Consider the following 57,195-nt stretch of genomic DNA (forward strand, 5'->3'; position numbering starts at 1 on the left):
CTATATATTTGTTTAGTATATGTCAAGAAATACGAGAGGAAACTTCCAGGTTTTTGCAGAAAAACATTCAGGGCATTCCGAGCGTCCGACCGATCCTGTCCACCACGTCGTCGATCTTTTCCAGGTACTGCATGGCCGCCTTGTAGGTGGGCATAAGCACCCGCTCTTCATCCACCTCCCCTTCCAGGTACTGGTTGGCCATCCAAAGGTAGATGGAGAGTTCGTAGATCGACCATTCCGGATCTTTCGGGGCGTTGCCGTATCCTTCATAGAAATCGGCCGGTGTGGGGCCGATCGGCTTCAGCCGGAAGATTTCCAGCCTGGCCAGGTCCCAGGTCGGATCGCCGGACCAGGCATACTCCCAGTCGAGCCAGGCGGAACATCTCCACCGGCCGTCTACCTCGTGAACCAGCACGTTCCAGGGATGGGGATCGTTGTGCAGCAGGCCCAGGGGTCTTTCGTTCAGCCGGGGTACAGCTTGCTTCAGTACCCGCTTCATCGACGACAGTTCGAAACGAAGTCCCGGGTCTCGCTTCAGCAGGCTCTCCGCATGCCGCACGGCCTGGTGGTAATGAAAGTCACCCCAGGTTCCTCCGTCAAAAGGCTGAATGCGTTCTCCGACGATCAATCCCGCACAATGATCTGGAAGCTGGATGGAATGCACTTTTCGAAACGCGGCGCCGACATCCCGCCAGGCTTGAGCGCGCTGTCCATCGGTCAGGTTATCGACAACATTACCCAGCAACTGCCCCGGCTTGAACTCCATTAGCACGGCACGTCCACCTTCATTATCGCGATGTGCGAGAATGGCCGGCACAGGTACGTCATGCTTCCGAAGCAGGTCGTGTAAATACAGTTCTTTTTCGACCCTTTGCAGGTCGTCTTTCGTATCGTAAGGCCACTCGTATTCGCGGAGGATGTAGCGTGTGTCGTCCCGGAGTTTTACGAGGGAAGTTCGGTTGGTTACTCCGGAATGGAGTGGCTCGACAGATTGGATGGAATTACAGCCGTGCCCGGCTTCGGTGAGTAGTCCTGGAAGGATTGCAGGAAGCTGGGACATGGGGTCTGCACGCTTTCAGTTCGATCGGTTCAGCACGCGTACTTCTGTCTCCAATCGTTCTCCCAGCCGATCCTTCTGCAACTCCAGGTCATAGTGGGTCTGCAGATTCAGCCAGAATCGATCCGTAGTTCCGAAATAGCGAGCCAGCCGTAAAGCCGTGTCGGCCGAAATGGCGCGTTTGCCGTGCACGATCTCGTTTATACGGCGCGGGGAAACGGATATATCCACGGCAACACGATACTGACTCAAACCTAGTGGTTCGAGAAACTCTTCCTTAAGGATCTCACCGGGATGAATAGGGGGAATAAAAGCGGCAGGCATGTTTTACTCCTGGTGGTAGTCTACCAGTTCGACCATAAAAACGGTCTTTGAACGATATGGACATGCCAATACTATAATAACGATTCGTGGAACCTTTTTACACTGTTTCTGCATCGGTCTTGACGCCAACACAACAACCACTCGATCTGTTTCCGAGGACTCCCCGCCATGCCCAACGACCACGAACTGCGATTCGCCGCCGACGACTACCAGTCGGCCGACAACCGGGATTTCACCACGGACGCCATCCACGGAGGTTACCACGGCACGTCGTCCGCGGTGCCGATCTACCAGGGGAACACCAATTACCGGGAGGGTTACGAAGGGACTAACTCCTACGGCCGCGGGCTGGACAAGGCGGGCGGTCCCACCAGCGGTGCGCTCGAAGAACAAGTGAGGATCCTCGAAGGCGCGGAGTGGGCGCAGGCGACCTCGTGCGGCATGTCGGCGGTCAGCCAGACGTTGTTCGGCCTGCTTCGAAGTGGCGACCGGGTGGTCTGCCACGAGACCGTGTACGCCGGTACCCACATGTTGTTCCAGGACGTGCTGCCGGTGAAATGGGGCGTGGACGTCGAGATGGTCAACCTGTGCGACCTGGACGCCCTGAAAAAAGCGCTGGAAAAGCCCGCCCGGATGGTCTATTTCGAACCGTACGCCCACTCCATGGAGTTCATCGACCTGGCCCGAGCCACGGAAATGGCCCACGAAGCCGGCGCGCTGGTCGTGGTGGATAACACCTTTCTCTCCCCCTACCTGCTGCGTCCCCTGCAATACGGCGCCGACGTGGTCCTCCATGCCATGACCAAATACATGGCCGGTCACGGAGACACGCTGTCCGGAATCGTTGTGGGCTGTGACGAAGAGATCCGGAAGCAGATCCACTATATGCGCATCCTGATGGGCGGCGTGCTGGCGCCCATGAACGCCTTCCTGGTGCACCGGGGACTCAAGACCCTGGCTTTCAGGATGGAACGGCACTGCGCCAGCGGCCAGAAGGTAGCCGAATACCTTGACCGGCACGAGAAGATCGCTCGGGTCGACTACCTGGGACTGCAGTCCCATCCCCAACACGAGGTCGCGACCGGGTATCTTCGAGGCTATGGCGGTATGATGCGGTTCTTCTTTGGGTCCGGCGTCTCTCTCGACACTTTCATCGGTCGGCTAAAGATGTGCAAGCCGTGGTACAGCCTGGGCGATGTGGAGACGCTGATCCTGCCCTCGGGCGAGGATGAGAATGGCGGTTTTGGCGCGCGCGTTTCGGTGGGACTGGAAGATCCGGACGACATCATCGCCGATCTGGATCAGGCGCTGGAGAATGCGTAGAATTCCGCGCTCAACCTCACACCACCCTCTCGACCTCTTCCCCAACAGGCTCGATCTTCTTCTCCGTGGGCGGCAGGCAGTTACGCAGGACGATGTAGCCCAGCACGCCCGACAGCAGCGAGCCGGCCATGATGCCCAGTCTTTCGTCGAATAACCCGTACGTGTCGATCTCTGCGAAGGCCAGGGAACCGATGAAGAGGCTCATGGTAAACCCGATGCCACACAAGGCGCTGGCTCCATATATGCTCGTCCAGGTCATGCCCGTGGGCAGGCTGGCCCATTTGAATCTGACAAACATCCAGCAGAGGCCGAAGATACCGATCTGCTTACCCAGGAACAGGCCCAGCGCCACACCGACGGGAACGTTGTGAAGGACCTGGTCGAGCGTCATGCCCTCGAAACTGATCCCGGCGTTGGCGAAAGCGAACACGGGCAGAATGACGAAGGCCACGACCGTATGCAGATCGTGCTCCAGGATCTTGAGCGGCGAAACGTCGGGGTCGGTCCTGGACTGCATGGGAATGAATACGGCCAGGATCACGCCCGCCAGCGTCGCGTGGACGCCGGACTTCAACAGGGCGATCCACAATACTACGCCGACCATCATGTAGGAGCTGTGGGAGACCCAGTTCCTGTTGTTCAGGAAGAACAGCACCAGTACGCAGCCCGCGGCCACCAGCAGGGCCGGTATCGATATTTCCGCCGCGTAGAACACCGCGATGATCGCGATGGCCCCGATGTCGTCCAGAATGGCCAGGGAGGTGAGGAAGACCTTGATCGAAATGGGCACGCGGGAGCCCAGGAGGGCCAGCACGCCGAGGGCGAAGGCGATATCCGTGGCCACCGGGACGGCCCAGCCCCGCAACGCGTCAGGATCGCCGCTGTTGAAGATGAAATAGATCAACGCGGGGACGATCATGCCACCGACGGCGCCCACGCCGGGCAGGACGATGTTCCGCCGGTCCGACAACTCGCCCTCGAGGAATTCGCGCTTCAGTTCCAGGCCGACGAGGAAGAAGAAGATGGCCATCAGGCCGTCGTTGATCCAGAGCTGCAGCGGCTTGTGGATATCCAGCGCGGCGATGTGGATCTGAATCGGGATATTCAGCAGGAAGTGGTAAAGCGGCTCAAGGAACGAGTTCGCGAAAATCAAGGCCAGCGCGGTCGCGAGCATCAGGAGGATGCCGCTGGCGGATTCCAGGCGTAAAAAGGCGTCGATGAACGGTAGTTTCTGATTCGACATAAGCTGTGTTACCCGTACCTCCCTCAGGCTGCGCCTTCCATCGGCACGTCAGACCGGGTCCGTCACCCGCCCGACCATCTCCTCCACGTCGACGGACCGGCTGCTGCACGAGGCCTCTATGGCGGCGAAGACCATGGCCACGCTGCGGATGTTGTGTTCCAGGCGCGTATCCGGCGCGGGTCCGCCGTCAATCCACTCCAGGAACTCGTTGATCTGCCACTGGTGCCCGTCGTATTCGGGAACGACCGGGCTGACGTCTTCGACATGCATGCCCTTGCCGGGCGTGTGCCGGTACATGCGCGTGACCCCGTCGCTTCCAATGGCGACGGCGCCTTCTTCGCATTCGGCCCGGTAGTACTCCCGGTGCCAGCTGTTCTGCTCGGCGGCGCCCAGGCACGAACCCTCGTAGGCCGCCTTCACACCGTTGGTCATGTCCATCACGTACATGGCACAGCAATCCCCCTGGAAGGTGCTCCACGGCCGGTTCCACTCCCAACCGGCGATCGTCTTGCAGTCTCCCCCCGAGAGATTCCGCATCATGTCAAAGTGATGCACGGCGCCTTCCACGAGCAGGGTGTGCGGTATTTCATAGCGGAAGGCGCCCCAGGCGCCGTACTTCCGGTAGTCCGCGGCAAAGCGGCCCTGGATGTGGTTGATTTGTCCGAGTTCTCCGTCCCGCAGCACCTGCCGCATGGTCAGCATGCGGCTGGAATAACGGTAGTTCTGAATCACGTGCATCTTCAGGCCGGTTTCCGTGACCGCCCTGTATATATCTACGCAAGCGGGCCACGTGTCGGCAATCGGTTTTTCACTCAGGATGTCCAGCTTGTGCTCCACCGCCTGCATTACGGCGTCCCGGTGGACGGCCGGTGGGATCACGATCGTGCAGTAGTCCGCTTCCACCTCCCCGAAGGCGGATGCCATGTCCGTGTACCGACGGCTCCGTGGAAGCCCCAGGAAATCCCCGGAATCGTGGAGGATATCCGTATTGATATCCACCAGGGCGACGATTTCGTGCCGGTCGTTGAACCTTGGATAGAATTGGCGTATCCATGCGCCGGCCATGCCGCCGCCACCGATCATCAGGCATTTCTTTTTGTTAGACACTCAGTACTCCATTCTCTTGCTGGAAAACGCCTCGCTATATCACCATCCTCTTCCAGGCGCCCTGCCGGAACCGGTAGACGCAGGCGATACCGAGCAGGCAGATGTAGATAGTCGCGCTCAGCCATGCGCCCCAGAAGTCCAGTTCCAGGGTGAAGGCGAGCAGATAGGTCAGGGGGAGGAAGATCACCCAGGCGCCGATGAAAGCGGCCACGGCGGACCACCGGGTGTCGCCGGCGCCGCGCAGGGCACCGATGAATATGACCGCGAGGGCGTCGAAGGCCTGGAAAAGCGCCGCGTACAGCAGTCCCTGCCTGCCGTAGCGGATGACGGCGGGGTCGTCGTTGAACAGGCTGACCAGCGGCTCGGGAAACAACAGGAACGCCAGGCCGACGAAGACCATGATGCCCATCGCCAGTTTCAGGGCGCTGTAGGCGCTGCGTTCGGCCTGCGCGATACGTTTGGCCCCGATATACTGCCCCACGAGGGTGGCAGCGGCCATGCCGATGCCCAGGCCGATCATGTAGGAGATGGACATCAGCTGGATGGCGATCTGGTTCGCGGCCAGCTGGGCGTTTCCCAGCCTTCCGATGATGGCGGCGAAGATGACGAAGCTGCCGATGTCGAGAAACCGTTGCAGGCCGATCGGGGCGCCGACTTTCAAGAGCCGGACCTGGTCCAGCCACCGGGGCCGCGGCACGGTCCGGTTGTCGTAGGGACGGAGCCACCGGGACAGGTACAGGACGATATATATACCGCCGCCCAGTATGCCGGCCAGCGCCGATCCCATGGCCGATCCCTGCACCTCGAGGCGGGGCAGGCCGAAGTGGCCGTAGATCAGCCCGTAATTCAGGATGACGTTGATGATGTTGATGGTGATGCCGATCTTCATCGGCGTCTTCGTATCGCCGATCCCGCGGAAGAAGCTGGCCGTGGTCATGGCGACCATGAAGGCCGGACCGTCGATCAGCCGCCACTGCAGATAGGTGATCCCCAGGCGCCGCACTTCGGCGGAGGGTCCCGCGAGGTCGAACAACAGGGGCACGAAGGGGATGACGAGCAGGATCAGCAAGCCGCTGGCCACGGCCATGTACAGTCCCTGCCACGTCATGTACCCGCAGTCCTTCCGGTTGCCCGCGCCGTAGCTCTGGGCGACGAAGGTGTTCAACCCCATCGCCAGCCCCAGGAACGGAAGGTAGAAAAGCCAGGCGAGCATGGATCCGAGACCCACGGCGCCGATCTCGGCCACGCCCAGCTGGCCGACCATGTACGTGTCGACCACGCCCAGCAGCGTTTCGGACATGTTGGCCAGGATGATCGGATAGGCCAGCAGCCACACCTGGTTCACGCTTCCCGAGGTGGGATGAAAGGCGGGTACCGTATCCTGGGCCGATGGTTTCGATGTATCGGAAACGCTCATTTTTTTCGGAAAGTTGCAGCTTGATCACTGGGATAAACGCCAGGAACGAAGGCACAGCAGATCACATTTCGCGGCGCACCGGATCATCCGCGGCGCACCGGATCGTCCGCGGCGACTCGGATCGTCCGCGGCGCACCGGATCGTCCGTACCGTTCCTGACACCTCGCATCATACGAATCAGTCGGATCGGTTCACGCGATTCTCGCAGGAAAGTGCGCAATGCGACGTGTCCGTGCCGGAAACGCTACGCGTCCCCGACGATGGTCAGTCCGCCGTCGACCACGAGGCTGGCGCCGGTGATGAAGGACGCCTCGTCGGACGCGAGAAACACCACGGCGGACGCGATGTCTTCCGGAAGGCCCAGCCGTTTCATGGGCGGCCGGTCGATGTAGGGCCTGCGTACCGACTCGTCTAGGCCGTCCCAGGCATTGGTCAATATGGCGCCGGGCAGCACGGCGTTGCTGCGGATATCGGGTCCGTAATCCACGGCGACAGCCCGCGTGATCCCGACGACCCCGCCCTTGGCCGCGTCATAGGCGGCGTAGTCCCGGAATCCCACCAGGCTGTGTACCGACGCCGTGTTGACGACGGCGCCTCCTCCGGATTCCCGCATGACCGGGATGGCGTGCTTGCAGCCCAGGTAGATTGCTTTCAGGCACACTTCGAGCGTCCTATCCCAATCGGCTTCCGCAAGGTCGCACACCGGTCCGGGCGCGTGCCAGTACGCGTTGTTGTGCAGGATCTGCAGTCCGCCGTAGGTGTCGACCGCGCTCTGGACCATGTGCCCGACCTGTTCGTCCCGGCTCACGTCGGCGACGCAGGCTGTGGCCGCCCAGCCCTCACGGCGGATCGATTCGACGGTCTGTTCCAGTCCCACTTCGTTGATGTCCACGGCCACGACCCGGGCGCCTTCCCGCGCCATCCTCTCCGCGGTGCCCCGTCCGATGCCCGAGGCCGCGCCCGTTACGATCGCCGTCTTGTCTGCCAGTCTCATGGTTCTGCTCCGTTGCTATGCCGCCGAACTCAAATCAACGCTCGGTTACCGGTGACTCCCGGGTGCGGCGCCACAGGTCCTCGAACTCCGCGGTGCCGTCCTCCCGCCAGTATTCGGTTCGGATACCCGGCGTATAGGCCTCCAGTTCCCATCCATGGCGGATATTCCCGAAATGGACGCGATGCCCGTCGGGAAACACCGCCGTGCGGATGAAGCGCGGCCTGGGAAAATCGTAGGGTTCATCCCGGTCGAGAAAGGGCTTCATCACGTCGTCCGGGACGAGGAACCCGTGCATGGCCTCTTCGTCCACTTCGACGCCCAGTCCGGGCCCGTCTGGGACGCGGTGGAAACCGCCCACGACCTCGATTGGTTGCTTGAGCAGGTGGTGGCGGTACAGGTTGATGCAGGTGATGGCGGGCCAGGTGGCGTGGGTGAGCACGGCGCCGAGATGGGCGGCCCAGGTGGTGGTGAGTCCGTTGCCGACCATCTGGAGCCAGAAAGGCATGTTGGCCTCCGCGCTGAGGATGCCCTGGTACTTCACCCGCGTGGCGCCGCCGCTGACGACGAAACCGTCGCAGACCGCCTCGCGGATCGCCGTGGTGTAGGGTGGAGAACCGAAATGCATGGCGATGGGGCGGCTGATGACCTGCCGCAGCTGCCGGTTGCCCAGGAGGTCGGTCTGCGGGATGGGCGTCTCGAACATGGCGACGATGTCGAACCCCTCCAGGCCGCGCATGACAGGCATGGCCGCGGCGGCGTTGTGCATGGAACCGTTGGCGTCGAGGTCCACCCGGAAGTGGCGCGGCACGTTGGCGTCGATCGCCGACATCTGTTCGTGGATGTCGTGCCAGGGCCGTTGTTTGAGCTTGATGGTCGTGTACCCGTGGTCCACGGCGTCCCGGACCTGGCGGACCCAGTCGTCCGGCGGCCCCTCGTTGGACCACCAGGATATGGGCACCCAGTCCCGCGCCTTGCTGCCCAGCAGCTTGTGACAGGGGACCTCGAGCGCCTTGCCGACCACGTCGTAAAGAGCCATCTGCAGTCCGGCGCCGATCGTATCGTCCTGCATGAAATCCGCCGGGCTCTTTCCCATGACGCGCTGCACGCTCTGGTCGGTCACCCGCGAGTGGATGTAGTGGACGATGGTCTCGCCCCAGCCCACGAGACCGGCGTCGGTGGTGACCTTGCACAGTTCGAAGACGGACCAGTTGTATACCGTCCGCTCCGCCATGGGCCGCTGTCCCTGCGTGAACGGCACGGTGACGGTGAAGCGTTCCACGTTGGTGATTTTCAGGGGCATGAAGTTGCTCCGTTCCTCCCGGTTACTCCGGTTTTTGCAGGTAGGCCGCCAGCAGGGCGGCGCACCGGACCAGGCTGTTGCGGGGGATGATCTCGAATCCGTGGGTGTTCTCCGTGGGGATGCACAGGAGGCCGGCCTGGGGCGTCTGCCCCACGGACTTGGCCATGGTGGCGTCCGAGGCGTAGCTCTGCCAGTACGCGCACTGGGGCTCCATGTCCAGCGCCCGTCCGCACGCCAGCAGGCGGTCCGCGACGGCTTTGTCGTAGAGTCCCCGCCCGTCGCCGTAGACCACGATGGGTTCGTCCGTGAGCGCCACGCCGTACTCCTCGCAGGCCGGGCCGGAATCCACGGCCAGGGATACCTCGCCGGGCAGGGACCGCGCGGCGTACGAAGCGCCGTGGCCGCCGATCTCCTCGCAGGTGGTCATCACGAGGTAGGCATCGCCCGCGGGCCGGACGCCCTGGTCCTTCATGCGCGCGGCGGCACCCAAGGCGATGGCGATGGCCGCCCGGTTGTCCATGAAATACCCGCCGATGCAGTCTTCGATTTCCCAGAAAGCGCGCCGCGATTGGGCGATGACGACCCGCGTTCCGGCGTGCACGCCCGCCTCCTTCAGCTGCGCCGCCGTCCGGCGCGTGAAGACGTACACGTGATTCCAGTCCATGGCCACGTTGCCGCCCTTGGCCTTGGTCTCCCAGATCCGCGCGGAATCGGCCGTCGTGTGCTGCGGACCGACGGAGAGAACGCCAGGAACGATGCCGTCGTCCGCAATGATCTCCACGGGGCCCTGCCCGTAGTTGGCGGGATAGATGCCACCGAGAGGATTGACCCGGAGCGTGCCGTCCTCGTTGACGCGCTTGACGACCAGGGCCAGTTCGTCCAGGTGGGCCATCACGCGGATCACCGGGGCGTCTGGCGAGGATCCCTTCAGCAGGCCGACGACGTTGCCGGCGGCGTCGACCCAGGTCTCGTCGCACAGGGACTGCAACTCCCGTTCGCAGACCGCCCGCACCTCGTCCTCCTGGCCTGACGGCCCTCGGGCGTAAACGAGTTCCTGGAGCAGTGAAACGAGGTGGTCGTCGGCGGACATGAATCGCTCCTTGCGGGTTGAATTGATGGGTCGTGGTCGTGGCACGTTTGTCGAAAAGGTATGCGTGAAATAGTACTTTTCGATCGGTTCCAGATCAAGGGTAAAGACTTGACAGAGGGCATGTTATGTATAAACTCCTGCATATCGTCGTCCAGGTGTCCGGAGTTGCCGCCGTCCTGGAATCGGGACTGGTCTCAGGAGCAAAAGATGGTTCAAGCCGCTCAATGGACGCTGGCGGCAATCGTCACGAAAACGACGGTCGTGCACACCGTGACCTATTTCCTCGCCGGTGCGCTGGCCTACGCGTTTTTCGACTACCAGTCGCTCTGGGAAGAACCGGTCTTCAACGTGTACATGCGGCGCATGGACGATCCGGTCCTGATGGCCGGACCGCTCTTTCAGCCCATACGTGGCGTGTTGTTCGGTGTGGTGTTCTACCTGCTGCGCCGCGAATACTTCGGCCGGGCATACGGCTGGCTGACCATCTGGGCGGTCCTGGTCGTGCTGGGGATGTTGAGTACGTTCGGTCCGGCACCGGGTTCCATAGAGGGCCTGATCTATACGACGATTCCCTTCGGCTCGCAGTTCGGCGGCGGGAGCATCGAGACTTTAGCCCAGGCGCTTTCCTTTTCGTTTATCGTGTTCTGCTGGGTACGTCAGCCTGAGAAACGGTGGTTGACCTGGGTGTTGACGGCTGCGTTTTTCCTTGTCCTGGCGTTTTCAATCATCGGGATGCTCCAGTGATCCTTCCTGGTTTACCTATTTTACAGGAGTCATTATGTACCGGAATCTGATTGCAATACTTGTAAGCAGCGCATTCGTGACCATGTTGTCGGCCTGCGCGGCCACGGAAGAGGAAACGGCAACGCCCGCGGCCGAGTCCGAAACCGCGGGCGACGCTGAAAAGGCGGCCGATGCCGACGTCCTCACCACGACCTTGACGCCCTACTCGGACCGGGCCGCCATCGTCGCCCACCTGCTGGAGGCGGAGCGGAAGAAGATCAACACCGAGGCCATGGCGGTCAACTTCCCCGACTTGGACAGGCAGACCGCCTACGACATCCAGGCGGACATCCTGGCCGAGAAACTGAAGAATGAAGAGCGCGTCGGCTGGAAGATCGGGTTCTCACGCATGCCCGAGGACCCGGCCACGCTGGATCCCATTTACGGCCACATCATGGCGTCGAACGTGTTCGAGCCCGGTACGCCCGTGGAAGCCGCGTCCTTCGTGGCGGACACGGCGGTCGTGGGAGGCGAATTCGCCGTCGTGCTCGGCCAGGATCTCCCCGGTCCCGATTTGACTCGTGAGCAAGTCGGCGATGCCGTCACCGCGGTGGTCGGCGTGATCGAGCTGCTTTCCACGTGGACGGCCGGTACCGAGGAGAATCCGTCCACGCGCGACCATGACGTCACGGGCAACGTATTCCACGTGGGCATCATCCTGGGTGAGACGCGCGTGCCGCTCTCCGAGATGGATTTCACGAAGGAAACCGCGACGGTAGCGATCGACGGCGAGGAAAGGGCCTCCGCGCTGGCCACCATGAACATGGGCGTGGACCCCCTGGAGGCGCTGACCTGGCTGGCCAACGAGTTGACCACCTACAGCGACGAATACCTCCGGGCGGGGGACGTGGTGATCACCGGGACGGTCTTCCCGCCGCCCCGCATGGGCGCCGGCAGCAAGGCCGTGATGAGCTACACGACCCTCGGCACGATCGAGGTGGAACTGAAATAAAAGACCCTGGCTACTCAACCTGGGATTCGAAAAAAAGGCATGATGATTAACGCCAGGAAGCTGATCCTGGGAACCGCCGCCTATACGGTCTGTACCTTCTCTCTCGCCGTGGGCTGGCATGTTCTCCTTTTCCAGGAGAGATATGAATCGTTCGGCTACTTCGAGGGAGAGCCAGACTTTCTGCTCGGGTTGCTCACCATCGTCCTCCAGGGCGTGCTGCTCTCCGCCCTGTTTCCGATGCTGAAACCCGTGGGCACCTCATTTCGGCGGGGGATCAAGTTCGCTTTCATTGCAGGCGCATTCTTCTGGACTTCTCACGTGCTCGCCTTCGTCGCCAGGCAGAAGGTGCCCGAAGTGTCGGCGTTCATCTGGATGGAAACGGCCTACCTATTGGTCCAATTCGGGCTGTTCGGTCTGATCCTCGGTGTGATATACCGTGGAGAGACTCAGACTGACGGTCGATCAAATCCCGGCAACGAAGGCGGGGATGCATAAAATCAGCCGGACGGTCAGTCCCTTCCGTAATATTGAATCAACAGGCCGCCGCGTCATCGTCGGCCTGGGCGAGCTACTGTGGGACATGCTGCCCTCGGGTCCCCAGCTCGGCGGTGCCACGGCGAACTTCGCCTATTTCGCGTCCCTCGTGGGTGAGGAGGGCATCGTAGCGAGCCGGGTCGGTCGGGACGGCCTCGGAGACCGGGCCGTGGACCGTATAGCCGGTCTCGGCCTTTCCGCCGACGAGATTCAGCGGGACGAAGTCTATCCCACCGGAACGGTCGACGTAGCCATCGGACCGGACGGGCAGCCCGATTTCACGATCAACGGCGATGTCGCGTGGGAGCACATGGCGTGGACGCCCGGCTGGGCCGCGCTGGCCAAACGGGCGGACGCAGTATGCTTCGGGACGGTATCCCGTCACCAGGCTGGTTCGATCGGTGCGGTCACGGCGTTCCTCGAAGCTTTGAGGCCCTCCGCCTTACGTATCTTCGACGTGAACCTGCGGCAGGACCGGTATTCAGCGGCCCTGCTTCACGATTCCTTCCAGCGTGTCCACATCGTCAAGTTGAACGACGAGGAACTGTACGCGGTCTGTCCCCTGCTGGACCTCGGGGGCGAAGATCTCGAGTCCATGGCCAAGCGGCTGCGCGCAGCTTATGACCTGGAAGTCGTCTGCGTCACTCGCGGCGCGGAAGGCAGCCTGCTGGTCACCGCGTCGGAGACCGTTGCCCACCCGGGCGTGCCGGTCGACGTGGTGGATACCATCGGCGCCGGCGACGCCTTCACCGCGGTCCTGGCCATCGGGTACCTGCGCGGCGTGCCGCTTGAACGCGTGAGCGAAGCCGCCAACCGGCTCGGCGCCTGGGTCGCGTCCCAGACCGGCGCCATGCCGGCGGCCGACGAGGCCGTGTGCGCCGCCGTCCGGAATACCCTCCTGGAAGCGTAAGGGAAACGCGGGGGTTACTCGGGCAGGTAGTAGGTCTCTTCCGCCGGCCGCAGGGGGCGGTTGAGCCAGAGGGGCCGGCGCAGTCCGCCAGGTCCGGGCGCGGGGCGCGTCTGGTCGAGCCATTCGCGGTACACCTCGAAGGACTTCTCCGTATCCACCATCACGTCCCCGTAGGCGTCCTCTTCGCGGGCCTTTTCGATCCTGACCTTCTGGTGCCAGCAGTGCATGCCGCTCACCGGATCGGGGTGCACGGGGAAGGTGATGTTCTGGTGCACGCCGCCATCCCGCCAGAAGATGCGGGAGGAGTCGCGGTCGGCGCTTTCGTAGGGCCGAATCCCGTCCATCACCTTCATGCGCCACTTGCCGCCGGAAGCTTCCTGGATGTCCACCAGGTTGACCGACCAGCGGTTGCCGTCCGCGTCCTGCTTGCGCCGCCAGCGGCCCAGGTGGTGGGAGCAGGCGACCACGCCGGGTTTCATGGCCTCGGTGACCCAGACGCGGTCCACGAAATGGCCGATCTCGGTGGTCACCCGAACCAGGTCGCCCGTGGTGACGCCCATCCGGTCGGCGTCCTGCCGGTGCATCCACACGGGGTTGCGGTTGGAGATCTCGTTGAGCCACTTGGCGTTGCCCGATCTCGAGTGGATCAGCGTGGGCAGCCGGAAGGTGGGCACCAGCGGGAACTCGCCCTGCTCGCGGTCGAGCTCGTCGGGGTGCACGTGGCTCTTGATGTAGGTGGGGATGGCGTACTCCGGCCAGCCCCAGTCCACCATGGTCTGGGAGTAGAATTCCTGCTTGAGTGAGGGCGTGGGGAAGCCCGCGCGCGGGGTCCCGTCCACCATGACCCCCACGGTCTTGCCGCCGGCGACCAGGGTATTCGTCTCCGGATCGACCTCGGCGCCCGCGGCCGTCTCTTTATCCAGTTGCTTGAGATGCTTCGCGTAGGCCGTCTTCTCCACCTCGAAAGCGCCGTACTTGCGCATGTAGTCCAGGGTGGACAGCCCTTCTTCCGCGGCGGCCTCGGGCAGCCCGTCCACGTGGTCGAAGATGTACCGGTAGTATTCGTCGACGGTGATCTTCTCGCCGGGACGGTAGGGTGAAATGAAATGGTCCCTGATCCCCAGGCTGCCGTCGGGATCGATGCGCCAGGATAGCTCGATCCAGAACTCGTCCTCTTCCCAGACCTCGCCCGGGTTGGCTTCGTAGGTGAAGGTCACCGGATCGCCCATGCGCCGCCGCGCCTCGCGCAGGACGGGCTGGCGGAACCCGATCCAGGTGCCCGAGTGCGTCTCGTAGCTGATGATGTCGTGGCGCTCGCTGGCGTGACCCATGGGCAGCACGTAATCGGCGAAATAGGCCGTCTCGTTCCACGTGGGGGTCAGGGCCGCGTGAAGCCCCACCTTCTCCTCGTCGCGCAGCGCCTCGACCCAGGTGAACCCGTCGGGGTATGTCCATACGGGGTTGAATACGCGCGTGAAGTAGACGGCCAGCTTTCCGCGCCCCTCTTTCAGGAAATGGGGCAGGAGAAAGCTCATCTCGTAATGGGAGAGGGGGTATTCCTTCGGGAAATGGAGTTCGTTCCAGAACTTCTGATCCGGGGGATGGTCGAAGACGTTGGGCTTGAACTTGTTCCATCCGCTCGGCGAGGTCCCGCCCTCTGTGCCGACGCTGCCCGTGAGCACATTCAGGAAATGAAGGCACCGCGCCACGGCCCATCCGCCGGCATTGCCGCTGCCCGCGCTGCGCCAGTTGTGGGTGGCGAACCGCGACCCCGCTCGGCCGATCTCCCGGGCGATCTCCACGATCTGCGCCGCCGGCACGCCGCTCTCCTGTTCGGCGAACTCGGGGGTGTATTCGCTGTATACGGCCTTGAGCGCTTCGATGAACCGCTCGAAGGTGCGCGGCCCGTCCGGGTGTTCCTTCTCCAGGTAGGTCTGCCAGTTGACCCACGTTTTCATGAACGCTGCGTCGTAGAGGCCGTCCTGCAGGATGACGTTGGCCATGGCCAGCAGCACCGCGGCCTCGCTGCCCGGATAGGTGGGCATCCAGTGGTCGGCCATGCTGGCCGTGTTGGACAGCCGCGGGTCCATGACCGCGAGCTTCGCGCCCTTCATCATGCCTTCGATGATGCGCTGGGCGTGGGGATTGAAGTAGTGTCCCGATTCCAGGTGGGCGCTGATGAGGAGGATGAACCGTGCGTTGGCGTGGTCCGGCGACGGCCGGTCGAAGAAGTGCCAGAGGGCGTATCCGAAGCGGGCGCCCGACGAGCAGATGTTGGTATGGCTGTTATGCCCGTCCACGCCCCAGGCCTTGAGCACGCGGTCGATGTAGCCTTCGGCGCCGGGCCGGCCCACGTGGTAGGCGATCTCGTTGTTGGCGCCCTGCTGCAGGCGTTCTCGGATCCGCCCGGCGATGTCGTCCAGCGCGTCGTCCCAGGACACCCGTTCCCACTCGCCGCTGCCCCGCGCGCCCGAGCGGCGCACGGGATAGAGGATGCGGTCTGTGTCGCGGATCTGGTTGATGGTCGCGGGGCCCTTGGCGCAGTTGCGTCCCCGGCTGGCCGGGTGGTAGGGATTGCCCTCGAACTTGCGGACCTCCATCGTCTCCTTGTCCACGTAGCTCAGCATGCCGCATCCGGCTTCGCAGTTGAAGCATGCCGTGGGCACCACCATGTAGCGTTTGGGCTGCTGCCGCGGCCAGTCCTGCGCCTCGTACTCCACCCAGTCGTCCCACTGGTCCGGCGGCGGGTAGTCCGTGAGCGCACCGCCCTCGGTCAGACTCGGGAGATCCGGTCCGTCCTCTTCGTGCAGGTTGGGGATCAGGCCGATCTTCTCGGCCAGCGATTCGATCAATCCCGGTTTATGGCGCATGGACATGTGGTCAATTCCAGTCTCGATGGTCAGCGCTGCGCAGAAAGACGCCGTACCTTTCAGCTCAGCGGAATGTCCTGCGGCGCCCTGACCCAGACGTACTCCGTCGCGTATAGACCGATCAGCACGCCCGCGCCCGCCGCGGCGAGCATCGGACCACCGCCGATCCAGGCCAGTACGATAGGAACAAGATTGCCGATGGCGATACCGAGCCCCCAGAAATACCCCCGGTACCTGCCCCGGACGATGGCCTGCACGGCTTTCCGGGCGTCTGCCGTGGGATGGGGCGTCAGCATCTCGGACGCGATCACCAGCAGGTTCAGGATGACTGCGGCGATCAACGTTGTCCGCAGGAAGTCGGTCCACGCCTCACCGGGCGCGCCGAACAGCAGGACCAGGGCGAACACCGCCGCGCCGGCCAGCACCGCGTGGAGCAGCATGTGCAGGACCAGCGTCGGGCTCTGCCAGAAATCCCGTCCCTTGGCCTGGGCGAAGAGAAAGGCCGTGTATACCGCCGTGACGACCGCCAGCGCGGCCGTGATCCAACCGATGATTTCGGCTGCCCCGGTTCTGCCGGTCCACATGGCCGCGGCCCAGAGCGTGAGCGCCAGCCCGTAGAGGGTCAGGGCGTAGCCGCCGAGTACGAGCCAGGACTTCCACTGGGGACGGAGCAGCACGTAGAGAAAGCGTTTGGGTTGGGTCAGGTCGCTGACCAGCAGGATCGTCGTGGCCAGTAGAAACGTCAAGGCCACGGTGCAGCCGGCCCAGGCAAGCACGGGATCGACGGCATGCCCGAGGACCGACGCCGCGAAGGGAAGGAGGAAGGCCCCGGCCGAGATGGCCTTGGTCCACACGTAGGCCGCCACGTCGTTGCCCCACAGGACGCCCTTGTCCGGCGCGTCGTAGACTCGGCGCGCCGCGGCGTCTTTGCCGGCGCCGTTACTCGCCCGGTCGCCGGCGCCGGTCTGTGCGACGCCGCCAACCTGTCCACCGTCGCCATTTTGCCCGCCTCCAACCTGTCCGTCCTGTCCCGCCCCGCCGAGTTGCCGGATCATGTCCTCCGGGTCCGCCTTGGCGGTTCTTTCCTCGATATATCGGGCGAAATGGCCGACGCCGTCTGACTGTGAACTCCACATGTAGTTGTCCGACGTCGCGGTTTCCCCGGGCGTCAAAGAGGCCTTGTCGCCGTCGATGTAGTACAGGCGGGGCTTCGTGTCCTTCTCGATCTTTCGGACCGTCACCTGTTCCTTCGCGAGCAACTGGGCGATCTCCGTCGATCCATCGTCCATGTCGCCCGAGATGATGGCGTGTTCCGGGCAGACGTTCACGCAGGCGGGTTCGAGACCGATGTCCACACGGTGGGCGCAGTAGTTGCACTTGGCCGCCGTATGGGTATCGGGATCGATGTACAGGGCGTCATAGGGACAGGCCTGCATGCAGCCCTTGCATCCGATGCATCGCCTCGGATCGAAATCGACGATGCCGTCCTTCCGGGTGTACAGCGCCGTCACCGGGCAGATCTCCACGCAGGGGGCGTCCTCGCAGTGGTTGCACCGCATGACGGAGAAATGCCTCGACGTGTTCGGATACGTCCCTTTCTCGATGTACTTGACCCAGGTCCGGTTGACGCCGAGGGGCACCTCGTGCTCGGCCTTGCACGCAACGGTGCAGGCGTGGCACCCGATGCACTTCCTGTTGTCGATGATGAAACCGTATTGCATGGATGCTCCGCAAAAAGTTCAGCCGGAGAGCTTTCCGTACCGGCCGCCGTAGAAAACCAGTGGGCGCCCTTCACCGGCGTCACCCGCTACGATTTCGCCGATGAAGATGTCGTGATCTCCGCCCGGCAGTACATTGGTGACCCGGCAGTCGACGTAGGCGAGCGCTTGTTCGATAACGGGCGAGCCCGTAACCTCGGTCCGGTATTCGATGCCTGTGAAGTCCTTCGGACCGTGCTTTGCGAACCGCACGGACAGCGCTTCGTGTTCTTCGGTCAATATGTTGACGGCGAAGCAGTCGCTGGCCTTGAGGCAGGCGTTCATCTGGGCCTTGACGTCCACCGATACGAGGATGAGCGGGGGATCCAGGGAGAGGGAAGCCACCGCGTTGGCGGTCATGCCCTGCGGCCTGTCCTCGTAGCAGGTGGTTACGACGGTCACGCCGGTCGCGAAATGCCCCATGATCCGCCGTTGTTCCATTTGATCGAATGCCATTTTACCACGCTTGTCAGGGTGTTTTCCGCGATCGGGCAACTGTCTCCCACTGTGATGCATCGTCCCGACAAAGTCAATGTATTTAAAGATCGTCCCGCGTTTCATTCCCGCTGGCGTCTCGGTGCTACAGATGCATCACCACGAAGGCGGTTACGGGTATCCACCGGGCGCTTTCATTGAACACGTTGCGCGCATGGTTGTACCTCGCCTCCAGGGACAACCTCACGTGGTCGCTGACGGTCAGGTTGACCCCCAGGCCGAACACGAACATGAACGAGTGGTCGATGGTATCGGAGTCCGCGTCTTCACCCGCGGCTGTGCGATCGGATCGGCCCGTGAAGCGGTCGGGCCAACCTGTGGCCCTGGCCCATCCCACACCCCCATGTCCATAGAATCCCACGGGATCCGCGATCCCCTCAATCATCAGGCCCACATTGCCGCCCGTCAGCGTTCTGTCGGCATCCGATGCCAGCCCTTCATTAGCCGACCCCTCATTCGAATGCGAAAACGCCGCCTCTTTGATACCGAATCGACTGTGAAGGCCCTCAATCAGCAGGAAGTAACCCTCGTCGACGGGTATGGCCACGCCACCGTGCAGAAAAGGACCTGCCGACGCCGTTCCGTCCGCCAGATCACCAATGGGCATGGCGGGACCGCCGCCCAACCGGACATTCACCTGGCCCTCGGCAAACAACGGCGAAAACAAACACGCGATCGCCAGACAAATACCACGCACTTGAGGATTCCCTTCATGCCGCATCATGTCGCAACTTCGAATTCACCGGAAAGAACGGACCGGTTTGTTTTTAGGCTCAATGAGCAGGTTCCGTGTGAAAGAAGTAACTTATTTCTGAATTTTGTGGGAATAGAATCGGCGCCGGCGTGGTCTAATCAGTAGGCAGCGGCAACCGTTCGGATCGATCTCCGGCACTTTCGAGATGCGTTAACGGCCCGCGCCGGCCGACAGTCCGCTGGATGCTGACCATATTGTTCCGGCCATTCGAGGGAAGCGGGATGAGGAAAGACGCCTTGACGGACGATGCACTGGTCGACGCCGCCCGCGATGGCAGCGAGGACGCCTTCCGCGCCCTGGTGGAACGATACGAAGGCCGCGTGGCCACCGTCGTCATCCGCATGCTGGGAAACACCCCCGAAGCCGAGGACGCGGGGCAGGAGACTTTCATCCGGTTCTATCGCGGCTTGCGAGGATTCCGTGGTCAGGCGTCGGTCGGCACCTACCTGACCCGGATCGCCATCAACCTGGCACTCACCGAACTGAAAAAACGCCGGCGCCGTTCGATTTTCGTCCCCTTCAAACCGCCGGGCAGGGAACAGGACGCACCGGAGCTGGACTATGCCGATCCGGCGGCCAGCGCCGACTACGACGATACAGCCGACCGAATTCAAAAGGCGCTGAACAGACTGAAGCCCGAATTCCGTTCCGTGATCGTACTCCGGCTGATGGAAGGCTATTCGACGAAAGAAACCGCCGAGATCCTGGGTTTGCCCATCGGGACGGTACTGTCCCGACTGAGGAGGTCCCAGGAGAAACTGAAACGCATGCTCATTTCCTCTAACAGGGAGCTTGTCCATGAAACGGTCTGAACTGGATCTGCTGTACCGGTCGCTGGATGCGTCCCTGACGCCCGAAGAACAAAGCCGCCTGGACGCGGCGTTGCGGCGCGATCCCGGACTGCGGGACGAATACGAGCGACTGGTCCGGCTGCGAAGCCAGGTCGAAAACCAGGAATCGCCCTCGTTCCGGGCGGATTTCTCCCAACGCGTCATGGAACGCCTGGCGGCGGAGTCCGCGGCCGTACCGTCGTCGATCCCTGAAGGCGGAACAACGACCGACTTCGAGGACGTGTTGCCCCTCATGTTCCGCAAAGTGGCGGTGGCCGCTTCGGTCGCTGCCGTCCTGCTGTTAACCTACAACCTGGCCACGTCCGAAAGTGTCTCTATCAACACGTCGTTCGGACTGACCGAGGAACTGTATCCTGAAGACCTGTACGACGCGCGGATCGCGCTGGAAACGGAGGGCGAACTATGAACATCCACCTGAAGACCGCGGCCATTCTGCTGGCCACGTTGATTATCGGCATGGTCTGTGGCGCGCTCATCCTGGGCGCCTTCGCCCGGGACCGTCTGCAGCCGCCGCCCCAGGTGACCCGGGAACGCTTCGTGGAACGGTGGGTCAGGATGGTGCAGCCGGATCCTGAGCAGTTGCAGAGGATCCGGGAAGTGGTGGGCGAACATGAACCCGGATTCCGGGAGTACTACATGCGCCATCGGCAGGAGATACAGGTCCTGGTCGATTCGCTGCACGGGGACCTGGAACCCATCCTTACCGAAACGCAACTCGAGCGGATCAAGCGGATCCGCGAGGGTCGCGAACGCGTCCGCGAGTTTCGACGGGATGGCGATCGCGAACCACGCCGGGGACGCCTGGGACCGCCCGGGCGCAACAGGTCCAGCGAGCGGTCGGGCGGGCGGCCTCGAGGGGATCGCCCTGACAGCATTCGTACGGAAGGGCGCGGGAGCGACAGTGACCATTGACTCCTCGTTCCGACAGGTCAGGAGTGGCCCAGCCGCCGGGCATTGTACGGATGTGAAGAAAGTTGGAATACCCCGCACCCGTCCCCCGTCTAATCAAGTAGAGCAACACGAAGACGATCTCCGGAGATCGCGGTCCAAACATCCGCCAGCATCACCATGAAGGGAGCGACAAAATGAAAAAGATCATTTCAGGAACCATCACCGGCGCGCTGAGTATCGTCGTACTGACCTGGACTATGGTCGTACTGGTCTGGGCTTCTGATGCGATGGGCCGGATCGGTCATGAGGAAGCTGACGTGCTCGACGGAGTCGCTGCACTCGCGGCATCTGGATCGTCCGGCGAGTTCTCCGACATCCTGGCAGACGATATTGCCGATGACGATGCGGATGATGTGCGGACGCGTCTGTCCCGGAGAGGAATGTCCGGTCTCGAACTCACGGACGAGCAGGAGGAGAAGATCGAGACACTGCGTTCCGCCTACACGCGGGAAATGATACAGCTTCGCGCCGACTCGAGGCTTGCACGGGTCGAACTTCGCGAACTGATGGATGAGATCAGTCCCGACATCGACCGGGTGAAGGAGCTGGCCGCGGCCGCATCGGCGGCCCAGGGCGCCGTGTTCGAGCGAATCGCGCTTTTCCGTGCCGAGTTCAAGAATGTCCTGACCGCTGAGCAGCAGGAGAACCTGCGTGAGTCCTTCCGCGACCGGCGCGACGGTCGCCGCGATTCCGGGATGCGCTGGCGGCGCGACGGCCGCGAATCGCGCAACCGGCGTTAAGCAGGTGTTGCAACATGCCGCGGAAGGATCCAGGTCCGGCCGCGGCATTAACCATGGAATCCGGCCGCGGCGTTTCACCGCGGAATCTGACCGTGGCCTTCAATTGCCATTTTGTCTGTTAAAAAGGAGTCGAAGCATGAGATACCGTCTTCACCTCGCCATACTCGGATTGATCATGATCGCCTTTATCGCAAACGACGCGGTCGCGCAGCGCGGTGGTTTCGGCCGCGGTGGCGGCCGGGGCCAGAACAATGAAATGATGGAACGCGTGCGGGCGGTAAGCACCTTCCCCGTCGACCGAATCTGGCACGTATTGAGCATCCGGATGGACACCACCGACGAACAAGTGCTGCAATTGCGCACGGTCGTGAAGGAAGCCTCGACTCAGAAGATCGCGTTGGTGGAACAGGCCACGAAGACCGAGGACTGGAACTGGCTGCGCGAGCAACTGGAAGCGAATGAGAAGCAGTTCAAGGAAAACCTGAAGGGCATGCTCTCCGCGGACGAGATCAAGGCGTTTGAGCAACTGGTGGAGGAATCTTCACGCATGGTGCCGGACAGGCAACGCAGGTCCAGGCGCTGAGGCAGCCAGTTACAATCCAATTGAGATAGCGAACGGAAAGCTGTAGTTTCTTAATGAGAACCTTCGGTTTTAAGGCCTAAGACGTCGAGCGAGATTTGGTTGTTACTGGGAAACAGAGGGCCTGTTCATATGGTTGTAGTGAATCGATCCTTGGTTATCGTCACCCTCCTGCTAGGCAGCTGTATATCAGACGTCGGTTATGCTCAGCATACCTTCTATCCCAGAGGTATAACTCAGCTAAGCGATATATTCGATGACGCAAAGAGGGAACGGACCTATTTACTGAGTGAGGACTATGATCGCTACCCAACCATATCTGATAAAGGTCTGATAGTTGTAGAAAGCAAATGGGAAACTCAAAGTATCATACGTTCTATAGACGAGGACGGGGCAACTATCTGGGAGAAGCGATCTCCCGAAGGTTTGGATCGTGTTCATGTCACGGCCTCACCAGGTGGTCGTTTTGTCGTTCTGTTTTATACTGATAGACAGTTATCTGACGGCACACTTGAACTCCTCACCTCCGAAGGCAAAACACTTTGGACCCGTCACATAGTGGCCAGGCCGCCTCACTTTCTTAATTCCGGTGGTTATTTACTACTAGATGGCTATTCGGGGGAACCTAATGTAGTAGTCGACATTCTATCGGGAGAGGAACAGTGGAGGACGGATGTATCGTTTCGGATCCAGAAATGGGGTCCAGGTCTAGTGGGCTGGCTTGAGAAGAACAACGATTCAATCTCATTCTCAGTTGTAGACCCAATAAACGGTCCATCGCTAAGAAGACAATCCATTGATGAAGGATATCTAAATGGTATCAAAGGAGCGTCGATTTATGGATTAACTTCCGAAGACGGCAAAAGGCTCGTCCTAAGGGCGTCAAAAAGTGTCCCAGATCGTTATAAAAAGAAGACGCGAATTGGCGTTTTCAATCAGTTTGGAATTTTACTATGGAGTCGAGACTTTAAAGGTTACATAACCCCTTTAGGGATAACCCCGGATAGCCGGTTTCTTGTGGCAAAGGTATATAGACCCGACCAAACCATATCACTTCAAGCACGCTGGTTAGAACTAATTGACGCTAACACGGGTACAGTAATCTGGACCTTACAAGACCGAGGGTCGTCGAGCAGCCCGGTATTACTTACGAATAACCGTCTGTTTTTGAATGCAAATCGTGTAAAGATAAGAGGAGAAGAGATTAATACGGAGCATGGCACACTTATTCTTTCTATAGATTCATCAGGTCAACTTCAGGATCAGGAACTCTTGTTGTACAACGACATCATACATGTCGGATTTCGTAACGACTTACAAACATCGCAAAAACAATCGGAACAGAAACTCATGCTTTTGCTTGAAGAAGAGTGGAACCACAAACGTACTTTATATGTTGAAACAATAAGAAAGTAGATCTTGCCCACCAGTCCCGGACTTCCTTCATCCTGCCGTCTAGGCTCACTTTAACCTTGCTTCGTCAGTTTCAATAGGACTCTCTTCACTGCCTATCCCGACCAACGTTCCATCTTCTCCTCATCCAAATTCATGCCCAGCCCCGGACCTTCGAAAGGAGCGAGTTCACCGCCCTCGAGGGTGAAGGGGCTGGTGCATACATCGTCCTGAAGCAAGCCGGGTCCCACCAGGTCCGAGGGTACCTCGACGCTCGCCGATGCAACGGCGAGATGCACCGACGCCGCGGTACCGGGTCCCAGTTCGATGGTGCTGCCCAGTAAGGCGGGTATGCCCGCAGTCTCCGCTGCGTGGAGCAGGCGTCCCGCGCGGCGTAATCCACCTGCCTGGCAGGGGACGACATTGACGATGTCCACGGCGCGGTGGCGGATCAGGGCCGTCAGAAAGGCGTCCCCGAGATCGGCGACGTGTTCGATGATGGGTATGGGGGAACGGCCGCGGACGCTTGCCAGCGCTTCGGCAATGCCCTCCGCATCCGCTTCGATACGGGCGGGATCCTCCCGCGACATGGGCCGTGAGAGCGCGCGAATCGGCGTCTCACAGGCGTCGGCACCGGCCTCCGCCATGTCGCGCAGCCTCGACAGGGCCTCGTCTTCCTCCCAGTAACCGCTGGCATCCACCTTGATGTAGGCTTCGGGGCCCGCGATCCTGCGCGCAAGTCGCACCCGCTCGAGGTCCCGTTCGTGGTCCTCGCCCACCTTGAGCTTGAAGGCCTTCATGCCCGATCCTACCTGGTCGGCGACCTCCCTCTCCAGGGCCTGCAGTTCGTCCTCGAGCGTGGCGTCGCCGCGCAGATAGGCCACCCAGGAAACGGTTGCGGCACGCCGGCAACGGCCGCCCAGTAGTTCGTACAGCGGAATGCCGTGTGCCTTCCCGACCAGGTCGAGCAACGCACATTCGACGCCGAAGAGTATCAGTTGCCGGAGTTCGGGGTACCAGTTACCGGGAAGCGCTTCATCGGTCCGGTCATAGAGGCCGCGCCACGTGCGACCGTCGCCGCCAGCCAGCACGTCACTGCCGGCCAGCACGTCGCCGTCGGCCAGCACGCCGGACAACAGGTCCCGCAGCACCGCGGGCGAAGGGGCGTCCATCCGCGGCGCGATGTCGGAGATCTCGCCGATACCGGTCAAGCCGTCCGGAGTCTTCAATTCGATGATCTGGTAGGTAGACCGACCGTGGTTAATGGTGGCCTTCAGTTGCTTGGGGTCCGCACAGTAGGTGTCGTAGATGCGTGGGACGGCAACCTGGCGCACGCGGACGTCGGAGATTCGCATTTCGGTATGTTACTGCCGTCGGGTTCCGGGGTCAATGGCATCTTCATTCGTCGTTCGCGCGGATTCCCTGCCGGTAAGCAACTTGCCTGAAAGGTACATAGTCTATATCTTTAAAGAGCCAGAATCCGTACACACAATCCGACTACACAGGGGAAGTACCTCATGTCTCGACATATGAAACTGGTCATGATGACCGGCTTGATCGCGCTGATGGGTGGGTTTTTGCAGACCGAACCGGGCGCGGAGCGTTCGGTAGCGACCGACCGCTTGCGCTCGGCCGATGACGCGGCACGGATCACAAACGGCGCGGAAATTGCCGGCCCGATCTCGAAAAGCACGGAAAACGCGGAACGAACGATCCGGGAGATCACCGGTCTGTTCGGTCCTGAGGAAGCCTACGCCCGCCGCGGTTTCGGTGGTTTCCGGAGTTCGCGTTCCCTTTGGAATCGCCGCAGTTCCTTTGGCCGGCGCAGCCCCTTCGCCCGGAGAAGCACGCCTGCCGCCACGCGCCAGACGCCGGCGCGCACTACGGGGCAATCCGCCACGCCGGCACGCAGCACCTCGGCCGGGCAGCCCTCGGCCACCGCGGCGCGGTCGACCCGGGCAGGTGCCGCAACCGCCGGCCGGGCCACGGCGCGGTCTTCGGTCATGGGCCGGCGGGTCCAGAGCGAGACGGCGCGCCGGTCGCTGGCCACGCACCAGTCCAGGCAGGCCGGTTTCGCCCGGTCGTCCAATTCGGCGGCCAATACGAGCACCTACCGGGACAACGGCCTCTACAACCGGGGCTCGCAGAACCGCACGTCCTACGACAACTACTACGCGGGTCGAGATAGTTATTACGGGGGCATGGGCTGGAGGACGCCGGGTTACGCCTTCATGTCATACCCCAGCTTCGGCATGTGGGACGCCCTGTTCATGTGGTCCATGCTGGACATGATGAGCAGCCGCCGTCACTACGCGGTGGCCCATCACCATGCCAACGACCCGGGATACCAGGAATGGCGCGGCGAGGCCGAGCGCCTGGCCGAGGACAACGAGGAACTGCGGGCTAAGCTGGACGAGCTCGACCGGCAGGTCGCCACGCTGGAAGGCACGCCGAGGGATCCCGAATACCTGCCGCCCGGCGTTACCCCGGCGATCGCCCTGGCCGCCGAAGTCGTGGCCACCGCCGATCCGAACCAGCCCCGCATCACGGTGAATACGGGGGTGGAGAACGGCAATTACCACCGATTCGGCCAGATCCTGCAGTCCCACCTGCCGGATTTCGACGTGATGCTCGAGACGACGGCGGGTTCTGAGGAGAACCTCAACAACCTGGTACGGAACCAGGTCGACGCGATCCTCGTGCAGAGCGACATCCTGAACTCCTACCTGCGCAAGAACCCTGACGCGGAAGACCAGCTGGTCGGATTGCAGTCGACCCTGTACACCGAGTACGTGCAGCTGATCGTCAACGAGGACGGCGGCATCGCGAGCGTGTCCGACCTCGAGCCGAACACCCATATCGTGTACGTCGGCCCCCGGGGTTCCGGGACGCACCGGGCCTGGGAGGGCTTCGTCCTGCAGGATCCGAGGTACGGGGAATTCAACACGCGGTTCGCCAGCTACGAGGAAGCGCTGAGCCAGGTGTCTGAAAACGCCAACGCGGTCATGCTGTTCGTCGCCGGCCTCAACTCGGAACTGCTCAAAGAGGCGGACCGGCAGTACGGACTGCAGTTGAGCATGGTCGCCGTGGATGAGCACTATTTCAGCACGGCCGTGGACCAGTTCGGCAACACGATCTACGAAGTGGCGACGATCCCCCACGAGACCTATCCCGAGCTGCAGGAAGGCTGGCTCTTCGGCTATTTCGACAGCAGCGTGGAGACGCTCACAGTGGACGCCATCCTGATCCTGTCCAAGCAGTGGGTGGATACCTACGGCAGCAAGCCGATGACCCTCTTCGAGGACGCCCTGTGGCGGTCCATCGACGACATCAAGCCCATCGTGGGCGAGGAGTAGCGCCAGGGCCCGATGAGCTTTCACATCATTCGTTCCGTAGCGAAGAAGCAGGCGAAAGAGGCGGCTGGTTTCTTTCGGAAGAAACCCGAGCGGGTCGATCAGGACCTGCCCCTGGGCGTCGCCATCGACCGGCTGGTCGACATCGACGCCGTCGCGTCGTCCACCTTTGTCGGCCTCGTCCACTTCGACTTTCCCTCCTTTCCCCTGGCTATCGAGGCGATCGGAAAGATCGATCTCGGCGAAGGGGCCATGGCCTATCGGTGCTATCTCCAGGGGACCTCGGCGTTTCTCCAGGTGGTGTCGGACCACGGAGAGCCCGTGGAATGCCGCCTGTACGTGCTCGACCGGGATCTGTATCCCCATTCGGAGGAAGTCTGGGAACAGTGGCTGAACGGGGAAAACGGCATCATCGGATCACCGGAAGTGCTGCACGGCGAAGGGGAGGAAAGAAGCTACCAGCGGGAATGGATGGACGGCGACGGACAGGCGGCGCCGATACAGGTCGACGAGCGGATCATTCGCGACGCGTACGGAGAGCAGGTCTTCGAGGAAACCCAGCAGGCCATGTCCTACTTCCGGGTGGCAAGTGGAGACCCCCACAACCCGGAAGACCCCGAGCGCGTGGATGAATTCCTGTTGATCAGCGCGGGCGACGGGGTTATAGAACTGTACCTGGGCGTGGCATTGATGCTCGAGGAAGTCACGGTTATTTAAAAACGAAAGGATGAAAAAATGATCTGGAAGTTTCTCTCCCGCGTCGGCAAGAAACAGGCCGGCAACGCCCTGGAGTCCTTCACCCAGGCCGTGGTGGCCTTCGACCCGGAAACCGCCTCCGAGGCGCAGATCTCCCTCATGGAAGAGGAACTCGACAAGCTCGGGAAGCGGGTCGGCAAGGCCGAGATGGACGTGAAGAAGGACCATGAAGAGACGCAGGCACTGTTGACGCAGTACGACCGGTACCTGGCCGCCGCCGAACGGATCGAAGGCCAGCTCGAAGAGGCGGATGAGGGCCAGCGGCCCAAGCTGGAGGAGAGTCTTGAAAAGCTGGTCGCGGAACTGGAGCGTCTGAACCCGGAGATCGAACGGGAACGCCAGGAGGACCAGGAAGCGGAGGCCTTCGCGACCGAGCTGCGCCAGGCCTACGATGTGGCGGCGGAGAAGCTCAAAAAGGCGCAGGTCCAGCTGAAACAGGCCCAGCGACGCATGGAGCAGGCCCGGATGAAGAAGGAGCGGGCCCTCGAACGCGCCGAGGGCGTGCGGCAGGCCTCGGGGCTGAGCAGTTCAATGGGCGGACTCGATACGGCCCTCAACGCCATGGACATGGAGACGGAGAAGGCGGAGACCACCTCCCGTGCCGCAGAACTGAAGATCGGCGCCTTCGGCCAGACCGAAATCACCGACGATCCAAACATCGCGGCGGCCCTGGAAGCGGCCGACAAACCCGCGCTGCCCGCATCCTCGACGCGGGACCGGCTGGCGGCCCTGCGTTCCAGGAAGTCCTGAGACCGTCACAGGTCTAGCATTCAAAGGCTCACCCGATGCGAGAAGCGGAAGGTGGGCCTTTCTCTTTAGATATGCCTTAGATAAGCCCACCGCATTCACCCAGGAGGCAAACCATGCCGGGAATCCTGTCCTCCCTCCTTGCGGCCGTACACCGTTTCGGTCCCTACGTACTGGCCGTCAACATGATCCTCTATTTCATCGAGTTGCAGTATACCCAGACGCGCAGCAGCCTGGACGCCGGCGCCTGGGCAGGGTTCATCTGGATCGAACGGGTCATCGCCGGGTTCTTCACCCTGGAATACGTGCTGCGCATCAGGCTGGCACCGCACAAGGGGAAGTACCTGCGCAGCGGGCTCGGGTTGATCGATCTGATCAGCATCCTGCCCTTCTGGATCGGATTCTATCCCGGCCTGACCCAGGAGCAGCTCGGCCTGGTGCGCGGCGCGCGGACGCTCCGGCTGCTCAAGATGTTCCGGTACAGCCCCAAGCTGGCGGAGTTCGCCCGGTCCATGTATACCAATCGCGTCCGGGTCATTCCCATCTTCCTCATTACCATCATGTACCTGATGATCAGCTCCACCGTGATCTACGAGGTGGAACGCCGCGCCCAGCCGGAGGTATTCAATGTCTACGGCGACAGCATCTGGTGGGCCGTGGTGACCTCCACCACGGTGGGGTACGGGGACAAGTACCCGGTCACGCCCCTGGGACAGGGCGCCACCGTCCTGATGATGATGGTGGGCATCGGTATCGTGGGCATGATCTTCGGGTTTTTCGCGGACAGCTTCCACGACTCCAGGCAGCCGCTGGAACCCACGTTAATGGAGGCGTACTGCAGAGGGGTTCAAGAAGAGGGGGCGGAGGGCCGAACGGTGCAGGCCCTGCGGGAGACCCACCGCAGCAACCCGCAATTCCTCATCTTCGCCGATACGGTGGACCGGTATATCGGTTAGGTGGAAGGAACGAACTAAAGGGATGAAGTCTCTTCGGACTCGGTCTCGGGATCAGTCTCCGGCTCGTACGTCCCGATGGATTCCTTGAGGGAAACCAGCCTGCGGAGCCGTCTCCGGTCTTTGGGCGTGAAACGATCCGTGTAGGCGTCGTAGATGGGTTGCTCGGGCGCCCCGTCGATGCGTGTGACGATCACGTAAAAGTAGAGGTTCTCCACGTCCGCTGGAGCCTTCTTCCATACCGGCGACAGCAACGCGAAGTTCCAGACGGCCCGCTCGTCCGGTCCCAGGTCCTTGCCTTCCGTGAGCCGGATATTGTAGTTGAAGTCGTCATCCAGGATCCACTTCCGGGGTTCGTTTCTCATGAGCGATCCGCGGAAATAGACCTTCGAGATCCGGTGTTCGGTCCGGTTGTGTATGGAGAGTTTCACGACGGACTGGCCCCGCTGCACGTAGTACTCGACCCCGCGCACCCTCACGTCCTTGAGACTTTCCATGGCGGAGTCCGTGTTCTCCTGCTTCTCCTCGAGGGCCTCAATGGCCTTGTTCACCCGCTCGTTCCACTCCGCGAAGATGTCCGTCGCGTCCATTCCGTCCAGCCGGCCGCGGATCCGGTTCTGAATGGCGTCCGACGCGTTCAGCGAGCTGATCACGTTGTCGCTGTAGAGGTACTCGAAGGCATCCAGCACGTCGTCGAGTCTTTCCTGGTCGTCCTCGGCCAGGGTGGCCTTGACCTCGGCGATGGTTGCATCGAAGGTGTCGACGTCCGTACCGTCTATGGTTGGACCGGACTTGCAGGCCATCGCGACCAGCGCGAGCCCCGCGGTAAACAGACTCAGGCGCACCATTGTTCGTCTCCTGCCCATTCGTCTCCTGCCGAACACGCTGACGTAAGCATTTCGCTCATGTAAATACTATCACGGTTTGTGCTGAATGTACAAGATTAAACATCCACGGCGGCACGCGGTTCCGAAGTCTGCCCGGCGCGTTTGCGCGCCACGAAATCGTGCAGTTCGCGCCGGGAAAGGACAGACGTGGCCGGTTTCTGCACGATGACGGCCGCCGCGTCGTTGGCGATCACGCCCGCTTCCTCGAGGGGAAGTCCCAGCGCCGCGCCGATGGCGAGTACCGCCCGTACCGTGTCGCCGCAACCGACCTTGTCCACGGGCTGGACCCTATGCCCTGGCGCGTGGAAGAACTCGCCCGACCCCACGCCGCAGAGTCCGTGCGCGCCGAGGGTGACCACCGTGTTCCGGCAGCCCAGCGCGTCGTGCAGGCGCCGGCAATCGGTTTCCAGCCGGTCCATGGAAAACCCGCCGATGAGTGCGGCGGCCTCGGCGGCGTTCGGCGCGATGATGTCCACACCGGAGAAGATCGCCCGGTTGCCCGGCTTGAAATCGACCACGACCGGAATATCGTGGAGGCGGCATTCGCGGATGATCTGGCCGGCGTTCTCCGCGGTAAAGACGCCCTTGTCGTAGTCGCTCAGGACCACCACGTCGGTTTCCGGCAGCGCGCGTAGGACATCCTTCACCAGCGCGTTCGAGATCCTGTCGCTCACCCGGTCGGTGCACTCGGAGTCGCGGCGCAGCAGGTAGTCGTCGTCCAGGTACAGCCGGACCTTGGTCGTGGTGGGCCGGCCGCCGTCCCGGATCAGGCCGTGGCGGATGGATAATCCATCTGCCAGCTCCCTTATCTTGAAGTAATGCTCGTCGTCGCCCGTCACGCCCACGAGGGTGGTGCGCACGTCCAGGGAAGCCAGGTTGGCGGCCACGTTGCCCGCGCCGCCCAGCACCTTGATCGTCTCCTGCGCCTGGTAGGCCCGCTTCCCGGCCTTCTCCGAATCGATGGGCTTGCTGTCCTGCGTCCGGCAGAACTCGTAGACGTCGAGCATGACGTCCCCGACAACGAGGGCGCGCAATTCAGGGATACGATCGATGACCTCGAGCGCACGGTCGGGTTTGCTGTCCGGTCCGCGGTTCATGTGCTTTCCATTCCGACGCTCTTCATCGACGCAATGCGGGCGATGAGGCCGGCCTGGTCGAGGATGGCGTAACCGGCGCGCCGGGCCAGTGCGTGGTCGTCCGGTCCGATGTATCCCCAGGAAGCCAGCATCAGTTCGAGCGGTGGCTCACCGGCGTTGCCGGGCGCGTCGGCGTTACCGGGCTCACCGGCGTTACCGGGCTCACCGGCGTTGAAATGAGCGTCGAGCTCCTCCAGGTTGCCGATGGAATCGTCGACGAACCCGTACCGATCCCGGCCGAACCGCGCCTGGATCGCCTCCATGTTCTCGATCTTGGTGGTCCCGTGATCGCCCGCGTACACGTTTTCCGGCCGGACGGCCAGGCCGAAGTGGTGGCACAGGGTCACGGTGGCCTCCCGGTTCTTGTTGGTCAGGATCACGATCCCTTCGGCGTCCACCCCCTTCAATTCGTCCCAGACCGGCTGGTAGACCGTGTTGAGCGACGGCCACTGGACGGGATCTTGGGCGACAAAACGCTTCCGGGCCGCGAAGAACCGGACCGTGCGCTCCTTCAGGGGAACGTCCGACGATTCGCGGATCGCCCGGTATTCCGCCGGATCCAGCCGGTGATTGCCGGGCAGGCCGGCGTTCTCCACGCACCAGGCCATGAGGTTGATCGCGTCGCCGGCCGGCTGGACGTGGTACCGGTTGGTCACGAAGAGGTCCGCCGTGTTGCCGGGCAGATCGTCCGGAGAAGTGGCCAGCCCGCCCGTGACCGCATTGTAGGCCGTGATCGACATCTCCACGACGGAGTTCAGCAGGACCCCGTCGAAGTCAAAAATGAGCATGGATCCGTTGTCAGGGGATTGTAGTCGCGTCACGGCCGCTGCACCCCCTGGGTTTCGACGTAGAGGGCGTACAGCGATTGGCTGGCGGCCATGAACAGCCGGTTCTTCTTCTCGCCGCCGAAGCACAGGTTGGCGCAGGGCTCGGGCAGGTGGATCATCCCAAGCCGGTCGCCTTCCGGGGAGAAGCAGATCACGCCGTTCGTGTCCGGTCCGCCCCAGCCGGAAGCGGCCCACAGGTTGCCGTCCACGTCGGTCCGGACGCCGTCGGAAGAGGCCGGTTTCATGTCGGTGAATACGCGGGAGCCCGTGGCGCGGGTACCCTCAATGTCCAGTACCCGGATGTGGGCGGGTCCATCGGGATCGTGGGAAGCGCCTGTATCTACAACGTATAGACGTGATTCGTCGGGCGAGAAGCAGAGCCCGTTGGGACGCATGAAGTCGTCGGCGATGACCGTCGCGCCGCCCGTGACCGGGTCCAGCCGATACACCCGGGTGGGTTGTTCGAATTCGGCCCTGTGCCCTTCGTAGTTCATCAGGATGCCGTACCCCGGGTCGGTGAACCAGACCGAGCCGTCGGAGTGCACCACCAGGTCGTTCGGCGCGTTGAGCCGCTTGCCGTCGAACCGGTCGATCAGCACGGTGATCGTCCCGTCGTGTTCCGTGCGCGTCACCCGCCGGGTGTCGTGCTCGCATGAGACCAGCCGCCCCTCGCGGTCCCGCGTGTTGCCGTTGGTGTTGTTGGACGGTTTGCGGAAGACGGTCACCGCGCCGGTCTCTTCGTCCCAGCGCAGCAGGCGGTTGTTGGGGATGTCGCTCCATACCAGGCATCGGGCGTCGCCGATCCATACCGGGCCTTCCGACCACCGCGCCCCGGTGAACAGCCGCTCGATCCCGGCCGTGTGCAGCACGTAGGACTTGAACCGGTCGTCGATCGTTTCGACATTGGGGTCGGGATAGCTCACGAGACCCCGGTCCCAGTCCCTGCCATAGTCGTTCATATCCGCTCCGTGATGAGGCGTGTCGTATCCATTCGATCGGCGTCGACGCAACGGCTCAAGATATGGTGCAGACAGCCCGCGGACAAGCGGGAAATGGGCTGGCGTCTAAGTCGCAGACAGCCCACGGACAAGCGGGAAACAGGCCGGCGTCAGGTTCCGCGGGTGTCTCCGTAGAGGTCGATATGTACTCGCGGGCAGTACCGGAAGCCGCGGGATTTGCAGGCTTCGGCGACCCACGCGCCACGGCTGCTCAGCTCTACGGCCGTACGCCCCTGGGGCATGAGAAGCACCCGGTTCCGGTCCACGTCGTCCAGGTCCGCAATGAGCGATTCGACTTCGTCCAGGTCTTCCTGGCGGTCGACCACGAACTTAAACTGGTAGGGATGGGCCGCCATGAAACGGCAGAGGACGGGTAGGTTGATTCGAAGTTTCTCGTGATTCCGGGCAAATTTGCCGTCCTCTTCAATCCAGGGCGTTGAGTTGGACAACTTGGGGCTGAGGGAGGCCAGGTCGCAGCGCACGTCGGCGTACACAGTGCCGGCCGTCTCGATGGTCACGTGGTATCCCGCGTCGCCGAGTTTTGCGGTCAGTTCGGGCAGATCCTTCATGAGAAGCGGTTCGCCGCCCGTGATCACCGCGTGACGGGTGGGAAAACCGGCGATTTCAGCCATGATTACTCCTACAGAGCGCTCCTCGCCTTCGGGCGACCACGACGTGTACGGCGTGTCGCACCAGCGGCACCGCAGGTTGCATCCCGAGGTACGGATGAAGACCGAGGGTACGCCGGTCAGCAGGCCCTCGCCCTGAATGGAATGAAAGATCTCTGAAATGTACATGGTCTGTATGCGGCTACTGTACGCCGCGTCCTAACGCCGCCCGTGCTTGTACGCCGCCCCGTGCCTGTACACCGCCCGTGCTTGTACGCCGCCCCGTGCTTGACACCCCTTTCTATCGGGAATATATAAAGCGTGGACCGGTTTTCAAAGCATCGTAACAACGACAGGAGCCAGCTGATGGAAGGCCCGAGGGGATTGAAGGCGACGGAGTTCGATTCGCTCTGTACCCTGGTCAACACCGTTTTCCGCGGCGACGGCGTGGGACGCATGGAGGCGCAGTATCCACTGCTCTTTGCGCCGGAGAACTACGATGAACTATTCGTCATAGTCGACGAGGGCGTTGTGGTTTCCCATGTGGGTGCGTTGACGCGGGACATCTCTGTGCTCGGGTGCCGGATGTCCACGATGAGCATCGGCGCGGTGGCGACCTATGAATCACACCGGGGACAGGGACTGGCGACGCAGTTGATGGAGGAGGCGGTCCGGAAGGCCGTCGCACAGGACGCCGTGCTCATGCCCATATCGGGAGGCAGGGGGCTTTACACACGCCTCGGTGCGAAGCGCATCGGGCAGTACGCCCTTTATACCGTTCCCCGGGACATGCTGCCCGCCGGCGATGACCCGGGCATGGGTAAAACGGCCGCGGGCGAAACACAGATCCAACGGGCGGGCCCCGAGGACCTGCACGAAATGACCCGGTTGTACGCGGAGGAGCCCAGCCGATACGTGCGATCGACGGCCGATCTGCGGATGGCGGTCGACGCCGCATGGATCTGCGACCGCGACGGGGAGACCGTGGCGATCCGCGAGGAAGGGCGTCTGATGGCCTACGCGGGCATCCAGAAACGCCGTCCCGACCGGGAAGACGAAGCCCGCAGGGCCAGGCTGGCCGAGATCGCGGGCTCGCGGTCCGCACTGTTGTGCGCGCTGCCCTGCCTGTACGACCGCTACGATGTGGATTACCTCGAAATCGTGACCACGGCGTCAGACCTCGAACTGGCCTCCCTGCTCCGGCCTCACGGCGTAACCGCGGCGCCCCAGGGGTTCACGGGTACGGTGCTCGTCCTTCAACCGGAACGGCTGATGCAGATATTGAAGGATTACATCGCGGATGTGCTCGGCAGGGACGTATTGACGTGGGACGTGTCAGCGGACTCGGTGGTATTTCGATGCGGCGATAAGGACCGTGCCGTCGCCAAAAGCGACCTTGGCGCCCTCGTCTTCGGCGTGGTTTCGCCCGATGAGGATCCCATCGAGACGATTCCGGCTGGCCTGCTCAGGACCGCGCTGGAAAGCGTATTCCCCGTCCAGCTACCATGGTACGGGTTCAATTTCGTCTGACGGCGATCACTCCAGCAACTTCATCTTCAGGTGTGAAGGCGCGCTCCGCGAGAAGTACACCCGGTGCGTGGCCGCCTGGTAGTCCTCTTCCTTTGCGTCATAGATACTCGGCACCCAGGTCTGGGGATTGCGGTCCACCATGGGGAACCAGCTGCTCTGCACCTGCACCATCATGCGGTGCCCCGCCTTGAAGGTGTGGGCGACGTCCTGCATATCGAATTCGATTCGCGTGAGGCTGCCCGGCCGCATGGGCTCGGGATGGGTGAAACTGTTCCGGTACCGGCCCCGCATGACCTCGCCCCGCACCATGAGCTGGAACCCGCCCATCTTGACATTCATGGGGTTCTCGCCCGCGTAGCTCGCCGTATCGGGATACACGTCGATCAGCTTGACGATGAAATCGGCGTCCTCCCCCGTCGTGGTCACGTACAGGTTGGCGAACAGATCGCCCGCCACGGTGACGTCCTCCCCCAGCACATCGGACTCGAAGACCAGCACGTCGGTCCGTGTTGCCGCGAACCGCTGGTCCTGGATGAGGTACCGGTCGTCCCGGTTGATGACGACCTGTGAGGTGTGGGGCACGGGTTTCGCGGGATCGCTGACGTACTCGGCGTAGTCATCCGCGCCCACCGGCCGGTCGAAGGACAGGCCGCCACCGGGCGCCAGGTACAGGTTCGCATCGCGTGCTTCCCCGGGCGGCCAGTGGTCGAAGGCGTGCCACCGGTTCGAACCCGTGACGAAGATGCTGGCTTCAGGCAGCTGCGGTTCGGGACCGTCCTTCAGGTAGTGGTTGAAGAAGGGCAGTTCGATGGCCTCCCGGTAATGCGCCGCCGTGGGCTGTTCGAAATAGATGTCCTGGTAACGCAGGCCGCTGCCCCGCGCCCACCCGCCGTGCCACCACGGTCCCATGACGAGGTGGTTCACGATGCCCGGGTTGTTGTTCTCCACGGCGGCGTACGTCTTCAGCGGGCCGTACAGATCCTGGGCGTCGAAGAACCCGCCCACCACGAGCACCGCCGGCTTCACGTCTTTCAGGTGGGGCAGCGGCGTGCGGGCCTGCCAGAATTCGTCGTAGTCCGGATGCTCCATCATGGCGTTCCAGATCTTGTTCTCCCCGTGCAGGTATTTCTCGTTGATGTTCGACAGCGGACCGAGATCGAGGTACCACTGGTAGCCGTCCGGCGTGCCGTAATCGCGGAATCCCGAGGCCCGCCGGGTCGTGGGCGCGGGGCGCGGCGAGCCGTAGAAGGACAGGAAACTGAAGCTGGCCTGCAGCTGGAACGCGCCGTTGTGGTGGCGGTCGTCGCCGATCCACCAGTCGGTCACCGGGGCCTGGGGCGAAACGATCTTCACGGCGGGATGGGCGTCGATCAGGGCGTGGGTGGCGTAGAACCCCGGCGCCGATATGCCCCATACGCCCACGCGGCCGTTGTGATTGGGCACGTTTTCAAGCAGCCAGGAGACCGTATCGTAGGTATCGGTGCTCTCGTCGATGTCGGCGTCCGACGTCTTGTCCGGGTTATGAGGGCGCACGGCCTCGAATTCCCCTTCCGACATCATGCGGCCGCGCACGTCCTGGTAGACGATGATGTACCCGTCGCGGGCGAACAGCATGGACGGGCCGATCCGCGTCCTGTACGCCGCCCCGTAGGGCGCCACGCTGTAGGGCGTGCGCTGCAGCAGGATGGGATAGGTCCGTGCATCGTCCTTCGGCACGTAGATGGAAGTGAACAGCCTCGCCCCGTCGCGCATCGGCACGTAGCGCTCCATCTTGTCATAGTGCTCCACGATGTACCGCGCGTCGGCGTTGGACTGGCCGAGGACCGTTGCGGGCAGAAGGAGAAGGATCAGCATCCCGAAGAGTAAGACGGGACAGGGTACGGTTTTCATGAGGAGAACTCCTGCAGGAATCATGAAATCAGTTAAACTGGGACACCGGGAATATGGACGGTTTCCGCGGGAAGATCAAGGACGGCCCTTGTCCGTCAGCCGCTCGTAGGCGTCCACAACCTCGATGAAGGCGTCGTGGTCGCCGCCGTGGTCGGGGTGGTGGACCTGGGCCAGTTCCCGGTACCGCCGCTTGATGTCCTGGAAAGTCGCGTCGGGCGGCAGGCCGAGGAGGGAGAGCAGGCCCGGATCGTAGGCGTCGGCCATGGACAGGCCGTGTTCCTTGAAATACTGGAAGTAAACGCGGTAGAAGAAGCCCTCGTAGACCTTCTTGATCTCCTCGTGATCCATATTCGCCAGCCGGTTCAGGGGATAGGCGACCCGGCCATCGTCCGCGGTCCGCGTGGAGAAGAAGGCATCCCAGACCAGCGCCTGGTGTTCCTCCCGAGGGCGGGTCCTGAACCGGATGCGGCACTCGGTCTGCTTGAGCTGACGCAGCTTGCGTTTCAGCTGGGGAATGGTCATGGCGTGGTCCGGGAATGAACGCTGCGACAGGCGCGAAGTTGGACGCAATGTTGGACTGGTCGCGGCCGGTCAGCCCCGCACGGGCTAATTCAACATGGACGGCAGGCTTTCGATCGACTCCGCCCGGGGCAGGGGATGATCCCAGGGCCATGCCACTTCCTGCCGCAGATACCAGGCCGCCTGGATCGCCATCATACCGGCGGCTGCCGCGCCGCGCAGTTCGTCAAAGCCACCATCTCCGACGAAATACGCATCGGACGGCCGGACACCCATGCGCGCGCAGGCGAGATCGTAGATCTTCCGGTCCGGCTTCATCAATCCGACTTCACAGGAAAAAACGACTTCGTCCACGTGATCCCGAAGCGGACAGGCGTTCCATGCCAGCGCTTCCCAGGGCATGGCGTTGCTGATGATCCCGATACCGAGCCCCTGGGTCCTGACTTCGCCCAGCATCTCCAACACTCCGGGATCCACTTCGGATATGACTCGGCTCTTCCACTGTTCGTACTCCCGGGCGATTTCGCCAAGTTTCCGGTCCGAGACCGGCGAGCCGACTTCATCCCGCATGTGCAGGAACTTGGCGAGGCAGTTCGAAAACTCGCCAGTCATCACACGCTCGCCGAAATCCTCCCACCACTGCACCACCCGGTCCCGCGTGGTGCGCAGTTTCACGTAGTTCGGGGATCTCGACTGGAAAGCGCTTTTTGTCTTCTCGGTGATCAGCGTTTCGAATAAATCGAAGAAAACGACTTTCATCGCACCTCGTTTTCAGGTGATCTATCAGGTGATCCCGAACTCCTGTATGGACTGGATGGCGGACATGTCGTGCACGCCGCTGTCGTCGAGGGACACGTTGGACTGCAGTTCCAGGACGGCGTCCCGGTGCAGCGCCTCGATGGTGGCGCATCCCGCCGTGGCCATGCCCGACTTGAGCATCTGCATGACGATGGGCAGCTTGTCGTAGACCGACCCCGCGTGGGGCACCTGGCCCACGATGCCTTCCTCGAAAAAGGTGCTGGCGAGCTGCGCGTAGCGCCGGTTGTTGAAGGCCTTCCGGCTGCCTTCCATCCAGTATTCCTTGACCAGGTCTCCGGCCGCGTTGCGGACCAGTTCGCCGTGGCTCTCGGTGAACCGCGCCAGTAGATTGCCCATCATGAGCGTGTCGGCGCCCAGTGACAGCGCGACGAGCATGTCCGCGGGACCCTGGATGCTGCCGTCCGCCACGAGGGGCAGATAGTCGCCCGAGTTCTCTGCCCACGCGTCGCGGGCCGCGGCGACTTCCTGGATGGAGGTGGCCTGGCCGCGGCCGGTGGCCTTCACCATCTGCGTCGTGCAGCCCGAAGCGATGCCCATGCCGATCTTGACGGCGTCCGCGCCGCTGGCGGCCAGGTAGTCGAACCCCTCCCGCGTCACCACGTTCCCGGCGATCACCGGGATGTCGTAGTGGGACTTGATCCACTTCAGGGTCTCGCCCTGGTACTCGGTATGGCCGTCGGAGGCGTCGATGACGATCACGTCGACCTGGTGCTCGACCAGTGCCTCCACCCGTTCCCGGTCCTCGGGATGGGTCGATACGGCGGCGCCGACCACGAGGCGCTTCTGGGCGTCTTCCGTGGAATGGGGATGGCGGATATGCTTGTCGAGGTCCCGCTTGAACACCACCGACACCAGCGTCCCTTCGGAAGAAACCATGGGCAGAAACCCGCGGCCGTACTCGATCATCCGCGTGTTCGCCGTCTTCAGGTCGTCCTCCTCGGCGCCGGTCTGCACGTCGGTCTTCATGCGGTCGCCCACCCGGAGACCATGATCGTACCGCTCGTCGAAGTCCTTGTCCGTGATCACGCCCACCAGCTTGCCGTGGAAGACGCCGGTATCCGTCACCGGGAAGGTGTGGTAGCCGGTATCGTTCATGATGCCGATCACCTCACCGATGGACTGTTCCGGCGAAAGCGTGACGATATCGGTCTGGAACCCGGCCTTGAACCGCTTCACCGCGTCGATCTTTCCGCACTGTTCCTCGATGGTCTGGCTCACGGCGAACACGCCCATGCCGCCCAGCTGGGCCATGGCGATGGCCATCTCCACGCTGGTGACCGCCTGCATGGCCGCGCTGAGGAAAGGCGTGCGCAGCGCCAGGTAGCCGTCCCCCTGCCGGCAGAGGCGCGTCTCCAGGGACGCGAGCTGGGCGTTCGCGTCGGCCTGCGTCAGGCGTGGCAGAAGGCGGTATTCCTTGAGACTGTGAGAAACGGTAGAGGCTATGTGCGCCATTTATGCCCTCCGAGGGAAACCGTTTGAGGATCCATTTCCCCGTTCGGAATCCCGGTACGGTGATCCGAGGTTGTGCCGGTCCGTTTTCGCGTCAATCGACGGCTCGAGATTCGAGTCTACCAATATACATCATCCCGCCGATTTTGCCTTGACATAATACCGGCTCAGATATATTAGTCAAATTAATAATTTAAATACGCGCTATTACGTGGACAAATAAATGAACCTGTCGTACGATCAAGCCGTCGCCTTTCATGCCGTGGCACGTCACGGAAGCTTTTCTCTGGCGGCAAAAGCCCTCTTCCGGTCCCAGTCCGCCGTGAGCATCCAGGTGGCCAAGCTCGAGGGCGAAATCGGCCAGCCGCTCTTCCACCGGACGACCCGGCATCTCGCCCTCACCGAGGCCGGCAAGGTGCTGCTCAAGTACGTGAGCGAGATGGAAGGGCTGATGAAAGAGGCCGTGCAGGAACTGGAAGACCTGGACCGGCTCGAGGCCGGCCGTCTCGTGCTCTGCACGTCCGACACCACGGGTTGCTACCGCCTGCCGGCCATCCTCAAATCCTTCCAGGACCGCTATCCCGGCATCGACATTGTCGTGAAGAACGCCACGTCGCTGCGGACCATCCAGGCCGTGGTGGACGGCGAGGTGGATCTCGGCGTGGTCACGCTGGCCTACCTGCCCCGGGAGATCGAGGCGATCCCGCTGTTCTCCCGCCACGACGTGCTGATCACGCCGCCGGACCATCCCCTGGCGAAGCGTCGGACGGTGCATCTCAAGGACATGGAGCAGTATCCGCTGATCCTGCTCGACCAGCACTGCGCCTCGCGGCGGCTGATCGACGATCTGTGCGAGAAATCGCGGGTACAGCTCGACGTCGCCATGGAGCTCAGTTCCATAGAGGTCATCAAGCACTTCGTGCGTATCGAGGCGGGCCTGTCCATCGTCCCCTCCATCGCCATCCAGGAGGAACTGGAAAACGGCACGCTCGCACAGGTCACGATCGGAGACTTCCGAAACCGTCCCCGCCAGAAAATGGGGGCGATCTACCTCAAGGGGCGGTACCTTTCCAGGGCAGCCCGCAGTTTCCTGGAGGCCCTGCAGACGTACTTCCGGCCGGGGCGCAGGAAGATCGCGGAGGGCCGGGGCAAGCCGGCGGCCTGATCGGGGCCGAAGAGGGGAACTACCCCCGGCGTTTCGGCGTCTAACCGTAGTGAACGCAGTGGTGGTTTTCAGGCACGAAGTCGGCCGTGCGGAATCAACCACGTTTTGGAATCTAGCAAGGACGGCAAGCGGACGCATCGCGGGAGGGTCGTGCTACTTTGATTCCGTTCACGGCGAATGATCTGTTGTCGCTGATTCAGCCACACTTGGCCCCTCTGCTCGCTATTTGCGGAATTCTGGTCATCTGCTACGGACTCTACCGCCTGGCACGCTCCCCACGCCGTGGCGGCGGCAGTGCGACCATATTTTTCGTGGGTACGACCGACGCACTGAGGAACATGGACCAGCGCACGGCGGCTGAGATCATCGTTCGTCAACAGACCGGCGACCGTTTGAAGGAAGAAGAAAGAGGCGGGGCGGGAAAGTAGATGGAACCGGATGGCGGCGGAAGAATGATTCAACCCGAAGCGTCCGTTCCGCCTTGTAGGTGCATAAGGTTGAGCGTATATTCGATATAGGTTTACTGGAAGTCACATTCTGGAGGTGCGATATGTCTCATCCCGGCACCCAACGCGTCACCGTCATTGTAATCATGGCGACCTTCGTTCTGCTTACCGCAGTCGGATGCGCCGCCCGCAGACCGGCACTCGTGGAATCCAAGGATCTGGTGGCGGTATCGGTCATGCCGGCCGGTCCCAAGAACTGGTTGTACACCGTCGAGACGAAAAACGCCGAGTTCCTTACGAGCGTGGAGTTCATCTCCCCGGACCTGGAAGGATGCAAGGTGCTCGCACTGCCCGAGGAGATCAAAATCACCCAGCAGGTGACGCCCGATGGCATCAAGGTAGACCTGTGGGGAAGCATCTATGGCGAATGGTACACTCAGTTCCGCAGCCTGCAGCTGGTGCTGACCAGTGACAGACCCAGGAGTCGGGGTGAGATTGATATGCGCGTTACCGACTTTCGTGGCAACACCACGACGATCGAATCCATCGCGGGGCCAGTCGCCGCCAGGATAGGCACGCCGCGATACGCCTGGCAACGTGCCTGGCGGTCTTACGAGGTTATGCCCCAGCATTTCGGCCGGTTTCCGGATAACCTGGTGGGCATCAGTTTTATAGGGAATTGATGCTTGCCGTCGGTGACGGGAGTATCATCCCACTTCCAGCACGCTAACCCCCGGAAGCACCTTGCCTTCCAGCAGTTCAAGCGAAGCACCGCCACCGGTTGATACGTGGCTCATGTGCCCGGCGAGACCGAGTGTGTTGACGGCCGCCGCCGTATCACCGCCGCCGATGATGGACACGGCTCCCCGGGCGGTTGCCTCCGCGATGGATTGAGCGACCTCCCGTGTGCCACTAGCGAACACCTCGATCTCGAAGACCCCCATGGGGCCGTTCCACAGGATGGTACCCGCTTCGCCAATGACCTCGGCAAACTGACGCCGCGTGTCCGGTCCGATATCGAGGGCCATAGATCCATCGGGGATATGGTCTACATGAAATGCTGTCTCACCGGAGTCGATTGAGTCGGCGACAACATGGTCGGCGGGCAGCAGGATCGGTTTGCCCAGGTCGGCGGATCGGTCCAGGATCTCGGCCGCGAAACCCAGTCGATCTTCCTCCAGCAGGCTCTTTCCAATGTCCTCGTTCCGGCTTGCGAGAAAGGTATAGGCCATGCCGCCCCCGATGATCAAGGCGTCGGCGATTTCGATGAACCGGCGTGTCGCTTCGATCTTGTCCGACACCTTTGCGCCACCGAGTACAACGATCAGCTTCCCTTTCGGGTTTTCGATCGCTACCGAGAGATAGTCCAGTTCCATCTGCATGAGGAATCCGGCCGCGCGTTCAGGCAGCAGTCGCGCAACGCTCTCGGTGGACGTGTGGGCGCGGTGGGCCGTTCCGAAGGCGTCGTTCACGTAGATCTCTCCCAGCCCAGCCAGTTCGCGTGCGAAGTCCGGATCGTTCCGGGTCTCCCCGCCATTAAACCGGACGTTCTCCAGCAGGAGGCATTCGCCGTTCTCCAAGTCTGCTGCTGCGCGCTCAGCCGCCGGTCCAACCGTCTCCCGCACGTAGCCTATCTGCTGACCCAGGAGTTCGGATAAACGTTCCGCCACCGGCCGTACCCGCAGGTGCTCCGTGACCCCCTTTGGCCGTCCGAGATGGGTCATCAGGATGGCCCGGCCACCTTGGTCCAGGATATGCCGCAGCGTGGGGAGCGACGCCCGGATGCGCGTGTCGTCGGTGATGTTGCCCGCCTGGTCGAGCGGCACGTTGTAGTCCACGCGTACAAGAACGCGCCGGCCACGCAGTTCAAGGTTGGTGAGGGGTCGGACGTTCATGGACAGAATCCATCAAAGACTTTGCTGGACAGGCGATAACGAGAGGTGGTAGAGTGAATGCTCACGGTCATTTTCTCGGTGAAACAGCGTATTTTCTACTTTACTTAGTTGATCGCACAGGTTATAATCAGGGTTTCAACCGGATTTTGGTACAAGTGCGAATAACGGACTATCCTCTCTTTTTCCTCCTTCAAGAAACCGTGTCTGTTATTGCGAATCAACGGTATTCCAGTACTCCGGTTTGAATTGAGAAACTGGAAATCGCGTTCCCGTATTCGATTTTCGCAACCGAAAGGATGCGAATGAGGGGCGATCCTTATATGAAAAAACCCCGGGGTCTCTACGATCCGGCCTATGAGCACGACGCGTGCGGCGTAGGTGTCGTGGCGAATCTGAGCGGCGAGAAGTCGTACGCCATCATACGCAACGCCATCCGGGTGCTGGTCAACCTGGAGCATCGCGGCGCCTGCGGATGCGATCCCCACACCGGTGACGGCGCGGGCCTGCTGTTCCAGCTTCCCCACGACTTCTTCAAGCGGCAATGCAGGCTATCCGGCATTTCGCTGCCGGAAGCGGGCCAGTACGCCGTCGGCATGGTTTTCCTTCCCAGGGGCGCCGAACACCGTCGGTGGTGCGAGCGGGCGATCGAGAAGACCGTCTGGGAGGAAGAGCAGGTGTTCCTTGGATGGCGCGACGTGCCGGTGGATTTCAGTCAGGCCGGGGAACTGGCGACCCAGGTGTCCCCGCTGATCCGGCAGTTCTTCATCGGTAGCGGCGAGCAGGTATCCGACCAGGACCGCTTCGAGCGCAAGCTTTACGTCATCCGAAAAGTCATCGAAAACGCCGTCGACGCGAAGCTGCCCGAGGACAACCGCGACGACTTCTACATCGCCAGCCTGTCCAGCAAGACCATCGTCTACAAGGGACTGCTTCGGGCCGACCAGCTGGACTCCTTCTACCGCGACCTGTCCGACGAGTCCATCGTCACGTCCCTGGCGCTGGTGCATTCCAGGTACAGCACGAACACGCTGGGGTCGTGGCGCCTCGCCCATCCCTACCGGCTGCTCTGCCACAACGGCGAAATCAACACGATCCGGGGGAACCAGAACTGGATGCGCGCCCGGGAAGCGCTCTTCGCATCCCCGCTGTTCGGCGACGACATGGCCAAGCTGAGCCCGATCATCCGCGAAGGCGCCAGCGACACGGCCGGGTTCGACAACGCGCTGGAACTGCTGGTCTCCACGGGACGGTCGCTGCCCCACGCCCTCATGATGATGATACCGGAAGCCTGGGAGAATCATGAGTCCATGTCGGACGAGAAGAAGGCCTTCTACGAATACCACGCCTGCCTCATGGAACCGTGGGACGGCCCCGCCCTCATCGCGGCGTGCGACGGGGACCGCATCTGCACGACCCTGGACCGCAACGGACTGCGGCCCTTCCGGTACGTGGTGACGAAGGATGATTTCGTCGTCGGCGCGTCCGAAGCCGGCGTGCTGGATATCCCGCCCGAACGGATCCTCACGCGGGGTCGGCTGCAGCCCGGACGCCTGTTCCTGATCGACACGATCCGCGGCCGTATCGTCACCGACAACGAGATCAAGCACGAGATCAGTTCGCGCAAGCCCTACCGCGCCTGGCTGGACGAGCACATGGCGAGTCTGAACGACCTGCCGGAGCCGGACGACGTGCCCGGGCTCGACCTGGCGACGCTGGAAGAACGGCAGCGGGCCTTCGGATACACCAGTGAGGAGCTCAAGATCCTCATCGGCCCCATGGCGGCTCATGGGTACGAGCCCGTGGGGTCCATGGGAAACGACGCGCCGATCGCCGTCCTGTCCAACAAGCCGCAACTGCTTTTCCACTACTTCAAGCAGCTGTTTGCCCAGGTCACGAATCCTCCCCTGGACGCCATCCGCGAAGAGCTGGTCACGTCCGTGGACACCTCGATCGGGCCCGAGCAGGACCTCTTCGCCGAAACGCCCGATCACTGCCGGCAACTCCGGATCCCCCGCCCCGTGCTGTCCAACGGGGAACTCGCTCGCATCCGGGCGCTCGACCTTCCCGGGCTGAAATCGGAGACGCTTCCTGCGGTGTTCCGGCGGTCGACAGGCACCCTCGAGGAGGCCGTGGACGAGCTTTGCCGCGAGGCGGGCCGGGCTATCCGGGAACGGGGCGCGACGCTGCTCATCCTGTCGGACCGGAAAGTCGGGCCGGACTGGATCCAGATCCCGAGCCTGATCGCCACCGCCGCCGTGCACCATTATCTCATACGGGAAGGACTGCGGACCAGCGCGGCCATCGTCGTGGAATCGGGCGAGCCGCGGGAGGTCATGCACTTCTGCCTGCTCATCGGTTACGGGGCCAATGCCATCAATCCCTACCTGACCCTCGAAACGGTCGAATGGATGAGCATCGACGGCCTGATCGAACCGCCGGCCAGCGCGGCCAGCGCGGTCAGCCCGGCAGGTGCGGCCGGCGCGGACAAGGCGCGGGAGAACCTGATCAATGCCCTGTGCAAGGGCGTCCTGAAGACCATGTCCAAGATGGGCATCTCCACTATCAAGTCCTATCACGGCGCGCAGATCTTCGAGGCCATCGGCCTGAAGCAGTCGGTCATCGACAAGTACTTCACGTGGACCGCGTCCCGCATCGAGGGCATCGGGCTGCCCGAGATCGAAGCCGAATACCGCCAGCATCACCACCACGGCTATCCCGAACGTCCCGTGGCGAACGGCCATACCCTGGACGTGGGGGGCTACTACCAGTGGCGGAGCGACGGCGAGCACCACCTTTTCAACCCCCAGACCATCGCGCTACTGCAGACGTCGACGCGCACCGGCGACTATGAACTCTTCCGCCAGTACACGGACCAGATCGACGACCAGACGCGCCTGCTGGGCACGCTGCGCGGCCTGTTCGACTACAAGCAGGCGCAGCCTCCGGTGCCCATCGAGGAGGTGGAGCCGGCCTCGGAGATCGTCAAGCGCTTCTCCACCGGCGCCATGTCCTACGGCTCCATCAGCAAGGAGGCCCACGAGACGCTGGCCATCGCCATGAACCGCATCGGCGGCCGGAGCAATTCGGGCGAGGGGGGCGAGGACCCCGACCGCTACTATCCCGACGAGAACGGCGACTGGCGGAACAGCGCCATCAAGCAGGTGGCCTCGGGCCGGTTCGGGGTAACGAGCAACTACCTGGTCAACGCCACGGACCTGCAAATCAAGATGGCCCAGGGCGCGAAGCCCGGGGAAGGCGGCCAGCTGCCGGGCCACAAGGTCTTCGAAGAGATCGCGCGCGTGCGCAAGTCGACCCCCGGTGTGGGGCTCATCTCGCCGCCGCCCCATCACGACATCTACTCCATCGAGGACCTGGCCCAGCTGATCCACGACCTGAAGAGCGCCAACGACCGGGCCCGCATCCACGTCAAGCTCGTGGCCGAGGTGGGCGTGGGCACCGTGGCGGCCGGCGTGTCCAAGGGCAAGGCCGACGTGGTCCTCATCAGCGGGTACGACGGCGGCACCGGCGCCTCGCCGGAATCGTCCATGAAGCACGCGGGCGTGCCCTGGGAACTGGGCGTGGCCGAGACCCAGCAGGTCCTGGTCCAGAACGACCTGCGCGGCCGCATCGTGGTGCAGACCGACGGCCAGCTCAAGACGGGCCGCGACGTGGTCATCGCCTGCATGCTGGGCGCCGAGGAGTTCGGCTTCGCCACGGCCGCCCTGGTGGTGAGCGGCTGCATCATGCTTCGCAAGTGCCACCTGAACACCTGCTCCGTGGGTGTGGCCACCCAGGACGAGGAACTGCGCAAGCGCTTCACGGGCAAGCCCGAGCACGTCATCAACTTCATGATGTTCATCGCCGAGCAGATGCGCGAGCAGATGGCCCAGTTGGGCTTCCGGACGGTGAACGAGATGGTTGGACGCACCGACTGCCTCGACACGCGCGAGGCCATCGACCACTGGAAGGCGAAGGGCCTGGACTTCACCCGGATGCTCGCGCCCGTCGAAGCGCCCGACCGCGTGGCCCGCTACTGCTGCCAGAGCCAGGACCACGGCCTGGAGAAGAAGCTCGACCAGCGGCTTATCGAAATGTCGACCGAGGCCTTGGAGGACCGCCAGCCGGTCGTGCTGCGGCACGCGATACACAACATCGACCGGACGGCCGGCGCCATGCTCAGCGCGGAGGTGTCGCGGCGGCACGGCGAGAAGGGCCTTCCTGAAAACACGATCCGGGCCAGGCTGCACGGGTCGGCCGGCCAGAGTTTCGGCGCCTTCCTGGCACCAGGCATCACCTTCCTCCTGGAAGGCGAATCCAACGACTACACGGGCAAGGGACTGTCCGGCGGCACCATGGCCGTTTTCCCGCCCGAAAACGCGAGTTTCGTGCCCACCGAGAACGTGATCATCGGCAACGTGGCCCTCTACGGCGCAACCGGGGGGCAGGCCTACTTCCGCGGCCGGGCCGGGGAACGGTTCGGCGTGCGGAACAGCGGTGCCGAAACCGTGGTCGAAGGTGTCGGGGATCACGGCTGCGAGTACATGACCGGCGGCCGCGTGGTCGTCATCGGTCCGGTGGGCCGCAACTTCGCCGCGGGCATGAGCGGCGGCGTGGCCTACGTCCTCGACGAGAAAGGCGTCTTCCCCGGATTGTGCAACCAGGAGATGGTGGACCTGGAACCGCTGATCGAGGAAGCGGACGTCGCCGAGGTGCGGCGGCTGATCGAAGCGCACGTGCGGTATACCGGAAGCGACCGGGGCGAGGACGTGCTGGCCCGGTGGTCCGAACTCCGGGACGCCTTCGTCAAGGTCATGCCCGTCGACTATCGCCGCGCACTCAAGGAAATGGCGGAACGGGCGGCGGAAGAGGCCAAGACCAACGGACATCCCGCCGAGACGGTGCCCGAAGTGGTTCCCGTGGGCGTCAACGGTGGCAAGGGATAGCCTTTAATAGACTTATGGGTAAAACAACCGGCTTCATGGAGTACGAACGGGGGACGGCAGGATATCGTGACCCCGTCGAACGCGTCGGCGACTGGGAAGAGTTCGTCCTGCCCATGGCGGAAGATTCGCTGCAAGAGCAGGGCGCTCGCTGCATGGACTGCGGCATCCCTTTCTGCCACACCGGGGTTCCGATGGGCAAGGGACCCGGCGCGTCGGGCTGCCCCCTGAACAACCTCATTCCCGACTGGAACGACCTGGTCTACCGGAACCACTGGAAGGAAGCCCTCCAGCAGCTGCACAAGACCAACAATTTCCCCGAGTTCACCGGGCGGGTCTGCCCCGCGCCCTGCGAGGGTTCCTGCGTCTTAGGCATCAACGCCGATCCGGTCACCATCAAGAGCATCGAGTGCGCCATCGTCGACCGAGGTTTTGAGGAAGGCTGGATCCAGCCCGAGCCGCCGCCGAAGCGGACCGGCAGGAAAGTGGCCGTCATCGGATCCGGGCCCGCCGGCCTGGCCTGCGCCGCCCAGCTCAACCGCGCCGGCCACAGCGTGACGGTCTACGAACGGGCCGACCGGCCGGGCGGACTGCTCATGTACGGCATCCCGAATATGAAGCTCGACAAACAGAAGGTCGTCCAGCGTCGCCTTGACCAGATGACGGCCGAGGGCGTCGAGTTCGTGACCGGCGTCGAGATCGGCAGGGACGTGCCCGCGGCGGACCTGCACAGTGAAAACGACGCCGTGGTGATCTGCACCGGCGCCACCAAACCCAACGACTTCGTGCGCAACGCGCCGGGCCGCGGCCTGGACGGCGTCCATTTCGCCATGGACTTCCTGCACGCGAACACGAAGAGTCTGCTCGACTCCCGTCACGATGACGGGAACTACATCTCGGCGAAGGACATGCACGTGATCGTGCTGGGCGGCGGCGATACGGGGACGGACTGCGTGGGAACGGCTATCCGCCACGGCTGCAGGACGATGAACCAGTTCGACGTGATCCCCAAACCGCCTCCCGAACGCGCGCCGAGCAACCCCTGGCCCCAGTGGCCGGTGGTCTACAAGCTCGACTACGGCCAGGAAGAAGGCAAGGCCCTCTTCGGCGACGACCCCCGTCGCTACGACACCAGCACCGTCGAGTTCATCGACGACGGCCAGGGCCGGGTCAAGGCCCTCCGCACCATCGACCTCGACTGGTCGGTCCCGAGCAATGGGGCGCCCTTCAGTCCGAAGAAGGGCACGGAGCAGGAGTGGCCCGCCGACCTCGTCCTCCTGGCGATGGGCTTCTCCGGTCCCGAAGATCCGGTGATCGAGCAGCTCGAAGTGGAACGGGACGGCCGGTCAAACGCCCAGGCCGAATACGGGAAGTACGCCACGAGTGTGGATAATGTCTTCGCGGCCGGCGACGCCCGTCGCGGCCAGAGCCTTGTAGTCTGGGCCATCCACGAAGGCCGGGGCGCCGCCCGGGAAGTGGACCGCTACCTCATGGGGAGCACGGACCTGCCGTAGGCCGTGCTGCAGTAAGCGGCCCTGTCGTAGGTCCTTCAGTCACGCCGACTTCCTCGACCTCTCCTGCAGATCGTACAGCGACGCGACCTCGTCTTCATAGCGCGGAATGGGGAAATCCGTCATGGTGAAGCGGGCCTGTGAAGCCCGTTCGCCGCGGACCAGCCGGCTGTGCGCCTCGACCTTGTCCGACATGACTCCGCAGTGGATGGGGAAGGCGTCGGCCGCGCGGTAGCTCAAGATGAGCGTCTTACGCGGCCGGTCCGACGAGTTGATGGCCGAAGCGTGGGGCGTCATGGCGCTCATGAAGATCGCCGTGCCCCCGGTGCCTTCCAGTAGCACGGCCTCGGAATCGTCTACGTCCTCCGTGACCTTGCCCCGGAAGAACCCCTCGGTGCTGTGGCTCATCAGTGCTTCCGTGTGGCGCCGGGGAATGACCTTCAGACAGCCGTTCTCCTCGGAGGTGTCGTCGAGGTAGAATAGGATGGACACCGAATCCCGGTTGGTCAGGGGGTAGTAGGACAGGTCCTGGTGCCACTCCACGATGGACCCGATGTTCTGCGGCTTCATGTTGATCTTGCTGTAGTGGAAGAGCAGGTTCGGACCGAAGAGTTGCTCGACGCAGTCCAGCAGAGCGGTCGACTCCGAGAAATCGCGGAAGGGCTGATAGAAAGTGCACGGTTCGTAGATGCGCCGCACCAGCGTGCCGTCCGGTTCCTGGTCCGGTTCCATTTCCATGCGCGCGGCGTCGTGATCCGCCTTCGTGTTTCCATCCGATACACGGTCTATTTCTGACTTCAGGGCCGCGAGATTGTCCCCGGAAATGAAATCCGGGTAGACGACGTATCCCTCGCGGTTGTAATGATCGATTTGATCCGGGGTGAACATGCGTGCCTCCGGGGACGATTACGTGGGGTTTTGGCTATTCGATTATGGGGAGGAAGGTAGGCGGATAGGGGAGGAGCGTCAAGGTCCAAACGGCTCAGGGCACCAGCCACCCCGGCATGTTCGGGATGCCCGCAATTCGGCGCACCATCTGCCGCCGCGAGATGACCACGGTCGCGCGGGAGCGCTCCTCGGTGACCGACGTATCAATCTCCCTGGCGGCCCGCAGGCCCGACTCGAGGGCGCCCTGCATCCACCCCCGATGTCCCGAGGCGTGCTCGCCGGCGAAGTGAATGGGGCCTTCGGGCGATGCCAGTTCCGGATGCTCCGAGAACGGAGGATTGTAACTGGCGAAGGCCGCCCCGATCCAGGGCTGATGCTCCCATGCGAAGTAGGTTCCGTGTTCCGCGACTTCGCGCGTGCCGGGGAACAGGTTATTGAACCGACCGATGAAACCGGGCACGATGGCGCCGGGAGAGGTCGCCGCGATCCTGCGTGCCAGTTCTCCGAACATGTAGGACATCAGAATACCCCGAGGCCCCTCCTGGTTCCAGGTGGGATGCCAGAACTCCGAGTACCCCTCCGCGAACGTCAACCCCCAGCCGTTCAAGCCGTCGTCCTCCCAGACACGCTGCGAATACTGGACGTAAACCCGCGTGACGTCCTGGTAGGATGTGGCTTCGAAGGCCGACTGCTTCGATGCCGAGAGGACGGGATCGAACTCGATCTTGTCGATGACGGGGAGGGGGACCGTGCAGATGAGTTTGCGGCCCCGCAGTTCCTTTGCGGCGGGGCCGTAGGTAGCCGCCACCCCGTTCTCATCCCGGACCACTTTGGTCACCGGCGTACCGGTCCGAACGCGGTCTCCGAGCGCTTCGGCGAAGGCCATCGGCAAGGCATCGATCCCCGCCGGAATCTTGAGCCACGCGTCCCGCCCCCCACTGAGGAACGCTGCCGGTGTCTGCCGCTGGCGGGCCCCCTGATCGTTAACGACGAGGTACTCGCCCTGCTGCGTATAGAAGGGCGAGGTCTCGATGCCGAAGTGGTCGATGTAGCCGAGCGTCAGATCATGCGAGGGCGGGATGCGGGCCGGGCCGGTTTCGGCGATGAGCCCGTCGTCGAAGGGTTCGCGAAGCGTCTGTGCCCGGCCCCCGATTACGTTTGATGCTTCCAGGACCTGGACACCGTGCCCCGCCCGGACCAGCTCATATGCGGCGACCAGTCCGGAAAGGCCGGCGCCCACCACGATCACGTCGACCCGGTCTTCAGGTGGTGGCGTCGGCTCAGGCGCCGGCGGCTCGGTCGGTTCACTTTCGTCCGGACCCGTGACGTTGCTCGAGCAGCCGGTGCCCAGAATTAGTGGGACCAGGACGCCGCTTCCCCGGACGAGAAAGTTCCGGCGGCTGAGCGTTTCCTTTTTCTTGTTGGAAGTCATTTTGTCGAAGGTCATCGACATTCGGTCTCGAGCCGGCGAAAGTTAATGAACGGCTACCGGCCGGCGTCGGACGGATGGAAGGTGTTCCGTCTGCGCGGCACGGAATGGCCCGGTCGTTCGTGAGATCTTTACCTGTTGAATATGGAGTTTAAACGACTACTTCTCTTACTTCAACATTTAAACTAACATATCCACAAAAAGTCGTCGTCACGGATGAGTCTTGCCGCCGACGGATCATTCAGTTTCAATATAGGGCAAGGGGGTCTCGACAAAACCGATGCCATTCGTATCCAATGCCCGCATGTACGCCGTGAGCCCCGAGGCCGAGACTGCGTGGATGGGACTCATCGCCCACGTCGCCGAGGATGCCGGCACGGCGTTCGATTACGTCGCCTACCCGGCACCGCAGCCGCTCGAGAACCTCTGGCGCCGCGACGACCTCGGGTGCGTGCAGATGTGCGGATACCCGATCGCGCTCGACCTTGCCGACGTCGTGCCCCTTGCATCACCCATCCCCGCCGCGACCTGGGCCGGTGGCAAAGCGCTTTCCCGGACCGACCTGATCGTGCGCGACGATGCGCCTTTTCGCACGCTGTCCGACACCTTTGGCGGGACCGTGGGTTGGACGGTCGCCCACTCGCAGTCGGGCTTCAATGCGCTGCGCAATCATCTGCTGCCTTATCGCAGCGAGGACCGCCCTCGCCTTTACCGCCGCTCCGTCGGCCATCTCGTCACGGCACGGCGGGTCCTCGACAGCGTGGCGGACGGGCGTATCGACGTCGGACCTCTGGACGCCTACTGGCACATGTTGGTCAGGAAGTACCTGCCTGGGCTTACAGAGAAAGTCCGCATACTCGAATCGACCGAGACCGTGCCGATGCCGGCATTCGTCGCCGTCCCGGCGATGCCCTCGCACACGGTCGATCGTCTTCGAGAGGCCTTTGCGACAGCCCACACACGGCCCTGGTTTGCCCCGTTCCGAGCATCGCTCCTGATCGAGGGATTTGAGTTAGTGACGCGTGGGGCGTTTCATCGTACTTTGGAATGGGCGCAGGCCGCCGAGGCCGCGGGTTACCTGGAACCCGGGTAAAGCCGGCGACCGAATGCCACGTAAACCGTCCGCCAATCAACCGGCGGCTGCGATCAACCGGCGGCAGCATAAGTTCCGTCCGCCAATCAACCTTGAGCAACCCACCATGAACTACCCTTTCGATCTCGGAACATGGTCCCGAAAAGTCACTACGGAATCGGATGACGCCCAGCGCTGGTTCGACCGCGGGTTGAACTGGACCTACGGCTTCAATCACGAAGAAGCGGTGGACTGCTTCAGGCGTGCGGCCGACGCGGATCCCACCTGCGCGATGGCCTGGTGGGGGATCGCCTATGCGAACGGACCCCACTACAACCGGGCCTGGATCCGATTCACTGAAGCCGAGATCGCCCGGGTCCTGCCGGTTTGCCACGACGCGGTGACGACCGCGGTCTCGCTCGCATGCGATGGGACACCGGCCGAGCAGGCTTTAATCAACGCGCTGGCGAAGCGGTACCGGAATGGCGATGAGCGCGATACCGGGGTGCTGGACGCCTGGCACCGGGATTTCGCCGACGCGATGCGCGACGCCCGCCTGACGCATGAGGATGATCCGGACATCGCCGCCTTCTATTTCGATGCGGCGCTGAACTGCACGCCCCGGCAGCTCTGGGATCTACGCACCGGGCAACCCAACCCGCGTGGCCACACGGCCGAGGTATTGCCGGTGATGGAATCCTGGATGGAGCGGATCGCGCGTGACGGGCCCATCCATCCGGGCATCTGCCACCTGTACATCCATATGCTGGAAATGTCGCCCATGCCGGAGCAAGGACTCAACGCGGCCGACCTGCTGCGCGGGCTGCTGCCCGACGCCGGCCACCTGGAGCACATGTCGGCGCACATCTACGTCCTTTGCGGTGACTGGGCGCAGTCGGTGGTCCAGAGCGAGCGGGCGGTCGCCGCCGACGACAAGTACCTCGCCTATGCCGGTGATCAGAATTTCTACACCACCATGCGGTGTCACGATCTCCATCTCTACATGTACGTGGCCATGTTTCTGGGGCAGTACGGCAAGGCCACCCATGCCGCCGGCCGGATCCGCGCGATGGCCACGCCCGAATTGATCGCCCGAAGCGCGCCCTTCATGGCCTCCATCCTCGATGGTTATTCCGCCATGACCACGCATGTCCTGGTTCGCTTCGGCCGCTGGCACGACCTGATCGCATCACCGGAACCTGATGAGCGCACGCTGCGACCGATCGAAACCGCCATGCACGCCTACGGACAAGGCGTGGCGCACGCGGCCCTCGGTCAGATCGAAGAAGCCGAAGCTGCCCGTGAAACGTTCGACGGGGCCGCGGCTGCGATCCCCGAGGACGCGATCTTCTTGAGCAACACGGTACGCGACATGCTCCGCATCGGGGAGGCCATGCTCGACGGCGAGCTCGAATACCGCAAGGGGAACTACGACCGGGCGTTCGACAGCCTGCGTCTCGCCGTCTCGCGGGACGACGCGCTCAACTACACCGAACCCTGGGCCTGGATGCATCCCCCGCGCCACGCCCTCGGCGCGCTGCTCGCCGAACAGGGCGCGTTCGATGAAGCTGAAGCCGTTTATCGCGCCGATCTCGGCTACGAAGGAAGCCTGCCCCGCTGCTGCCAGCATCCCGACAACGTGTGGGCGCTCCAGGGGCTGTTGGAATGCGTCGAACACGCGGGAGACGCCAACGAGCTACAACTCCTGCGACAGCGGCTGGCGTTCGCCAAGGCCCGCGCCGATATCCCCATTGAAACGTCCTGCTTCTGCCGGTAGGGGGCGGCAATGTGAGAGGGAGGCGACTATGAAGAACATTACATTCAGTGCGGATGAGCACCTGATTGAAGCCGCGCGTCGTAGGGCGTCTTTGGAGAATACGACTTTGAACGAGCAGTTCCGGTTATGGCTGGAGAGTTATGCTGAACGGGTAGAACAGTCTACCGAAGCCATGGAAACCATCCGTGAGGCACAGCGTCGTATTCGCACAGGTGGGCGAAAATTCACTAGAGAAGAGATGAATGAGCGGTTATTACGCTATTGAGTGATTTTACTCAATACAGTAAACGAGAGTGTATTGACCCGAGGCTGTAACCCGAAATCCCGGGTGCTGGCAGTTACCGCCTTCGGTTGTTACGAGCCAGAACCCTCGCAAAATCCCTCTTCTGCCAGTTCCTGTTCCTCGATAGGATCCAGTTTCGCACATTCTCGTGCCAGCCGGACCCGCTTCAGTCTATCCAGCTTATCCGACACGGCCTCCTCAATCACCTGGCTTCTGTTTTCAAATGATTGCTGCATGATTAGTTCATCGAGTTGCTTGACGATTTCCTCGTCCAGTGTAATCGTAATTTTGGATTTCATAACATAATCCACCTGGTATGAAAATAGGTCATACATTCAGATTGTCACGCGCGATGCCTGGTTGGTTCACTGGATGACGGTATTTTCTCCAGAAGTTCCAATTGTGTCGACATCCGTAGATCAGATGACGAAGTATGATTACGGAATGCTTGCCCAGGGTACCGAAATCGGTGTAGGTTTCAGAAGAAAGTCGAGCCGTTGTATCCGGAGCCTGAAGTAATGCGCATCTGGGACCTTCCACCCGAAATCCTGTGCAGACAGCACCTCCTCGGTGAGCACCGGGAGTTGCACGGGCTATGGAATGTTCTCACATTGGGGAAAACAGGATACCGGGAGCATCCGGAGACGAAACGCTGGGTCGGCCGACTCGCGGCGTTGTACGGCCGGCACGAAGCATTGGTTGCGGAGATGCACCGGCGGGGCTACCGGCACAACACGCCACTGGATGATTCGCTTGCTACGGGTCTGAGCGAGCAGGATGTATTGATCGACAGCCTGGATGAACAGATCCGGATGTTAACTGAGAAGCCTTGTCTGTGCCCGATGGCGCCCTGGCCATAGGATCCACCGTCGCTTCATTCCGCCTCTTCATTTGTTCTCCGTTTCGTTTTGCGTCCTCGAAGATAGTTTGGGTGTCTACACGAATTCTCGACCCTCGTTATCCAACGCCCTTCGTACCGCATCGGCCATACCTCTGGGCCGAATAGGAAAGGCATCCAGGGCGGACTCATCGCCTACGATTGTCTCGTTCCGGAGGCTTTCGACGAGTTTCCGTCCGATCTGCGCGTAGACGGGTGTGAACAGGCCGAGCCACAGGCTGGAGAGGCGGGGTGAGAGGACGGGCACGGAGATCAGCAAGCGCTTCAAGCCGCGCTGCCGGGCGTATTCCGTCATGAGATCCCGGTAGGAGGCGCGGTCCGGTCCACCGATTTCGAAAACCTGGCAGCGGTTGAAAACCGTGCCGGAAACGTGGAGTGCGGCAACCAGGTAGTCGAGCACGTCATCGATGGCAATGGGCTGACACTGGGTATGAACCCATTTCGGTGTCAGCATCACCGGGAGTTTCTCTACAAGGGCGCGGATCAATTCAAATGAAAGACTGCCGGAACCGATGATGATGGATGCCCTGAATTCGATCGTCGGCACGCCGGAGTTTCGAAGGATTTCCCCGACTTCCCGCCTGCTTTCCAGGTGGCCGGACAGTGGCTGTCCTTTACCCAGGCCGCCAAGGTAAATGATACGCCCTACCCCGGCCGCAAGTGCCGCCGCCGCAAAGTTCGTCGCAGCCTTTCGATCTTCCAGTGCGAAGTCACCGCCGGACGCCATGGAATGGACCAGGTAGTAGGCCGTCGATACGCCTCGCAGGGCATCCGGCAGTGTTGCCGGTCGCAGCAGGTCGCCGCCTGCTACATCGACATTGTTCGCTGCCAACGAGGACAACGCATCCGGGCGCCGAACGAGACAACGCACCCGGTGTGATCCGTTTACCAGACGCCGAAGCAGCCGGCTCCCGATGTACCCCGTGGCTCCGGTAATGAGGACGGTTTCCGGCTGCGATGAATGCGTTGGCTGGGATCCGGTCATGAACCCTCCG

The 57,195-nt window shown here is 62.4% G+C and carries 52 protein-coding genes; 25 read left to right on the forward strand and 27 right to left on the reverse strand.

The genetic code is table 11. The features are described 5' to 3' along the window. Positions 1-67: 67 nt before the first annotated feature. Positions 68-1,060 carry an aminoglycoside phosphotransferase family protein gene (locus F4Z81_04510; protein ID MXW04316.1) on the reverse strand — a complete coding sequence of 331 codons (993 nt, stop codon included), beginning with the start codon at positions 1,058-1,060 and terminating at the stop codon, positions 68-70. Between the two features lie 15 nt (positions 1,061-1,075). After that, on the reverse strand, positions 1,076-1,381 hold the full coding sequence (locus F4Z81_04515; GenBank protein ID MXW04317.1) for a HigA family addiction module antidote protein: 306 nt from the start codon (positions 1,379-1,381) through the stop codon (positions 1,076-1,078). 168 nt (positions 1,382-1,549) lie between these two features. Here F4Z81_04515 and F4Z81_04520 point away from each other — a divergent pair, with 168 nt between their 5' ends. Continuing rightward, on the forward strand, positions 1,550-2,704 hold the full coding sequence (locus tag F4Z81_04520; protein MXW04318.1) for a methionine gamma-lyase: 1,155 nt from the start codon (positions 1,550-1,552) through the stop codon (positions 2,702-2,704). Positions 2,705-2,720: 16 nt separating this feature from the next. Here the strand turns inward: F4Z81_04520 and nhaA are convergent, their stop codons facing one another. The 6 genes from nhaA to F4Z81_04550 form a co-directional block, all read right to left on the reverse strand. After that, the gene (nhaA, locus tag F4Z81_04525; GenBank protein ID MXW04319.1) at positions 2,721-3,947 is read right to left on the reverse strand and encodes a Na+/H+ antiporter NhaA; all 1,227 of its coding nucleotides are present in this window, start codon (positions 3,945-3,947) and stop codon (positions 2,721-2,723) included. 48 nt (positions 3,948-3,995) lie between these two features. Then, positions 3,996-5,054, reverse strand: a complete 1,059-nt coding sequence (locus F4Z81_04530) for a Gfo/Idh/MocA family oxidoreductase (protein MXW04320.1) — start codon at positions 5,052-5,054, stop codon at positions 3,996-3,998. Positions 5,055-5,088: 34 nt separating this feature from the next. Further along, positions 5,089-6,471: an MATE family efflux transporter gene (locus tag F4Z81_04535; GenBank protein ID MXW04321.1), complete on the reverse strand. Its 1,383-nt coding sequence runs from the start codon at positions 6,469-6,471 to the stop codon at positions 5,089-5,091. Between the two features lie 244 nt (positions 6,472-6,715). Further along, positions 6,716-7,465 carry an SDR family oxidoreductase gene (locus F4Z81_04540; protein ID MXW04322.1) on the reverse strand — a complete coding sequence of 250 codons (750 nt, stop codon included), beginning with the start codon at positions 7,463-7,465 and terminating at the stop codon, positions 6,716-6,718. A gap of 34 nt (positions 7,466-7,499) precedes the next feature. Then, positions 7,500-8,759 carry an enolase gene (locus F4Z81_04545; protein MXW04323.1) on the reverse strand — a complete coding sequence of 420 codons (1,260 nt, stop codon included), beginning with the start codon at positions 8,757-8,759 and terminating at the stop codon, positions 7,500-7,502. Between the two features lie 28 nt (positions 8,760-8,787). After that, complete coding sequence (locus tag F4Z81_04550) at positions 8,788-9,855, reverse strand: peptidase M42 (GenBank protein MXW04324.1); 1,068 nt, start codon at positions 9,853-9,855, stop codon at positions 8,788-8,790. 207 nt (positions 9,856-10,062) lie between these two features. On the opposite strand from F4Z81_04550, the gene F4Z81_04555 reads away from it, so the two are divergent. The 4 genes from F4Z81_04555 to F4Z81_04570 are packed head-to-tail and all read left to right on the forward strand — an operon-like array spanning position 10,063 to position 13,034. Next, positions 10,063-10,599: a hypothetical protein gene (locus F4Z81_04555; GenBank protein MXW04325.1), complete on the forward strand. Its 537-nt coding sequence runs from the start codon at positions 10,063-10,065 to the stop codon at positions 10,597-10,599. A 34-nt stretch (positions 10,600-10,633) separates the two neighbouring features. After that, positions 10,634-11,590, forward strand: coding sequence for a hypothetical protein (locus F4Z81_04560; protein MXW04326.1), 957 nt, complete (start codon positions 10,634-10,636; stop codon positions 11,588-11,590). Positions 11,591-11,629: 39 nt separating this feature from the next. Continuing rightward, on the forward strand, positions 11,630-12,085 hold the full coding sequence (locus F4Z81_04565; GenBank protein ID MXW04327.1) for a hypothetical protein: 456 nt from the start codon (positions 11,630-11,632) through the stop codon (positions 12,083-12,085). After that, a complete protein-coding gene (locus tag F4Z81_04570) occupies positions 12,078-13,034 on the forward strand; it encodes a carbohydrate kinase (GenBank protein ID MXW04328.1) in 957 nt (318 codons plus the stop codon). Before F4Z81_04565 ends, F4Z81_04570 begins: the two co-directional genes overlap by 8 nt. 14 nt (positions 13,035-13,048) lie before the next feature. On the opposite strand, the gene F4Z81_04575 is transcribed toward F4Z81_04570, so the two are convergent. From F4Z81_04575 to F4Z81_04590, 4 genes are read right to left on the reverse strand one after another with little or no spacing between them, the layout of a single operon-like run. Further along, the gene (locus F4Z81_04575) at positions 13,049-15,910 is read right to left on the reverse strand and encodes a molybdopterin-dependent oxidoreductase (GenBank protein MXW04329.1); all 2,862 of its coding nucleotides are present in this window, start codon (positions 15,908-15,910) and stop codon (positions 13,049-13,051) included. A gap of 53 nt (positions 15,911-15,963) precedes the next feature. Further along, entirely contained in the window at positions 15,964-17,625 is a 1,662-nt protein-coding gene (locus F4Z81_04580) for a 4Fe-4S ferredoxin (GenBank protein ID MXW04330.1), read from the reverse strand. A gap of 18 nt (positions 17,626-17,643) precedes the next feature. Further along, entirely contained in the window at positions 17,644-18,222 is a 579-nt protein-coding gene (locus tag F4Z81_04585; GenBank protein MXW04331.1) for a flavin reductase family protein, read from the reverse strand. A gap of 19 nt (positions 18,223-18,241) precedes the next feature. Continuing rightward, positions 18,242-18,880 carry an outer membrane beta-barrel protein gene (locus F4Z81_04590; protein ID MXW04332.1) on the reverse strand — a complete coding sequence of 213 codons (639 nt, stop codon included), beginning with the start codon at positions 18,878-18,880 and terminating at the stop codon, positions 18,242-18,244. Between the two features lie 212 nt (positions 18,881-19,092). Between F4Z81_04590 and F4Z81_04595 the strand changes: the two genes are divergently transcribed. The 6 genes from F4Z81_04595 to F4Z81_04620 all read left to right on the forward strand — a co-directional run bounded on the left by F4Z81_04595 (position 19,093) and on the right by F4Z81_04620 (position 23,448). Then, complete coding sequence (locus tag F4Z81_04595; GenBank protein MXW04333.1) at positions 19,093-19,722, forward strand: sigma-70 family RNA polymerase sigma factor; 630 nt, start codon at positions 19,093-19,095, stop codon at positions 19,720-19,722. Continuing rightward, complete coding sequence (locus tag F4Z81_04600; GenBank protein MXW04334.1) at positions 19,709-20,167, forward strand: hypothetical protein; 459 nt, start codon at positions 19,709-19,711, stop codon at positions 20,165-20,167. The genes F4Z81_04595 and F4Z81_04600 overlap by 14 nt, the downstream gene beginning before the upstream one ends. Continuing rightward, a complete protein-coding gene (locus F4Z81_04605; GenBank protein MXW04335.1) occupies positions 20,164-20,673 on the forward strand; it encodes a hypothetical protein in 510 nt (169 codons plus the stop codon). Before F4Z81_04600 ends, F4Z81_04605 begins: the two co-directional genes overlap by 4 nt. Before the next feature lie 173 nt (positions 20,674-20,846). Continuing rightward, positions 20,847-21,452, forward strand: coding sequence for a periplasmic heavy metal sensor (locus F4Z81_04610; protein ID MXW04336.1), 606 nt, complete (start codon positions 20,847-20,849; stop codon positions 21,450-21,452). 136 nt (positions 21,453-21,588) lie between these two features. Then, the gene (locus F4Z81_04615) at positions 21,589-22,035 is read left to right on the forward strand and encodes a hypothetical protein (GenBank protein ID MXW04337.1); all 447 of its coding nucleotides are present in this window, start codon (positions 21,589-21,591) and stop codon (positions 22,033-22,035) included. 99 nt (positions 22,036-22,134) lie between these two features. Further along, positions 22,135-23,448, forward strand: coding sequence for a PQQ-binding-like beta-propeller repeat protein (locus F4Z81_04620; protein ID MXW04338.1), 1,314 nt, complete (start codon positions 22,135-22,137; stop codon positions 23,446-23,448). 92 nt (positions 23,449-23,540) lie between these two features. Here the strand turns inward: F4Z81_04620 and F4Z81_04625 are convergent, their stop codons facing one another. Continuing rightward, complete coding sequence (locus F4Z81_04625) at positions 23,541-24,779, reverse strand: hypothetical protein (protein ID MXW04339.1); 1,239 nt, start codon at positions 24,777-24,779, stop codon at positions 23,541-23,543. Positions 24,780-24,941: 162 nt separating this feature from the next. Here F4Z81_04625 and F4Z81_04630 point away from each other — a divergent pair, with 162 nt between their 5' ends. The 4 genes from F4Z81_04630 (at position 24,942) to F4Z81_04645 (ending at position 29,236) form a co-directional block, all read left to right on the forward strand. Then, complete coding sequence (locus F4Z81_04630) at positions 24,942-26,780, forward strand: hypothetical protein (protein MXW04340.1); 1,839 nt, start codon at positions 24,942-24,944, stop codon at positions 26,778-26,780. A gap of 12 nt (positions 26,781-26,792) precedes the next feature. Then, the gene (locus F4Z81_04635; protein MXW04341.1) at positions 26,793-27,494 is read left to right on the forward strand and encodes a DUF2491 family protein; all 702 of its coding nucleotides are present in this window, start codon (positions 26,793-26,795) and stop codon (positions 27,492-27,494) included. An 18-nt stretch (positions 27,495-27,512) separates the two neighbouring features. Continuing rightward, positions 27,513-28,283, forward strand: a complete 771-nt coding sequence (locus F4Z81_04640; protein MXW04342.1) for a hypothetical protein — start codon at positions 27,513-27,515, stop codon at positions 28,281-28,283. Between the two features lie 113 nt (positions 28,284-28,396). Continuing rightward, positions 28,397-29,236: an ion transporter gene (locus F4Z81_04645; GenBank protein MXW04343.1), complete on the forward strand. Its 840-nt coding sequence runs from the start codon at positions 28,397-28,399 to the stop codon at positions 29,234-29,236. Positions 29,237-29,250: 14 nt separating this feature from the next. Here F4Z81_04645 and F4Z81_04650 read toward each other — a convergent pair whose 3' ends face one another. The 5 genes from F4Z81_04650 to F4Z81_04670 all read right to left on the reverse strand — a co-directional run bounded on the left by F4Z81_04650 (position 29,251) and on the right by F4Z81_04670 (position 33,878). Further along, complete coding sequence (locus F4Z81_04650; GenBank protein ID MXW04344.1) at positions 29,251-30,081, reverse strand: hypothetical protein; 831 nt, start codon at positions 30,079-30,081, stop codon at positions 29,251-29,253. 95 nt (positions 30,082-30,176) lie between these two features. Next, complete coding sequence (locus F4Z81_04655; protein ID MXW04345.1) at positions 30,177-31,217, reverse strand: hypothetical protein; 1,041 nt, start codon at positions 31,215-31,217, stop codon at positions 30,177-30,179. Then, on the reverse strand, positions 31,214-32,044 hold the full coding sequence (locus F4Z81_04660) for a hypothetical protein (GenBank protein ID MXW04346.1): 831 nt from the start codon (positions 32,042-32,044) through the stop codon (positions 31,214-31,216). The genes F4Z81_04655 and F4Z81_04660 overlap by 4 nt, the downstream gene beginning before the upstream one ends. A 29-nt stretch (positions 32,045-32,073) precedes the next feature. Beyond that, positions 32,074-33,042: an SMP-30/gluconolactonase/LRE family protein gene (locus F4Z81_04665; GenBank protein MXW04347.1), complete on the reverse strand. Its 969-nt coding sequence runs from the start codon at positions 33,040-33,042 to the stop codon at positions 32,074-32,076. A 149-nt stretch (positions 33,043-33,191) separates the two neighbouring features. Next, positions 33,192-33,878, reverse strand: coding sequence for a 7-carboxy-7-deazaguanine synthase QueE (locus F4Z81_04670; protein MXW04348.1), 687 nt, complete (start codon positions 33,876-33,878; stop codon positions 33,192-33,194). A gap of 177 nt (positions 33,879-34,055) precedes the next feature. Between F4Z81_04670 and F4Z81_04675 the strand changes: the two genes are divergently transcribed. After that, positions 34,056-35,219, forward strand: coding sequence for a GNAT family N-acetyltransferase (locus F4Z81_04675; protein ID MXW04349.1), 1,164 nt, complete (start codon positions 34,056-34,058; stop codon positions 35,217-35,219). A gap of 6 nt (positions 35,220-35,225) precedes the next feature. Here F4Z81_04675 and F4Z81_04680 read toward each other — a convergent pair whose 3' ends face one another. From F4Z81_04680 to F4Z81_04695, 4 genes are all read right to left on the reverse strand, one after another. Beyond that, positions 35,226-37,109: a CocE/NonD family hydrolase gene (locus F4Z81_04680; GenBank protein ID MXW04350.1), complete on the reverse strand. Its 1,884-nt coding sequence runs from the start codon at positions 37,107-37,109 to the stop codon at positions 35,226-35,228. Positions 37,110-37,184: 75 nt separating this feature from the next. Next, the gene (locus F4Z81_04685) at positions 37,185-37,631 is read right to left on the reverse strand and encodes a J domain-containing protein (GenBank protein ID MXW04351.1); all 447 of its coding nucleotides are present in this window, start codon (positions 37,629-37,631) and stop codon (positions 37,185-37,187) included. Positions 37,632-37,715: 84 nt separating this feature from the next. After that, positions 37,716-38,387, reverse strand: a complete 672-nt coding sequence (locus F4Z81_04690) for an HAD-IA family hydrolase (GenBank protein ID MXW04352.1) — start codon at positions 38,385-38,387, stop codon at positions 37,716-37,718. Between the two features lie 24 nt (positions 38,388-38,411). After that, the gene (locus F4Z81_04695; protein MXW04353.1) at positions 38,412-39,899 is read right to left on the reverse strand and encodes an IMP dehydrogenase; all 1,488 of its coding nucleotides are present in this window, start codon (positions 39,897-39,899) and stop codon (positions 38,412-38,414) included. Positions 39,900-40,119: 220 nt separating this feature from the next. Here F4Z81_04695 and F4Z81_04700 point away from each other — a divergent pair, with 220 nt between their 5' ends. The 3 genes from F4Z81_04700 (at position 40,120) to F4Z81_04710 (ending at position 42,190) form a co-directional block, all read left to right on the forward strand. Then, positions 40,120-41,061, forward strand: a complete 942-nt coding sequence (locus F4Z81_04700; protein MXW04354.1) for a LysR family transcriptional regulator — start codon at positions 40,120-40,122, stop codon at positions 41,059-41,061. A gap of 158 nt (positions 41,062-41,219) precedes the next feature. Next, a complete protein-coding gene (locus F4Z81_04705) occupies positions 41,220-41,489 on the forward strand; it encodes a hypothetical protein (GenBank protein ID MXW04355.1) in 270 nt (89 codons plus the stop codon). Positions 41,490-41,611: 122 nt separating this feature from the next. Continuing rightward, the gene (locus F4Z81_04710) at positions 41,612-42,190 is read left to right on the forward strand and encodes a hypothetical protein (protein ID MXW04356.1); all 579 of its coding nucleotides are present in this window, start codon (positions 41,612-41,614) and stop codon (positions 42,188-42,190) included. 24 nt (positions 42,191-42,214) lie between these two features. Here the strand turns inward: F4Z81_04710 and F4Z81_04715 are convergent, their stop codons facing one another. Continuing rightward, entirely contained in the window at positions 42,215-43,402 is a 1,188-nt protein-coding gene (locus F4Z81_04715) for a phosphoglycerate kinase (protein ID MXW04357.1), read from the reverse strand. A gap of 296 nt (positions 43,403-43,698) precedes the next feature. On the opposite strand from F4Z81_04715, the gene gltB reads away from it, so the two are divergent. Both gltB and F4Z81_04725 read left to right on the forward strand, forming a co-directional pair. Further along, a complete protein-coding gene (gltB, locus tag F4Z81_04720) occupies positions 43,699-48,345 on the forward strand; it encodes a glutamate synthase large subunit (GenBank protein MXW04358.1) in 4,647 nt (1,548 codons plus the stop codon). Positions 48,346-48,359: 14 nt separating this feature from the next. After that, complete coding sequence (locus F4Z81_04725; GenBank protein MXW04359.1) at positions 48,360-49,856, forward strand: glutamate synthase subunit beta; 1,497 nt, start codon at positions 48,360-48,362, stop codon at positions 49,854-49,856. Positions 49,857-49,895: 39 nt separating this feature from the next. On the opposite strand, the gene F4Z81_04730 is transcribed toward F4Z81_04725, so the two are convergent. Then, positions 49,896-50,741, reverse strand: coding sequence for a phytanoyl-CoA dioxygenase family protein (locus F4Z81_04730; protein MXW04360.1), 846 nt, complete (start codon positions 50,739-50,741; stop codon positions 49,896-49,898). A gap of 94 nt (positions 50,742-50,835) precedes the next feature. Then, positions 50,836-52,188, reverse strand: coding sequence for an NAD(P)-binding protein (locus F4Z81_04735; protein MXW04361.1), 1,353 nt, complete (start codon positions 52,186-52,188; stop codon positions 50,836-50,838). Positions 52,189-52,450: 262 nt separating this feature from the next. Here F4Z81_04735 and F4Z81_04740 point away from each other — a divergent pair, with 262 nt between their 5' ends. From F4Z81_04740 to F4Z81_04750, 3 genes are all read left to right on the forward strand, one after another. Next, positions 52,451-53,263 (forward strand): phosphate/phosphite/phosphonate ABC transporter substrate-binding protein, encoded by an 813-nt coding sequence (locus F4Z81_04740; protein MXW04362.1) that lies wholly within the window; start codon positions 52,451-52,453, stop codon positions 53,261-53,263. A gap of 106 nt (positions 53,264-53,369) precedes the next feature. Continuing rightward, positions 53,370-55,019 carry a hypothetical protein gene (locus tag F4Z81_04745; protein MXW04363.1) on the forward strand — a complete coding sequence of 550 codons (1,650 nt, stop codon included), beginning with the start codon at positions 53,370-53,372 and terminating at the stop codon, positions 55,017-55,019. Between the two features lie 28 nt (positions 55,020-55,047). Further along, complete coding sequence (locus F4Z81_04750; protein MXW04364.1) at positions 55,048-55,284, forward strand: hypothetical protein; 237 nt, start codon at positions 55,048-55,050, stop codon at positions 55,282-55,284. An 89-nt stretch (positions 55,285-55,373) separates the two neighbouring features. On the opposite strand, the gene F4Z81_04755 is transcribed toward F4Z81_04750, so the two are convergent. Continuing rightward, a complete protein-coding gene (locus F4Z81_04755; protein MXW04365.1) occupies positions 55,374-55,601 on the reverse strand; it encodes a ribbon-helix-helix protein, CopG family in 228 nt (75 codons plus the stop codon). Positions 55,602-55,820: 219 nt separating this feature from the next. On the opposite strand from F4Z81_04755, the gene F4Z81_04760 reads away from it, so the two are divergent. Further along, on the forward strand, positions 55,821-56,162 hold the full coding sequence (locus F4Z81_04760; GenBank protein MXW04366.1) for a pyrimidine dimer DNA glycosylase: 342 nt from the start codon (positions 55,821-55,823) through the stop codon (positions 56,160-56,162). A gap of 75 nt (positions 56,163-56,237) precedes the next feature. Here F4Z81_04760 and F4Z81_04765 read toward each other — a convergent pair whose 3' ends face one another. Next, a complete protein-coding gene (locus tag F4Z81_04765) occupies positions 56,238-57,185 on the reverse strand; it encodes an NAD(P)H-binding protein (GenBank protein MXW04367.1) in 948 nt (315 codons plus the stop codon). Positions 57,186-57,195: the final 10 nt, after the last annotated feature.

The sequence above is a fragment of the Gemmatimonadota bacterium genome (assembly GCA_009835325.1).
Classification (GTDB): domain Bacteria; phylum JAAXHH01; class JAAXHH01; order JAAXHH01; family JAAXHH01; genus JAAXHH01.

Excerpts from the sequence above, each read along its gene's own strand:
- F4Z81_04510 (MXW04316.1), bottom strand. The coding sequence starts at position 1,060 with ATGTCCCAGCTTCCTGCAATCCTTCCAGGACTACTCACCGAAGCCGGG.
- F4Z81_04515 (MXW04317.1), bottom strand. The coding sequence starts at position 1,381 with ATGCCTGCCGCTTTTATTCCCCCTATTCATCCCGGTGAGATCCTTAAG.
- F4Z81_04520 (MXW04318.1), top strand. The coding sequence starts at position 1,550 with ATGCCCAACGACCACGAACTGCGATTCGCCGCCGACGACTACCAGTCG.
- nhaA (MXW04319.1), bottom strand. The coding sequence starts at position 3,947 with ATGTCGAATCAGAAACTACCGTTCATCGACGCCTTTTTACGCCTGGAA.
- F4Z81_04535 (MXW04321.1), bottom strand. The coding sequence starts at position 6,471 with ATGAGCGTTTCCGATACATCGAAACCATCGGCCCAGGATACGGTACCC.
- F4Z81_04540 (MXW04322.1), bottom strand. The coding sequence starts at position 7,465 with ATGAGACTGGCAGACAAGACGGCGATCGTAACGGGCGCGGCCTCGGGC.
- F4Z81_04550 (MXW04324.1), bottom strand. The coding sequence starts at position 9,855 with ATGTCCGCCGACGACCACCTCGTTTCACTGCTCCAGGAACTCGTTTAC.
- F4Z81_04555 (MXW04325.1), top strand. The coding sequence starts at position 10,063 with ATGGTTCAAGCCGCTCAATGGACGCTGGCGGCAATCGTCACGAAAACG.
- F4Z81_04560 (MXW04326.1), top strand. The coding sequence starts at position 10,634 with ATGTACCGGAATCTGATTGCAATACTTGTAAGCAGCGCATTCGTGACC.
- F4Z81_04565 (MXW04327.1), top strand. The coding sequence starts at position 11,630 with ATGATGATTAACGCCAGGAAGCTGATCCTGGGAACCGCCGCCTATACG.
- F4Z81_04570 (MXW04328.1), top strand. The coding sequence starts at position 12,078 with ATGCATAAAATCAGCCGGACGGTCAGTCCCTTCCGTAATATTGAATCA.
- F4Z81_04575 (MXW04329.1), bottom strand. The coding sequence starts at position 15,910 with ATGTCCATGCGCCATAAACCGGGATTGATCGAATCGCTGGCCGAGAAG.
- F4Z81_04580 (MXW04330.1), bottom strand. The coding sequence starts at position 17,625 with ATGCAATACGGTTTCATCATCGACAACAGGAAGTGCATCGGGTGCCAC.
- F4Z81_04585 (MXW04331.1), bottom strand. The coding sequence starts at position 18,222 with ATGAAACGCGGGACGATCTTTAAATACATTGACTTTGTCGGGACGATG.
- F4Z81_04590 (MXW04332.1), bottom strand. The coding sequence starts at position 18,880 with ATGATGCGGCATGAAGGGAATCCTCAAGTGCGTGGTATTTGTCTGGCG.
- F4Z81_04595 (MXW04333.1), top strand. The coding sequence starts at position 19,093 with ATGCTGACCATATTGTTCCGGCCATTCGAGGGAAGCGGGATGAGGAAA.
- F4Z81_04600 (MXW04334.1), top strand. The coding sequence starts at position 19,709 with ATGAAACGGTCTGAACTGGATCTGCTGTACCGGTCGCTGGATGCGTCC.
- F4Z81_04605 (MXW04335.1), top strand. The coding sequence starts at position 20,164 with ATGAACATCCACCTGAAGACCGCGGCCATTCTGCTGGCCACGTTGATT.
- F4Z81_04610 (MXW04336.1), top strand. The coding sequence starts at position 20,847 with ATGAAAAAGATCATTTCAGGAACCATCACCGGCGCGCTGAGTATCGTC.
- F4Z81_04615 (MXW04337.1), top strand. The coding sequence starts at position 21,589 with ATGAGATACCGTCTTCACCTCGCCATACTCGGATTGATCATGATCGCC.
- F4Z81_04625 (MXW04339.1), bottom strand. The coding sequence starts at position 24,779 with ATGCGAATCTCCGACGTCCGCGTGCGCCAGGTTGCCGTCCCACGCATC.
- F4Z81_04630 (MXW04340.1), top strand. The coding sequence starts at position 24,942 with ATGTCTCGACATATGAAACTGGTCATGATGACCGGCTTGATCGCGCTG.
- F4Z81_04635 (MXW04341.1), top strand. The coding sequence starts at position 26,793 with ATGAGCTTTCACATCATTCGTTCCGTAGCGAAGAAGCAGGCGAAAGAG.
- F4Z81_04640 (MXW04342.1), top strand. The coding sequence starts at position 27,513 with ATGATCTGGAAGTTTCTCTCCCGCGTCGGCAAGAAACAGGCCGGCAAC.
- F4Z81_04645 (MXW04343.1), top strand. The coding sequence starts at position 28,397 with ATGCCGGGAATCCTGTCCTCCCTCCTTGCGGCCGTACACCGTTTCGGT.
- F4Z81_04650 (MXW04344.1), bottom strand. The coding sequence starts at position 30,081 with ATGGTGCGCCTGAGTCTGTTTACCGCGGGGCTCGCGCTGGTCGCGATG.
- F4Z81_04655 (MXW04345.1), bottom strand. The coding sequence starts at position 31,217 with ATGAACCGCGGACCGGACAGCAAACCCGACCGTGCGCTCGAGGTCATC.
- F4Z81_04660 (MXW04346.1), bottom strand. The coding sequence starts at position 32,044 with ATGCTCATTTTTGACTTCGACGGGGTCCTGCTGAACTCCGTCGTGGAG.
- F4Z81_04665 (MXW04347.1), bottom strand. The coding sequence starts at position 33,042 with ATGAACGACTATGGCAGGGACTGGGACCGGGGTCTCGTGAGCTATCCC.
- F4Z81_04670 (MXW04348.1), bottom strand. The coding sequence starts at position 33,878 with ATGTACATTTCAGAGATCTTTCATTCCATTCAGGGCGAGGGCCTGCTG.
- F4Z81_04675 (MXW04349.1), top strand. The coding sequence starts at position 34,056 with ATGGAAGGCCCGAGGGGATTGAAGGCGACGGAGTTCGATTCGCTCTGT.
- F4Z81_04680 (MXW04350.1), bottom strand. The coding sequence starts at position 37,109 with ATGAAAACCGTACCCTGTCCCGTCTTACTCTTCGGGATGCTGATCCTT.
- F4Z81_04685 (MXW04351.1), bottom strand. The coding sequence starts at position 37,631 with ATGACCATTCCCCAGCTGAAACGCAAGCTGCGTCAGCTCAAGCAGACC.
- F4Z81_04690 (MXW04352.1), bottom strand. The coding sequence starts at position 38,387 with ATGAAAGTCGTTTTCTTCGATTTATTCGAAACGCTGATCACCGAGAAG.
- F4Z81_04695 (MXW04353.1), bottom strand. The coding sequence starts at position 39,899 with ATGGCGCACATAGCCTCTACCGTTTCTCACAGTCTCAAGGAATACCGC.
- F4Z81_04700 (MXW04354.1), top strand. The coding sequence starts at position 40,120 with ATGAACCTGTCGTACGATCAAGCCGTCGCCTTTCATGCCGTGGCACGT.
- F4Z81_04710 (MXW04356.1), top strand. The coding sequence starts at position 41,612 with ATGTCTCATCCCGGCACCCAACGCGTCACCGTCATTGTAATCATGGCG.
- F4Z81_04715 (MXW04357.1), bottom strand. The coding sequence starts at position 43,402 with ATGAACGTCCGACCCCTCACCAACCTTGAACTGCGTGGCCGGCGCGTT.
- gltB (MXW04358.1), top strand. The coding sequence starts at position 43,699 with ATGCGAATGAGGGGCGATCCTTATATGAAAAAACCCCGGGGTCTCTAC.
- F4Z81_04725 (MXW04359.1), top strand. The coding sequence starts at position 48,360 with ATGGGTAAAACAACCGGCTTCATGGAGTACGAACGGGGGACGGCAGGA.
- F4Z81_04730 (MXW04360.1), bottom strand. The coding sequence starts at position 50,741 with ATGTTCACCCCGGATCAAATCGATCATTACAACCGCGAGGGATACGTC.
- F4Z81_04735 (MXW04361.1), bottom strand. The coding sequence starts at position 52,188 with ATGACCTTCGACAAAATGACTTCCAACAAGAAAAAGGAAACGCTCAGC.
- F4Z81_04740 (MXW04362.1), top strand. The coding sequence starts at position 52,451 with ATGCCATTCGTATCCAATGCCCGCATGTACGCCGTGAGCCCCGAGGCC.
- F4Z81_04745 (MXW04363.1), top strand. The coding sequence starts at position 53,370 with ATGAACTACCCTTTCGATCTCGGAACATGGTCCCGAAAAGTCACTACG.
- F4Z81_04750 (MXW04364.1), top strand. The coding sequence starts at position 55,048 with ATGAAGAACATTACATTCAGTGCGGATGAGCACCTGATTGAAGCCGCG.
- F4Z81_04755 (MXW04365.1), bottom strand. The coding sequence starts at position 55,601 with ATGAAATCCAAAATTACGATTACACTGGACGAGGAAATCGTCAAGCAA.
- F4Z81_04760 (MXW04366.1), top strand. The coding sequence starts at position 55,821 with ATGCGCATCTGGGACCTTCCACCCGAAATCCTGTGCAGACAGCACCTC.
- F4Z81_04765 (MXW04367.1), bottom strand. The coding sequence starts at position 57,185 with ATGACCGGATCCCAGCCAACGCATTCATCGCAGCCGGAAACCGTCCTC.